This window comes from Rhizobium sp. YJ-22 (genome assembly GCF_029601685.1).
In the GTDB taxonomy this organism is placed as follows: domain Bacteria; phylum Pseudomonadota; class Alphaproteobacteria; order Rhizobiales; family Rhizobiaceae; genus Metarhizobium.
Window position 1 is genome coordinate 1 of record NZ_JARRIR010000015.1, and the last position, 57671, is coordinate 57671.

The 57671-nt window shown below is 61.1% G+C and carries 54 protein-coding genes and 1 pseudogene (1 of these 55 running past the window's edge); 20 read left to right on the forward strand and 35 right to left on the reverse strand.

Going from position 1 to position 57671, the window contains the following annotated elements; genetic code table 11:
• Positions 1–275: 275 nt before the first annotated feature.
• The 27 genes from P7F60_RS25615 to P7F60_RS25745 form a co-directional block, all read right to left on the reverse strand.
• Positions 276–1244: a calcium/sodium antiporter gene (locus P7F60_RS25615; RefSeq protein ID WP_277920543.1), complete on the reverse strand. Its 969-nt coding sequence runs from the start codon at positions 1242–1244 to the stop codon at positions 276–278.
• Positions 1245–1314: 70 nt separating this feature from the next.
• On the reverse strand, positions 1315–1977 hold the full coding sequence (locus P7F60_RS25620) for a nitroreductase family protein (protein ID WP_277920544.1): 663 nt from the start codon (positions 1975–1977) through the stop codon (positions 1315–1317).
• A 31-nt stretch (positions 1978–2008) separates the two neighbouring features.
• Positions 2009–2404, reverse strand: a complete 396-nt coding sequence (locus P7F60_RS25625) for a CBS domain-containing protein (protein WP_277920545.1) — start codon at positions 2402–2404, stop codon at positions 2009–2011.
• A complete protein-coding gene (locus P7F60_RS25630; RefSeq protein WP_277920546.1) occupies positions 2401–2562 on the reverse strand; it encodes a hypothetical protein in 162 nt (53 codons plus the stop codon). Before P7F60_RS25630 ends, P7F60_RS25625 begins: the two co-directional genes overlap by 4 nt.
• 3 nt (positions 2563–2565) lie before the next feature.
• On the reverse strand, positions 2566–3564 hold the full coding sequence (locus P7F60_RS25635) for an FAD:protein FMN transferase (protein WP_277920547.1): 999 nt from the start codon (positions 3562–3564) through the stop codon (positions 2566–2568).
• Complete coding sequence (gene nqrF / locus P7F60_RS25640) at positions 3545–4765, reverse strand: NADH:ubiquinone reductase (Na(+)-transporting) subunit F (RefSeq protein ID WP_277920548.1); 1221 nt, start codon at positions 4763–4765, stop codon at positions 3545–3547. The genes P7F60_RS25635 and nqrF overlap by 20 nt, the downstream gene beginning before the upstream one ends.
• Positions 4762–5364: an NADH:ubiquinone reductase (Na(+)-transporting) subunit E gene (gene nqrE, locus P7F60_RS25645; protein WP_277920549.1), complete on the reverse strand. Its 603-nt coding sequence runs from the start codon at positions 5362–5364 to the stop codon at positions 4762–4764. Before nqrE ends, nqrF begins: the two co-directional genes overlap by 4 nt.
• The gene (locus P7F60_RS25650) at positions 5361–6020 is read right to left on the reverse strand and encodes an NADH:ubiquinone reductase (Na(+)-transporting) subunit D (protein ID WP_277920550.1); all 660 of its coding nucleotides are present in this window, start codon (positions 6018–6020) and stop codon (positions 5361–5363) included. The genes nqrE and P7F60_RS25650 overlap by 4 nt, the downstream gene beginning before the upstream one ends.
• Positions 6017–6835, reverse strand: coding sequence for an NADH:ubiquinone reductase (Na(+)-transporting) subunit C (gene nqrC / locus P7F60_RS25655; protein ID WP_277920551.1), 819 nt, complete (start codon positions 6833–6835; stop codon positions 6017–6019). The genes P7F60_RS25650 and nqrC overlap by 4 nt, the downstream gene beginning before the upstream one ends.
• The gene (locus P7F60_RS25660) at positions 6828–7634 is read right to left on the reverse strand and encodes an RnfABCDGE type electron transport complex subunit D (protein WP_142174811.1); all 807 of its coding nucleotides are present in this window, start codon (positions 7632–7634) and stop codon (positions 6828–6830) included. The genes nqrC and P7F60_RS25660 overlap by 8 nt, the downstream gene beginning before the upstream one ends.
• The gene (locus P7F60_RS25665; protein ID WP_277920552.1) at positions 7631–7768 is read right to left on the reverse strand and encodes a hypothetical protein; all 138 of its coding nucleotides are present in this window, start codon (positions 7766–7768) and stop codon (positions 7631–7633) included. Before P7F60_RS25665 ends, P7F60_RS25660 begins: the two co-directional genes overlap by 4 nt.
• A gap of 61 nt (positions 7769–7829) precedes the next feature.
• Entirely contained in the window at positions 7830–8879 is a 1050-nt protein-coding gene (locus P7F60_RS25670; protein WP_277920553.1) for an NADH:ubiquinone reductase (Na(+)-transporting) subunit A, read from the reverse strand.
• A 70-nt stretch (positions 8880–8949) separates the two neighbouring features.
• Positions 8950–9480: a DUF1269 domain-containing protein gene (locus tag P7F60_RS25675; protein ID WP_277920554.1), complete on the reverse strand. Its 531-nt coding sequence runs from the start codon at positions 9478–9480 to the stop codon at positions 8950–8952.
• Between the two features lie 66 nt (positions 9481–9546).
• On the reverse strand, positions 9547–10395 hold the full coding sequence (locus tag P7F60_RS25680; RefSeq protein ID WP_277920555.1) for a universal stress protein: 849 nt from the start codon (positions 10393–10395) through the stop codon (positions 9547–9549).
• Positions 10396–10748: 353 nt separating this feature from the next.
• Positions 10749–11336: an HdeD family acid-resistance protein gene (locus P7F60_RS25685; protein ID WP_277920556.1), complete on the reverse strand. Its 588-nt coding sequence runs from the start codon at positions 11334–11336 to the stop codon at positions 10749–10751.
• A gap of 48 nt (positions 11337–11384) precedes the next feature.
• On the reverse strand, positions 11385–12503 hold the full coding sequence (locus tag P7F60_RS25690) for an alpha/beta fold hydrolase (RefSeq protein WP_277920557.1): 1119 nt from the start codon (positions 12501–12503) through the stop codon (positions 11385–11387).
• Between the two features lie 118 nt (positions 12504–12621).
• Entirely contained in the window at positions 12622–13395 is a 774-nt protein-coding gene (fabI, locus tag P7F60_RS25695; RefSeq protein ID WP_277920558.1) for an enoyl-ACP reductase FabI, read from the reverse strand.
• Positions 13396–13398: 3 nt separating this feature from the next.
• Positions 13399–14574, reverse strand: a complete 1176-nt coding sequence (locus P7F60_RS25700; RefSeq protein ID WP_277920559.1) for an acetate/propionate family kinase — start codon at positions 14572–14574, stop codon at positions 13399–13401.
• A complete protein-coding gene (locus tag P7F60_RS25705; RefSeq protein WP_277920560.1) occupies positions 14571–15983 on the reverse strand; it encodes a bifunctional enoyl-CoA hydratase/phosphate acetyltransferase in 1413 nt (470 codons plus the stop codon). The genes P7F60_RS25700 and P7F60_RS25705 overlap by 4 nt, the downstream gene beginning before the upstream one ends.
• 7 nt (positions 15984–15990) lie before the next feature.
• On the reverse strand, positions 15991–17772 hold the full coding sequence (locus P7F60_RS25710) for an alpha/beta fold hydrolase (RefSeq protein WP_064332054.1): 1782 nt from the start codon (positions 17770–17772) through the stop codon (positions 15991–15993).
• Positions 17772–18386 carry a TetR/AcrR family transcriptional regulator gene (locus P7F60_RS25715; protein WP_277920561.1) on the reverse strand — a complete coding sequence of 205 codons (615 nt, stop codon included), beginning with the start codon at positions 18384–18386 and terminating at the stop codon, positions 17772–17774. Before P7F60_RS25715 ends, P7F60_RS25710 begins: the two co-directional genes overlap by 1 nt.
• 440 nt (positions 18387–18826) lie before the next feature.
• A complete protein-coding gene (locus tag P7F60_RS25720; RefSeq protein WP_277920562.1) occupies positions 18827–19054 on the reverse strand; it encodes a hypothetical protein in 228 nt (75 codons plus the stop codon).
• 191 nt (positions 19055–19245) lie between these two features.
• A complete protein-coding gene (locus P7F60_RS25725) occupies positions 19246–20268 on the reverse strand; it encodes an FUSC family protein (protein ID WP_277920563.1) in 1023 nt (340 codons plus the stop codon).
• Positions 20269–20277: 9 nt separating this feature from the next.
• Positions 20278–21447, reverse strand: coding sequence for an HlyD family secretion protein (locus P7F60_RS25730; RefSeq protein WP_277920564.1), 1170 nt, complete (start codon positions 21445–21447; stop codon positions 20278–20280).
• Between the two features lie 38 nt (positions 21448–21485).
• Positions 21486–22685 (reverse strand): sodium/glutamate symporter, encoded by a 1200-nt coding sequence (gene gltS, locus P7F60_RS25735; RefSeq protein WP_277920565.1) that lies wholly within the window; start codon positions 22683–22685, stop codon positions 21486–21488.
• Positions 22682–23161: a hypothetical protein gene (locus tag P7F60_RS25740; protein ID WP_142170067.1), complete on the reverse strand. Its 480-nt coding sequence runs from the start codon at positions 23159–23161 to the stop codon at positions 22682–22684. The genes gltS and P7F60_RS25740 overlap by 4 nt, the downstream gene beginning before the upstream one ends.
• Positions 23158–23814 carry a TetR/AcrR family transcriptional regulator gene (locus P7F60_RS25745; protein WP_277920566.1) on the reverse strand — a complete coding sequence of 219 codons (657 nt, stop codon included), beginning with the start codon at positions 23812–23814 and terminating at the stop codon, positions 23158–23160. Before P7F60_RS25745 ends, P7F60_RS25740 begins: the two co-directional genes overlap by 4 nt.
• A 325-nt stretch (positions 23815–24139) precedes the next feature.
• On the opposite strand from P7F60_RS25745, the gene P7F60_RS25750 reads away from it, so the two are divergent.
• The 13 genes from P7F60_RS25750 (at position 24140) to P7F60_RS25810 (ending at position 38457) form a co-directional block, all read left to right on the forward strand.
• Positions 24140–24658, forward strand: coding sequence for an HdeD family acid-resistance protein (locus tag P7F60_RS25750; protein WP_064332051.1), 519 nt, complete (start codon positions 24140–24142; stop codon positions 24656–24658).
• 46 nt (positions 24659–24704) lie between these two features.
• Positions 24705–24947 (forward strand): hypothetical protein, encoded by a 243-nt coding sequence (locus tag P7F60_RS25755; RefSeq protein WP_191856007.1) that lies wholly within the window; start codon positions 24705–24707, stop codon positions 24945–24947.
• 432 nt (positions 24948–25379) lie between these two features.
• Positions 25380–26447, forward strand: coding sequence for an HlyD family efflux transporter periplasmic adaptor subunit (locus tag P7F60_RS25760; protein WP_277920567.1), 1068 nt, complete (start codon positions 25380–25382; stop codon positions 26445–26447).
• On the forward strand, positions 26444–29230 hold the full coding sequence (gene rbbA, locus P7F60_RS25765; protein WP_277920568.1) for a ribosome-associated ATPase/putative transporter RbbA: 2787 nt from the start codon (positions 26444–26446) through the stop codon (positions 29228–29230). The genes P7F60_RS25760 and rbbA overlap by 4 nt, the downstream gene beginning before the upstream one ends.
• Before the next feature lie 3 nt (positions 29231–29233).
• Positions 29234–30346 carry an ABC transporter permease gene (locus P7F60_RS25770; protein WP_277920569.1) on the forward strand — a complete coding sequence of 371 codons (1113 nt, stop codon included), beginning with the start codon at positions 29234–29236 and terminating at the stop codon, positions 30344–30346.
• Between the two features lie 91 nt (positions 30347–30437).
• Positions 30438–31478 carry an alcohol dehydrogenase AdhP gene (adhP, locus tag P7F60_RS25775; protein WP_277920570.1) on the forward strand — a complete coding sequence of 347 codons (1041 nt, stop codon included), beginning with the start codon at positions 30438–30440 and terminating at the stop codon, positions 31476–31478.
• A 33-nt stretch (positions 31479–31511) separates the two neighbouring features.
• A complete protein-coding gene (locus tag P7F60_RS25780) occupies positions 31512–32162 on the forward strand; it encodes a CBS domain-containing protein (RefSeq protein WP_191856005.1) in 651 nt (216 codons plus the stop codon).
• Positions 32163–32501: 339 nt separating this feature from the next.
• Positions 32502–33935, forward strand: coding sequence for a YfcC family protein (locus P7F60_RS25785; RefSeq protein WP_142170060.1), 1434 nt, complete (start codon positions 32502–32504; stop codon positions 33933–33935).
• A gap of 11 nt (positions 33936–33946) precedes the next feature.
• The gene (gene arcA, locus P7F60_RS25790; protein ID WP_142170058.1) at positions 33947–35173 is read left to right on the forward strand and encodes an arginine deiminase; all 1227 of its coding nucleotides are present in this window, start codon (positions 33947–33949) and stop codon (positions 35171–35173) included.
• A 12-nt stretch (positions 35174–35185) separates the two neighbouring features.
• Positions 35186–36187, forward strand: a complete 1002-nt coding sequence (argF, locus tag P7F60_RS25795) for an ornithine carbamoyltransferase (protein WP_142170056.1) — start codon at positions 35186–35188, stop codon at positions 36185–36187.
• Position 36188: 1 nt separating this feature from the next.
• Complete coding sequence (gene arcC / locus P7F60_RS25800) at positions 36189–37115, forward strand: carbamate kinase (protein WP_064332047.1); 927 nt, start codon at positions 36189–36191, stop codon at positions 37113–37115.
• Between the two features lie 102 nt (positions 37116–37217).
• Positions 37218–37553, forward strand: a complete 336-nt coding sequence (locus P7F60_RS25805; RefSeq protein WP_064332046.1) for a hypothetical protein — start codon at positions 37218–37220, stop codon at positions 37551–37553.
• A gap of 25 nt (positions 37554–37578) precedes the next feature.
• Entirely contained in the window at positions 37579–38457 is an 879-nt protein-coding gene (locus P7F60_RS25810; RefSeq protein ID WP_234189395.1) for a universal stress protein, read from the forward strand.
• A 233-nt stretch (positions 38458–38690) separates the two neighbouring features.
• Here P7F60_RS25810 and P7F60_RS25815 read toward each other — a convergent pair whose 3' ends face one another.
• A complete protein-coding gene (locus P7F60_RS25815) occupies positions 38691–41531 on the reverse strand; it encodes a cation-translocating P-type ATPase (RefSeq protein WP_064332045.1) in 2841 nt (946 codons plus the stop codon).
• Between the two features lie 272 nt (positions 41532–41803).
• Entirely contained in the window at positions 41804–44170 is a 2367-nt protein-coding gene (locus tag P7F60_RS25820) for a phosphoketolase family protein (RefSeq protein ID WP_255619448.1), read from the reverse strand.
• A gap of 548 nt (positions 44171–44718) precedes the next feature.
• Between P7F60_RS25820 and P7F60_RS25825 the strand changes: the two are divergent.
• From P7F60_RS25825 to P7F60_RS25855, 7 genes and pseudogenes are all read left to right on the forward strand, one after another.
• Positions 44719–44859: pseudogene (locus tag P7F60_RS25825) on the forward strand (IS5/IS1182 family transposase); the annotation flags it as partial.
• A gap of 658 nt (positions 44860–45517) precedes the next feature.
• Positions 45518–45967 (forward strand): phasin family protein, encoded by a 450-nt coding sequence (locus tag P7F60_RS25830; RefSeq protein WP_064332043.1) that lies wholly within the window; start codon positions 45518–45520, stop codon positions 45965–45967.
• Positions 45968–45970: 3 nt separating this feature from the next.
• Positions 45971–46717, forward strand: coding sequence for an acetoacetyl-CoA reductase (phbB, locus tag P7F60_RS25835; protein ID WP_064332042.1), 747 nt, complete (start codon positions 45971–45973; stop codon positions 46715–46717).
• A 72-nt stretch (positions 46718–46789) separates the two neighbouring features.
• Complete coding sequence (locus tag P7F60_RS25840; RefSeq protein ID WP_277920571.1) at positions 46790–47974, forward strand: acetyl-CoA C-acetyltransferase; 1185 nt, start codon at positions 46790–46792, stop codon at positions 47972–47974.
• 66 nt (positions 47975–48040) lie between these two features.
• Complete coding sequence (locus tag P7F60_RS25845) at positions 48041–50371, forward strand: DUF3141 domain-containing protein (protein WP_277920572.1); 2331 nt, start codon at positions 48041–48043, stop codon at positions 50369–50371.
• 85 nt (positions 50372–50456) lie between these two features.
• Entirely contained in the window at positions 50457–52199 is a 1743-nt protein-coding gene (locus P7F60_RS25850; protein ID WP_064332039.1) for an alpha/beta fold hydrolase, read from the forward strand.
• 65 nt (positions 52200–52264) lie between these two features.
• On the forward strand, positions 52265–53218 hold the full coding sequence (locus P7F60_RS25855) for a LysR family transcriptional regulator (protein WP_277920573.1): 954 nt from the start codon (positions 52265–52267) through the stop codon (positions 53216–53218).
• On the opposite strand, the gene P7F60_RS25860 is transcribed toward P7F60_RS25855, so the two are convergent.
• The 6 genes in view from P7F60_RS25860 to trbK-alt are tightly spaced (at most 3 nt apart) and all read right to left on the reverse strand, a layout consistent with a single transcriptional unit that may run on beyond the window.
• Positions 53215–53436 carry a DUF2274 domain-containing protein gene (locus P7F60_RS25860; RefSeq protein ID WP_094543411.1) on the reverse strand — a complete coding sequence of 74 codons (222 nt, stop codon included), beginning with the start codon at positions 53434–53436 and terminating at the stop codon, positions 53215–53217. The genes P7F60_RS25855 and P7F60_RS25860 overlap by 4 nt on opposite strands.
• Before the next feature lie 2 nt (positions 53437–53438).
• Positions 53439–54596 carry a TrbI/VirB10 family protein gene (locus tag P7F60_RS25865; protein WP_094543413.1) on the reverse strand — a complete coding sequence of 386 codons (1158 nt, stop codon included), beginning with the start codon at positions 54594–54596 and terminating at the stop codon, positions 53439–53441.
• Positions 54593–55576 (reverse strand): P-type conjugative transfer protein TrbG, encoded by a 984-nt coding sequence (gene trbG / locus P7F60_RS25870; protein ID WP_203316577.1) that lies wholly within the window; start codon positions 55574–55576, stop codon positions 54593–54595. Before trbG ends, P7F60_RS25865 begins: the two co-directional genes overlap by 4 nt.
• Positions 55573–56262, reverse strand: a complete 690-nt coding sequence (trbF, locus tag P7F60_RS25875; protein ID WP_094543414.1) for a conjugal transfer protein TrbF — start codon at positions 56260–56262, stop codon at positions 55573–55575. Before trbF ends, trbG begins: the two co-directional genes overlap by 4 nt.
• Positions 56259–57611: a P-type conjugative transfer protein TrbL gene (gene trbL / locus P7F60_RS25880; RefSeq protein ID WP_094543416.1), complete on the reverse strand. Its 1353-nt coding sequence runs from the start codon at positions 57609–57611 to the stop codon at positions 56259–56261. The genes trbF and trbL overlap by 4 nt, the downstream gene beginning before the upstream one ends.
• 3 nt (positions 57612–57614) lie before the next feature.
• Positions 57615–57671, reverse strand: partial view of a putative entry exclusion protein TrbK-alt gene (gene trbK-alt / locus P7F60_RS25885; protein WP_094543417.1) — the end only. 231 nt of this gene lie beyond the right edge of the window; 57 of the gene's 288 nt are visible here — the last part of the coding sequence; its start codon lies off the right edge, out of view; the stop codon is at positions 57615–57617.

Here is a 57671-nt window from a genome sequence, read left to right on the forward strand (position 1 = left end):
TCGAAAACGCAAAAGGCCCGCACGAGGCGGGCCAATCAATTGATATTGTTTTGCAATTTTGGTTGCGGGGGCAGGATCTAATCTTTACTTGCTGCCCGAGCAAGTAAAGATGGTTGCGGGGACGGGCAGCCATCATAACTTGCTCTTCGAAACAGCTGCATAACCTACTCGTGGGTGACCTATTGCGCGCCGTATACGTCAATTTTCGAACGGAAGCGACAACCTTCGCGGAGCAAGTCGATGCGTCCGGTTTCGTCACCCTGCCTGCGCTAGAGTTAAGTCCGAGCGAGCATAAGGTAGGCGAAGTAGGCTATGTAGCAACCAACGAATGCCGCCCCTTCAGCCCGCGACAGAGTTTTGCCCGTCAGGAAAGCTGGAATGCAAAGCGCGGTTGCCGCAACCATCACAGGAATGTCGACGGTGATCAGTGTCCTTTCCACGGCGATCGCTTCGCTCGGAACCAGCATCGTCAGCCCGAGAATGACTGCGATATTATAGACACTGCTCCCCAGAAGATTGCCTACCGCGATCTCGCGCTCGTTTCTTACGGTCGAGACGATCGTCGTGATCAGTTCAGGGCTTGATGTACCAATTGCAACTATGGTCAGTCCGATAAGAGCTTCAGAAACCTCCAGCCTGCGAGCAAGATCGGAGGAACCCCACACGAGCCAGTCTGCGCCTATTATAATGACCGCGATCCCGCCAACCATGACGGCGGCGTTGAACCATCCGCCCCCCAGAGCATCAGGCATCCGGCGAGGCAGGACCGGCAGTTCCTTTTCGGGCGGCGAGGTTCTCAGGCGCGCGCTTCGAACGACCAGGACGGTAAAGCCGATACCGCCAAGCACGAACACAAGGCCCTCGGTTCTCGACAAATAACCGTCGGCTGCAAACACCCAGAACACAAGTGCGGCGGCTATCATTGCGGGGAGTTCAAGCCGAACGGAGACCCGTTCCAAAATCACGGGCCGGGCGATGGCACATATTCCAAGGATGAACAGCAGGTTGAAGGTGTTGGTGCCGGCGATATTCCCGACGACCAACCCTTCTTCTCCCGTCAACGCGGCATCGATGCCCACCGCCAGCTCCGGCGTGCTTGTTCCGATCGCAACAAATGTGAGCCCGATGACGAGCGGCGATATGCCCAGCTGGCGCGCAAGCGTCGACCCGCCGCGCACCAGTATTTCCGCTCCGCCGACCAGGGCGAGCAGGCCAAGCGCGCACCAGAGAATGGCGGCCGTCACGGCTTCCGTCTCTGCGGAAGCACCGGATACGCGGCACGGCCTGTATGCCGATTTGTAACCACCCTCCAGATCAGCCGATCTCGCCCAGGGGCTGGATATAAGTCACCGAAAGATGGTCCGGAAACTTCAGCGCTGTTTTGATGGCTTCCCGGTCCACGGTACCGAGGAGGCATGTGCCGAGCCCTTCGGCAGCGCAGAACAGATAGACGTTCTGGGCCATGACGGCCGAGTTGACGCGTGCGGCGATGACCAGTTCCTCGGGTGCGGACGTGGCCAGGTCGCCGGCGGCGGTTGCAAGTTTCTCGGCATCGGAAACATAGATCAGCACCACGGGCGCCCGACGTACGAAAGCCGTAGGGCTGACATCGGCGCGAATATCGGTATCGGCCACTTTGTTGAGAGCGTTTGCCACGGGGTCGTAGAGACTGACGCCATCTTCCAGCGCGACGTAGATATCGACGTTCTTTGCACCGTGCCAGGCGGGTGCTGTGCGTCCATCACCGTCCGCGCGGTTGACACCATTGGCCGCCCACAGTGCTTCGAGCACCTTTTCGCGCGCAACGTCACCACGCCCGAAGCGCTTGGTAGAGCGGCGCTGTTTCAGGGCTTCCTGCACGGAAACGGTTGCGGCGCCAGCGGAGGCTGCCTGTGCATTGGCTGTCCCGACGATACCTGCGGACGCTGCCGCACTGGTTCCTGCGAGAAACAATCTTCTGGAGAGCTGTCGTGTCACGATATCGGTCCTTTTCTTTTCCGGGGCTTTGTTATGTCCACTGCCGTGAAAGGGCGTTGAGGACGTCGGTACGACTGATCTGGCCGACAAGTCGGCCATGGCGGGTGACGGGGAACCGCCGGTACGAGCTTGCGACAAAGCGCTCACACGCTTCGACGATGTCGATACCCGCATCAAGCGTTTCGAGTTCGGTGCTCATATAGTCGCTGACACTGCCACCCCATTGTTTGTAGTAGGAGGCGTTGAGTGCGGCTTTCAGGCAATCGCGCTTGGACAGAACGCCGACGAGATCGCCAGCGCCGTCGATGACGCAGGCGCCCGACACGCCGCTTTGCATGAGCACGGACACGGCCCGCACGATCTCCATGTCCGGCGTCAGCGTGGTCAGGTCCGTGCGCATATGATCGGCGACCGTGTCGAGTTTCATGTCCCGCTTCCTTCCGATCGTTCGCAAGCATGGCATTTGCCGCCGCAGGCCGCGCCGCCGCACGATCCCTTGAGCGGTGCGCGGCCGGCAAAAAGCCCGGCGGCCAGCGCGAGCATGGCAAACCCGGTCAGAAGAACAGCGGCGAAAATGGTCTGCATGGCTCATGCCCTTCCCTGGTCGATGAACAACCTGTTGGCTCTGGCCTTAAGGCCTCCGGCCTCGCGCAGCAGATAAAGCACGGGCAGACGGTTGGCGGAGGCGAATGCAAGGCCGCCCTCGGGACCCATGACCAGAAGGGCGGTCGCAAACGCGTCGGCCTCCAGCGCTGTCGGGGCCAGAACGGAAACCGAGGCGACGCTGTTGCGAACCGGCTCTCCGGTTGCGGGATCGATCGTATGACTGTAGCGGCGGCCCGCGATCTCATAGGCATTGATCGCATCGCCCGAGGTCGCCATCGCCACGCCTGTCAGGGGAAGCGTCGTGTGGAGACCGGTGCGAAGCGGATCCGCAATGCCGACGCGCCATGGACGACCGTCAGGGCGTGTACCGAAACCATAGACTTCGCCGCCCACCTCGATCAGGAAGCTCGGCAGCCCTTGAGCTCTCAGGTGTCCTGCAAGCCGGTCGACGGCATAGCCCTTGGCTATGCCGCACAGATCGAGCGAAAACTCCGGCTCCGCTTTGGAGAGTCCTTCAGCACTGACCGCAAAAGCGGCGTGGCGACCGGATCGCCCGGCAGCGATCGGCCCGAAACCGTAACGATGGACAGCGGGTCCGACGCCCGGATCGAACGCACCGCCGGTCAATCGCGCGATCTCGAGCGCCTTGGCGGCAACCGTCCGAAGCTGACCGGAGACTGCGAGCGGTGTGATCTCCGACCGGCTGTTGAAACGCGAAAGCTCCGAACCCGCACGAAACGGGCTCATCGAATGATCAATCTCGGCCAGTAAATGCCGGAGATCCGCGCCAATCGCGCGAGCATCGGCATCGGGCGGAACGGTGACCTGCCATCGGGTGCCGAAAGCGCGCCCGGAGATGCGCATGAGATCATCGGTGCCGGCTCGGGCCAATGACGGCAAGGACATCAGTCCGGCCAGGCCTCCCAGTCCAAACACGATCTCGCGTCTTGTCGTCATGCTCCTAGATCCCGAAATCGTCATTGAAGATGCTTTCGCTCTCAACACCGCATTCATCGAGCATCGCGTAGACGGCCTCGATCATGAGCGGCGGGCCGCACAGATAGTATTCGCAGTCCTCCGGTGCCGCGTGATCCTTGAGATAGGCGCGGAAGACGACATCGTGGACAAAGCCTAACTCACCGTCCCAGGCGTCGTTTCTGGCTGGTTCGGAGAGGGCGGGCACCCAGCGGAAGTTCTCATGACGCCGGGCGAGCTCGTCGAATTCGTCGGCGTAGAACAGTTCGCCACGGCTTCGCGCGCCATACCAGAAGCTGATCTTGCGGCGGCTTCCCTGACGCTCGAGCATGTCCGTTATGATGGCGCGCAAGGGCGCCATGCCGACGCCGCCGCCGATGAACACCATCTCGCGCCCGGTATCCTGCGCCCCGAAGTGACCATACGGGCCTGCCACTTCAACCGCGTCGCCCTCGCGCAGACCGAATAGCCATGACGAGACGATGCCGGGAGGCGCATGCGGTTTGGCTGGCGGTGGCGTGGCCAGACGGATGTTGAGCACGATCATGCCGACATCCCCGGGCCGGCTGGCAACCGAATAGGCGCGAGAGACGGGCTGAGGGCTTTGCGACGAGAGCTTGTCGATTCCGAGTTTTTTCCATTCGGCGGCATGCTGCGGTTCAACCGCGATGCCGGAAAAGTCGAGACGATAGGCCGGTGCGGTGACCTGCACGAAATTGCCCGCACGAAAGTCGAATTCCGCGCCCTCCGGCAAGGCGAGCACGATTTCCTTGATCAAAGGCGTGACACTGCGCGACGATGCCACGCGGCAGTTCATCGTGGTGATGCCGAGCACCTCGTCCGGGACGGTGACGGCGAGGTCGTTTCGCACCACGATCTGGCAGGCGAGCCGCATTCCAGCCCGAACGTCGGCAGGAGAAAGCCGGGCGCGTTCCGTCGGCAACGGCTCTCCCGTACCCGTGACGCCGCTGACGCGGCACAGGCCGCACGTTCCCGCGCCGGCGCAGCCCGAGGGCACGGCGATGCCGTTGGAATTCAAAATATCCAGAAGCTTGAAATTCGCCAAAGCGCCAATCTCACGCCCGCCGTTGACAGTGACTGCCACGGGTCGCGACGGCAGCAGATACTCCCGAACCTTATGGACAACGGCTGCCAACGCGACGAGCAGCAAGGAAATGAAGCCGATGCCGAGCAGGATCTCCGTCATAGCACGCGCACTCCCACAAAGGCGGAGAACGCCATGGACAGGAGACCGGTGACGATGAAAGCAATGCCGAGGCCCTGCAATCCTTCGGGGACATTGGCATAGCGCAGCCTCTCGCGGACCGCCGCGAGGGTGACGATGGCCAGCGCCCAGCCGATCCCGGTGCCGATCCCATAAACCGTGCTTTCAGCGAGATCATATTGCCGCTCTACCATGAAAAGACTGCCGCCGATGATGGCGCAGTTGATGGCGAGCAGCGGCAGGTAGATGCCAAGCGCGCCGTGGAGGGCGGGCACGTAACGATCGAGCAGCATCTCGATGATCTGCACCATCGCCGCGACGATACCGATGAAGGTGATCAGCCGCATGAAACCGAGATCGACATCCGGCAGACCTACCCACGCAAGCGCTCCGGCGCTCAGGATATGGGCGTGCAGCAGGTAGTTCACCGGCACGCTGAGCGATTGCACGACGATCAGCGCCACACCCACGCCGAAGGCCGTTTCCACGCGCTTGGAGACGGCAAGGAAGGTGCACATGCCGAGGAAGAAGGACAGCGCGAGGTTTTCCTCGAAAATGGAGCGCTGGAACAGTTCGATCATGTTTCGGCCGTCCTTTGCTGCTCGCGCAACTCGAATTCGGGCGCTTCCCTCTGGGCCGGGCGCAGGCTGCGAACAGCCCAGACCAGAAGGCCGAGGATGATGAATGCGCTCGGCGCGAGCAGCATCAGGCGGAGTGGCTGGTACCAACCGCCGTCGGCCACGAGCGGCAGCAGGCCGACGCTGAACAGGCTTCCCACGCCGAACAACTCACGGATGGCGGCAACGGTCAGCAGGACGAGGCTGTATCCCAGGCCATTGCCGACGCCATCCACCATGCTGGGAACGACCGGATTGTGCAGCGCATAGGCTTCGGTGCGCCCGAGCACGATGCAGTTCGTGGCGATCAGCGAGACAAACACCGTCAGCCGCTGGCTCATCTCATAGGCAAAGGCCTGCAACATCTGGTCTGCGACGATGACCAGCGAGGCGATGATGGTGATCTGCAGGATGATGCGCACGGAGGACGGGATGTGTCGGCGGATGGCGCTGATGACGCCTGCCGAAAGGCCAAGCACGACGGTCAGGGCGATCGACATGGTCAGAGCGGTGGACATCGATGTCGTGACCGCCAGCGCCGAGCAGATGCCGAGGATATGGACCGTGACGGGGTTCTTGTCGACAAGCGGATCTGTCAGGTTGCGGAAAGGGATAGTCATTCGATTTCGCCTTTCTTCAGCCTGTCGAGGAACGGCCCGAAGCCGTTCTCGCCCATCCAGAATTCGAGCATGTCCGAAACCGCATAGCCCGTAACGCTGGCGCCGGAGATGCCGTCGACTTCGTTGGGGCCGCTGGCATTGCCGCGCACCACGGAAATGGCGAAATCGCCATCGTCGAAGATGCGCTTGCCTGCCCATTGCGCCTGCCAACCGTCCTCGGCGATGCGGGCGCCGAGGCCGGGCGTCTCACCCTGCTCATAGACCGTGAAGGCGGCAACGGTGTCGAGATCGGCTTCCAGCGCAAGATAGGCCCGGATGGTCGACTGGTAGCCGGCGCCGCGGACGGGAAGCACGACGAGCGCCAGATCCTCGCCGCGGCGCAGAAGATAGACAAGCGCGTGGTTTTCGCGGCGGCCGAGGCCAGCAAGGTCGTCAGCGCGCGGCAGGGCCGAGCTTCGCTCCGCGTCCGCCGCCGCCGCTCGCTGATCGAAACTTCCCGGATCGATATCGGCGGCGACCGTTCCGCTTGCGAGGTCGATGACGAGCGTTTCGACGCCGCTGGCGCCGGATTCCTTCAATATCTCCCCGATGCCTGGAAGGGTTTCCAGCATCTGCACCATGCGGCCCTGTTGCTGGGCGGCGATATTGGCCTGCTGCATCGGCCGCAGGGCGACCGCTGCAATGGAGACGGTTAAGCCGCAGCCAATGGCGACCAGAAGCGACATGCCGATCGTCTTGACGCCATCGGTGTTGGGCCGGTTCAGAAAGCGGCGCCACATGCCCGGGCGGGGGCTGGGAGGACGAGTGTCAGCCATATCGCCTTGCCCTCCGCATTACATGGATCGCCACGACCACGTAATCGATCAATGGTGCGAAAATGCTGCTCATCAGGATCGCGAAGATCGCGGCTCCGAAGGCCGATCCGGCCTGCGAGAACAGGCCGATGAGCACGCCGGTCAGAATGCCTTGTGCAAAACGGCCCGGATTTGTCGTGCAGGAGCATACAGGATCTGCCGCCAGAAAGAGGATCGCACAGCCGATCGCACCCGAAAGCAGGTTGGCCGAAGGATCGCTTCCCTGCCCCCAAACCATCAGTGCCATCGCGCCGTAGGCAGCAAGCAGCAACCGCCATGACGCCTGGCCGCTGAGGAGCAGGAGAACCAAAGCAGGAAGCAATATCGCCAGAGGAATGTCCGGTCCGGCTCGATAGTCGACCTCGGTGAAAGAGAACATCAGGAAGGCAAGAGCGGCGATGGCAGGATGCACGAAATTGCGCCCGCGCCCACCGAACACCTGTTCGGCGATCACCACGCCGAAGCTCACGCCCAAAGCCAGTTGCCAGAGCGGCGCATCGGCCGGGACAAGAAGGGCGATCAGCGTGGCGGCGACAATTCCGTCAAGTCCCGGCCTGAGACCCCGGACACGTGTGAAGACATGCTGCCACGCAAGGGTCAGGCTGACAGAGATCAGCAGCCGCGCTGCGAACTGTTCCGTATCTGCGACAAGCGCGGACACGACCGGGACGATCACGCCGAGCAGCGCGGGCGTGGCGCTGTCGGACAACGGGGTGCGGCCGACGCGGCCCGCCTGCAGGTCATGGAAGAAGGCGATCATATCGCTTCCTCCAACTCATCTAGCGTCGCACGCAACAGGGCGCCATAATCCGTGCCCGAGCCGTCGACATGGCTCAGGAGCGCCAGATCCTCTTCCACGAGTTCCAGCGCACCAAGTTTCGCGGCGGTTTCCACATCGCCCGTGCTGATGGCGCGCAGGAACGGCGCGGGCAGGATTCCGCAAGGCGCGGCCCGTTCATGAACGGCATTGGGAATGAGCGGCGCCGGAAATTGCTCGTTGAATGAAGGTCAGGTAGCGCATGATGAAGGAGCGCCGGAGCGGATGTCTGTGTGGAATGGCGGTGGCCTGCACGTCATAACGCCGCAGGAAATGCTCGACCGTTCCGCCGAGCGGAGAGCCCGAAAGCAACTGAACCGAGGGACTGGTGAGCGAGGCGCCGAAAAGATCTTTCAGATTCGCGCCTGCGGGAGCGACAACGAGGCGCGGACTGCACGTCCCCGGTCCGGTCAGCGCAACGACGCGCCGTGTCCATATCCGGCCCGTATCGAACAGGCATCCCAGCGCGATTACGTCCTGATAGCCGATGTGCCAGACCATCCTGTTTGCACCTACAGGATTAAGATGATGGATGTGAGTTCCAACCAGACCTGCCGGATGCCTGCCTGCGAAACAGACAGCCTTGACGCCTTCGGGAACGGCCGGGGAGGCATCGGCCCCGTGACAGACGTAAACGGGGCCATCGGTCAGGTGACGCAACGCCTCCGCGCCGAGACGAAACCATGATTCGAAGCGTCTTATGACGGGGGCCGGATCGCCTGCGAGCGGCGCGGTATCGGTGGCTGTTACGAAAATCGCATCCGGAGCCTGCCGGGGGTCGGCGAGCCGGCCGAATGGCCGGGTGCGAAATGCCTGCCAGCAACCGCTTTGGAGCAGGAGCGACTGCATGGTCACGCGATCAGGCCGCGAGGGCCTGTCGAATTCGACGGCGGCTTCGCCCTCGACGTCGATAATAATGGAATCGAGGCTTCTGCGCGCGCCGCGCGAGATTGCACGGATCGTTCCCGCAACAGGTGCTGTAAACGTCAGATGAGGGCGGTGACGATCCGTAAACAGCCGCTCGCCGGCTCGCACGGCTTGTCCCAGCGCGACATCGATAACCGGACGCAGGCGCGGGTAATCTTCTCCCATAAGCGCAACCGAGCGCGCCACGACCGCATCGTCAATCGTGTCTACCGGCTTGCCTTCCCATCGAAGATCGACCCCGCCCCTGATATGTACCCGCAAAAATACCCCTCCCACGTAAGCGACGCTCGACGTTTCCCTTCCCGATCGGACATCAACCGGGCGTGGCCATCTAGGCGGCGCCTGACCCCGTTGCGTTTTCGGACAAGGCGATCCTCAGCTTCTCTTCCTGCTCTGGCGAAAGGGATGTCTTGAGAACCCGGCCGCGAAGGCCTTCGAACTCCGCCAGCACCTTTTCCGGCTGCACCTTGCGGACAAGGACGAACAGCGCAGACGAATTGCTTGGAATGGTCTCGCCCAGAGACTTGATGAACGTGTCGTCGATGCCATAGTCAGCGAGGGAGCCGGACAAGGCGCCGACACCGGCGCCCGTCAGGCCGCCGATGGCGATACCGGCAAGCGGATTGAGGAAAAGCAAGCCCACAAGGCCGCCCCAAAGCGTTCCCGAGAGAAGGCCCGATGTGGCGCCGAGAGCCGCCAGGTTAAGGCTCTGCTTGAGATGGACCTTGCCTTCGCCGTCACGAACGACGACGACGGCATCCTCCAGATCGACCAGATATTCTTTTCTGAGAGCAGCGAGCTTGAGAAGCACCTTATCGGCTTCATCGACCGTATCGAAACCGACGACTACCAGATCGGACATGTTTTTTCTCCTGTGTTGTAATCTCTACGACCTGCGATCTCACCCGCGCTGCGGGATGATCGCGTCTTATCGCGAAAGAAAGATCGGGATTTTCGGATTGGCCAGAATGGTGCGTGTTGCGCTGCCGAAAACGAACTCGGTGATCCGGGACTGCCCGTAGGCGCCCATGACCACCAGGTCGGCGCCGAGCTCTTCTGCGCGCGACAGGATCAGATCGCCGGCATCGCCGCCTTCCAGCCGGTCAAGCGTCACCCTGATCCCGTGCCGCGCGAGATGGAGAGAGATATCGCTTCCGGGGTCCTCCCCCAGAAGCCGCGCGACCTTGGGCTCGGGAACGACGACGACATGGACGGTGCGAGCGGTGGCCAGGAACGCCATCGAATCCGCAATGGCGCGCGCCGCTTCCCGGCTGGCATTCCATCCGACCACGACGGTCTCGGGCACGGCGCGGTCGCTTTGCCAGGATGTGGGCAAAAGGATCGAAGGGCGACCGGAGGCAAAGATGATATCCTCCGAGACGGTGAGAGCCGTCTCGGCGCGGTCCGGGTCATGCCCCGTTCCGACGATTGCCAAGGCGGCATGGCGGGCGTGCAGCATGAGCGCCTCGCCCGTTTCACCGGAACATATCCGAAGCTCGCAATTCACGCCGGTAGCGGTCGCGACATCCGAAAGGAGCCCCCGCAGCTGCTCTTCGGCGTCATGCCGGCGCGCTTCGAAGGAGGTTATCATGCTGTTGATCGCCGCCCCTCGGGCGAAGCCATGGGACGGAGTGGCGATCAAATCTTCCGGCACGAAAGCGACAACGACATGCGCATCCCATGCGCGTGCAAGTGAAACAGCATAATCAATATAGACCCGACAAACAGAAACATCGGCTGTATCGATATAAACGACAATATCTTTTGGCGTCTTCATTCCACCCCTCGTCACCAAACATCAGCTTTACCCTAATGAACATACTCCTTGAGTCAACAGCTGATGATTGAGAGGACTAAAATCCTTTTCCTTATGCCTCCGGATTGCGTCAGGGAGGCCCGGCGGGCAGAGTTCAGCCCCGCCGTGTGCGGGTACGGTGGCCTGCTGGGTCGTTCTGAGGCGCGATTTCATTCGGGGCTGTGTTTTCCCCTTCCGGCACGGATCTGGCCTCGTCTGTCGTTTTCACGGCCCGCCATGGAAAGACAGCTTCATGCTCCTGTAGCCGGCGTTTCTTTCGGACCTCCACGGTGAACGGTCTTGTTTGCTTCATTGTCGTTTCCAGCCTCGGGTTCTTATTCGTGATTGCGGTCGATACTGACGGACCGTCGCAGCGCGAGCGCCAATGCGCTCAGGGCACAGCCGGTCACCATGACGTCGATCGCCAGCAGTGCGCCAATGATCCACAAACTGTTGACCGGCCAGCCCACAAGGATGACCAGTGCAACAAGCACCGTTGCGGCGCCAGCCGCCGCGAGCCACAGCCAACCGGAAGCCGGGCGGATCGCCAGACCGGCGGCAGTCCTGACAATGCCTGCGACGAGCATGCTGAGAGCCATCAGCAGTGTCAGGAAAGTGGATGCCAGGACCGGGTTCCAGAATGTCATCACACCGGCCGCGACATAAAGCACACCGACAACGAGCAAACCGACAGTTTGGCCCCATCGCTTCATCTGAAATGCGAAGACGATATGCGCCGCACCCGCCAGTAGCATCGTGACACCGACAAAGAGGACGGAAACGACCGTGGCCAGCAACAGGTTGAAGAGGGCGACAAGAGCTATCAGCACGAGCACCATGCCTGCGCCCAGCAGCCATCGCCATCGCGATCGCAACAGTTGCAGGTCGGTGGCGTCGAGGCTTGCGGTGTAATTGAATATCATAAGTATTCTCCTGCAATAGTTGCGTGAAGAAAGCTGCTTCGCGTCGTGTCAGTTTCCGCCGACGATCTTGCCGGCAAGTACAAATGGGCTGGAAAGGACCGCGCCAGCCGAATTGAATACAAACGCTCCGGCTTGCCTAAGATTTCGAGGGTCGCTTGTTCCATCCCGGCCCGAAAGCTTCGGATAGTAGGCGGCGAGACCGACGAAACGATTGTGGCGGAAGCTGTCTGAGGCCTCGATATCCGATATATCGATCACCTGCACGTTCGCCTTGCGCGTCGCCTCCTCGATTTTCGGATCCGTCACGTCGATCCTGCCCAGGCGCTGACGTTCTGTGGACAGAAATTCCGAGACCTTGAGCGCTCTGTCATCCTTGGAGACAAGGATTGTCATCGGCGGGTTCAGTGGGCCGATCGTCGCAAGCTGTGCCTGGAACACGTCGACATCGATATCGGGCGCCGCCAGCACGACCTGGAGTCGATGGATCGCCGCATCCTTGCCGGTAAGCCGAAGTTGGCGCACGGCTTCCGTCGTCAGCCATGCCCCCATGCTGTGGCCGACGAGCGTGATGGGACCCTGGGTCTGTTTGCGCGCCAGGGTGCCGAGCAAATCCGCCAACTGGTCTCGCGAGAACGTCACCGCGTCCTTGTCGGCGACGTAGCCGCTCAGAGCGCCTTCGGACGGCCACGCAAACAGGATCGGAGCGGCATCGACGCCGGCGTCAGCTGTCATCTGGGCTATGCGATAGACGGCCTCTGTGAAATTGGTGTTGTAGCCATGCACGAACACGCCGACACTCGGCGGTTTGCCGTTGCGTTTACTCGTGACTTCCGCCTCGAATGTCGCCGCGTCGAGAATGTGCTGGTCGACGGTGACAAAATCCGTCTTCGGGTTCGGCTTCGATTTCGGCCATTCGACATTGCCCGTCTTGTGACCCGGCGGGATGGAAACCCTGTAGCGGATATAGCTGACCTCGCGGCTACGACCCGACGTGTAGATACCGTTCTCATCACGCTTGCGCGTGGTAGCCACATAAACCGTCGTGAGCTTGGCCCCCGAAACGGCTTCGGCCGTTTGGGCGAGCAGTTCCGGGCCGGGGCGGCCGGCACAGGCTGCAAGCAGGCCTGTGAGAAGAAGTAGCGTAAGGCGTAGACTGATTTTACGCATTGACTGAACCGATTTCCTACTTATGCATTCGAAGCATCGCGCTCTCGATATGACAGAGTTCACCCTGTCGCCGCGCGAGCAGCGACCTCGACTTAGTTTGCATCAGCCCGCCTTCTGGCTAGGCCGTGATGTGGAAACCGTTATCGGCGTATACCACCGACCCCGACAGAGGCGTTGCCGCCTCGCTTGCCAGAAATGCGGCGATACGCCCAACCTCAGCGATGCTCACGAGGCGTCGCGATGGTGTTCGCTCACGCACCGTATCGATGAGCTCATCGAAACGTTCGATTCCGGAAGCTGTCCTGGTAGCGATCGGCCCGGTGGACAGGCAATGGACGCGGATGTCCCGCGCTGCGAGATCCGCGGCCAGGTAGCGTACGCTTGCTTCCAGGGCCGCCTTCACCGGTCCCATCAGATTGTAGTTGTCGACGACGCGCTCAGCCCCGAAAAAGCTGACGGTTATCAAGGATCCGCCTTCCTTCATCAGCGGGGCGGCGAGCCGCGCCATGCGGATAAAGGAATGGCACGATGTATCCCTGGCCTGCGCGAAACCTTCAGCGGAGCAGTTGACGATGCTCGTCTGCAAGTCCTGTCGTGGCGCGAAGGCGATCGAATGAAGCAAGAAATCGAGGCGGCCCCATTCATTTGCTATGGTGTCGAACACCGCCTCGAGCTGCCCATCAATGCGAACGTCACAGGGCATGAACAGTGATGCGCCCAGTTCATCGGAAACCGGGCGCACGAACGGGACAGCCTTGTCGTTGAGATAGGTGACCGCCAGATCGGCGCCGGCAGCCTTGAACGCGGTTGCACAGCCGGCTGCGATGGAGGAATCGTTGGCGATGCCGACGACGAGGCCACGTCTTCCGAATAAATCAACGATCGAAGCCATCGCTCAGCCTCCCGAGATTCTCAAGGCGTCAGTGGCGATCACCTGCTCCTCATCGGTCGGGATGACAAGGACGGTAAGACGACTGGCAGGACTGCTGATGACGGGACCGCTCCCGGCATTCGCTCCAGGATCGAGATCAATGCCGAGCCACATCAGCCGGGTGCAGATATCAGCCCTGATCGTCGGCTGATTCTCGCCGATCCCGGCGGTGAATACGAGAGTATCGAGACCGCCCAGCGTCGAGGCAAGCCGGGCAATCTCACCGGCGACCCTGAAGGTGAACAGCTCGATTGCTTCCTTGGCTTGCTGCTCATCACTCTCCAGAAGCACGCGGCTGTCGGCGCTGATGCCGGAAACGCCCATGAGACCGGACCGGTGATAAAGGAGATCCTCGATTTCGCCAGGATCTCGCCCGGCCTTTAAGAGGTGTATGACCACGCCGGCGTCGAGCGCCCCGCAGCGCGTCGCCATCGGTACGCCGTCCAGCGTTGAGAAACCCATGCTGGTGTCGCGGCTGACGCAGTTGTGCATCGCGCAAAGACTGGCGCCGGAACCGAGATGGGCGACGATGACCTTGCCCGCCGCCTGCTCCGGCCATTTGCTGATAAGCTGGTTGGCAATCGATCGATAAGAAAGGCCGTGGAAGCCATAGCGTTTGATACCCTCTTCGTAGAGCTGCCGCGGCAGGGCGAAGCGGCGGACGACGTCGGCATGCGAGCGGTGGAAAGCCGTGTCGAAGGAGGCGGTCTGCCTGATTTCTGGCCGAAGGCGCGCGATCGCCCGGACAAGGCGCAGCGCCTGGGGCTGATGAAGCGGCGCAAGCGGTATCAGCGCTTCCATCTGCGACATCGCCTGATCGTTGATGAGCACCGGTCCGTCAAACAGGTCACCGCCGTGCACAACGCGGTGGCCGATAGCGGCGATGCCGGATAAATCATAGTGCCAGGACAGCCGGTCGAACGCTTCGCGCAAGACCTCGTCCAGTTCTTCCTCCGCTTTGGCTTCCAGCTCAACATCGAAGCGATCCGGGCCTTCGGAAAGCTCGAAGCGCAACGGGGCCTTGCGGAAATCGATCATTCCCTTGCCGATTCGCGTGAGGCCACCGCCTTCAACGGCGAACAGGCCGATCTTGACCGTGGAGGAGCCGGCATTGAAGGTGACAAGCAGTTGCTGGCTCATGAGATGGCCCCCGTTCCGGGTACCTGATTGCGGGCGACGAGCAGTCTTGCGAGCGTTGCCGAGGCGATGCGCGCCGAAAGCGGATCGGAGCGGCTGGTCAGCACGATCGGCACGCGCGCGCCGAGCACGATGCCGGCCGCGGTCGCCCCCGCGAAATAAATCAGTTGCTTGGCGAGCATGTTGCCAGCCTCAAGGTCCGGCACGAGCAGGATGTCGGCCTCGCCCGCGACGGGAGAGACAATGCCCTTCGTCTTCGCCGCATCGAGATCGATGGCATTGTCGAAGGCAAGCGGGCCATCGACACGTCCACCGATGATCTGGCCACGCGCCGCCATGACGGTCAGCGCCGCGGCGTCAAGGGTGGATGGCATCTTCGCGTTGACGGTCTCGACTGCTGCGAGCACCGCCACGCGCGGCTCTTTGACGCCAAGAGCTAGAAGAAGGTCGATAGCGTTCTGGCAGATGTCGCGTTTCTGGTCGAGCGTCGGCTGGATGTTGATCGCAGCGTCGGTGACGATCAGCGGCTTGCCATAGGCCGGGACGTCGAAGGCGAAGACGTGGCTGACGCGCCGCTCCGTTCTGAGACCGGACCCGGTGGCGAGGACGGCGCCCAGAAGCTCGTCGGTATGCAGGCTGCCCTTGACCAGAACCGAAACCGTACCGCCGACCGCGAGTTCCACGGCGCGCGCGGCTGCCGCATGGCTGTGCGCAACGTCCTCGATCGCCATGTCGCCCATATCGATCCCTGAGGCTTCGGCGGCTGCGCGAATCTTCGCCTCCGGCCCGACCAGCAGCGGGTCGAACAGGCCCTGTTGGCGGACCTCGACCGCAGCCAGGATTGCTCCGGCGGAGCACGGGTGTACAATGGCGGCCCGAACCGGGGGGAGACTACGAGCTTCGGCAACAAAAGCCTCATATCGGCTTGCTCGCCCTGTATCCTGCAATGCGACGGAGGAGGGTGTTGCGGTCCATTCGACCGACTTGTCGGGCGCGATCACCATGGCCTTACCGGTCAGGACAAGTTCCGCTTTCTGATTTGCGCAGATCGTCTCCAGTGCAACAGTGCGATTGTCCGGGTTTTTCTGCACCACCCGCACGGTTGCCGTGATCGTGTCGCCGGCGGCGACCGGCTTCACGAAACGGAAATCCTGTCCCAGATAGATCGTCCCTGGCCCCGGAAGCCTTGTGCCGATCACCAGAGAGACCAGCGCGCCTGTCCAAAGCCCGTTGGCAACGATATCGTTGAAGAACGTCGTTGCCTCCGCTGCCCCGTCACCAACTGCCGGCCTTTTGCCGAGCATCGCTGCCAGCAGATCGATGTCGGTATCACCTGCCACCCGTGTGAGGCTTGCGGTATCGCCGACCTGTAAATCGGCGAAGGTATGATTTGTCAGTAATTTTTCCGCCATCGCACTCTCACTTCTGGAACACGTAGGCACCGGGCGCTTCTGCAATGGCAGGAAAACCCCTCTCGGCGGCACCAAGCTGAGGCGGGGCTACACGAACCTTGCCTGAATGTGTAGCCAGCCACGGCAGCCACGCCTCCCACCAGGAACCGCCCCTCTCCTCTGCCTCTGCTGCCCATTCGTCGGGTCCGAGGCAGATGTCGGCTGCCAGCCTGGTCGCGATGCGATAGCGGCGACCGCGATGGCCCGGCTCGCTGACAATGCCTGCGTTGTGCCCGCCGCTGGCGAGAACGAAGGTAACATCGGTATCGGCTAGCTGGTGGATCTTGTAGACCGATCTCCATGGCGCGACATGATCGCGTTCCGTTCCCACGACGAACATCGGCACGCGGATATTCTGCAGCGCCGCCGGACGGCCATCGATGATGAAGCGGCCGGATGCAAGCTCGTTGTCCAGGTAGAGACGCTGGAGGTATTCGGCATGCATGCGGTAAGGCATGCGCGTGGAATCGGCATTCCAGGCCATAAGGTCGTTCATCGGCGTGCGTTCGCCCATGAGATAGTCGTGGACCAGTCGCGACCAGACGAGGTCATTGCTCTTCAGGATTTGAAAGGCGCCGGCCATCTGGCTCGCCGACAGATAGCCCCGATCCCACATCATGCTTTCAAGAAAATGCATCTGGCTCGGATCGATGAACAGCGCCAGTTCGCCGGGTTCGGAAAAATCCGTCTGGGCTGCGAAAAGGGTGAGCGTTGCCAGCCTCCCGTCGCCGGCGCGCCCCATCGCAGCCGCCGCCATCGCGAGAAGCGTACCGCCTAGACAATAGCCAGTGGCGTGGATCTTGCTGTCGGGAACGATGGCGGCGATCACGTCGAGCGCGGCCATGACACCCAAACGGCGATAATCGTCCAGCGTCAGATCGCGATCGTCTGCCCCAGGGTTTCGCCAGGAAACGGCAAACACCGTGTGCCCCTGCCCGACCAGATAGCGTACCAGGGAGTTCTCCGGCGACAGGTCAAGGATGTAGTATTTCATGATCCAGGCCGGCACGATCAGCACCGGCTCCGCCACCACGGTGTTGGTCGTGGGGCTGTACTGGATCAGTTCGATCAGATGGTTTCGGAAGATGACCTTGCCGGGAGTGATCGCGACATCCCGGCCCGGTGCGAACCCTTCCGCACCGACGGGCGGGCGGCCGCCTGCAAGCCTGTTCACATCTTCGAACCAGTTCTGGAACCCCGAGAGGAAGTTTGCCCCTCCAGTGGTGATGGTTTTGTTGATCACCTCGGGATTAGTGAACGGGTTGTTGGAGGGCGAGAACATGTCGAGCACTTGCCGCGCGGCGAAGGAGACCACGTCCTCGTGGTGAGGAGCGACGCCCGGCACCTCCCGCGTCGCATTGTGCCACCACTGCTGGGCGAGCAGGAACGCCTGGGCATAGGCCGCAAAGGGGAGTCCCTTCCACGCCTCCCCGGTGAAGCGGTAGTCGCCCGGCAAGGACTCGATGCAGGATGGAGTGTCGTCACCGAGACTGGCGGCGCAGAGATAGCCCGACAGCCGGGCGCTTTTCCGCACCCCCTTGTCGATAAGCTCCAGACGCTTCCCCGGCGCCGAGGCCAGATGAATCGACCAGTCGAACAATGCTAGCGCCAGCGCCGCGGGCGAAAGCCCGCCGGTGATCCGCGCGCTCCAGGCTTCGCGCATCCGATCAATGGCGCGGAAGGCCTCCGTGCCGAGAGTATCGTGAGGGACATCTGCCGCCCTCATTCCTGACCTGCTCAAATCATTCATTATGTCTCCCGACTGATCGGCACGGTGGCCCTCATGGTCTGGCATTCCTTGTCTTCGTTCATGATGAACTCGACAATCTGGGAGACCAGAGCCATCAGTTCACGATCACTTCCGCTCTTCTGGAGGGCTGGTGTGCCGATGACGTCACGAAGAATACTGACCCCGGCCAGAAACGCGGCGACCATTGACGCGCGCCGCTCGGACATGAGCGGGCATTTGGAAGCGAACGGCTTGACGAACCCGTCGTCGATGAGCTCACGAAAAACACGCGATGCCTCTGGACTGGAAAAAGATCGCGCGAGGATGTCAAAAGGCCGGATTTCGTTGACACTTTTCTCGGCAAGGACGTCTTTCGCCAGCGTCATGTGCAATTCACTCGCCTCGCCGATGAGCCAGACCTCGGGACGGATCATCGCCTTGACAGCCTCCCGGAACAGCTTCTCCTTTGAACCGAAGGAACGATGAACGTAGGCCATGTCGACGCCGACATCGGCAGCAATGTCTCGCAACCCGGTTTCCTCGTAGGAGTATGTGGAGAAGCGAAGTATCGCGGCTTTCAGGATGCGCTCACGGACGGTGTCTTCCGGGGCGGGAACGATCAGTCGTTTAGGCATAATTTCTCCAAATAAACGGCTGCTTGGTTTATCGGCATAGCAAACGGCAGTCAACAGACGATGACTACCTATCGCCTAACGCTGCGATGTACTTTTCGTTTCACATTATTCACAAACTCGGAGAACTCGCACCGAATTACCGCTGTAGGGCGGCGCCTCTAACCACGATCCATATGTTCGAGCGCGGTCTCACGTCGCCGCTGAAGGATGGACCGAATCTTGTGTTCTCTTCCGACGAGAACCACCGAACGCCAGCAGCCGGCGAGGCCCAGTCAAATCAGCCCGCATCTACCTGTGTTTGGGCAGCCCGTGCTCCCCGGTTACGCCGGCCGGAGGCCGCCTCGGCCTCATGGCGGAACATTATCCACGAGGATTGACACGGCCAATCTCGCCAGTGGCGCATGCAGCACTGTCGGCGCGGACATCGATTCGCGCTCGGACTACAGCCATTCGGCGCAGGCAGTGATGTCGTCGCGCTTACCGACGCGGCCGACCCGGGTTTGCCCTGCCGCCCGGTCAACCATCCTGGCGCTGTCACAATAGCCGCCAGCCTCGAAGAACTCGGTGTCCGCGACAAAGCCCGGCGCGATGGCGTTGATGATGATGCGCCGAGATTCGGCTTGGCCGGCAAGGCGCGCGCATAGCCGTGCAGCGCCGCGTACGCCCATCTCAAGCCGGCGTTGACGATCGCTCGATCCCCGGCGCGTCGCATCGCCGGCACGACATGCTTCATGCCGAACAACTGTCTGGGTTGATTGGTGCGGTAGGCTATGAACCCATCGATCGGGCGTGGCCTGGTCGTACCCGATGACGAATTGGTCACGATGAATGGCGAGATGATGGCGAATCCTTGCTTCGTTTAGCGGCGCACAGGGCGTCGTTCCCACGCATCGAACAGGCTTTCGAGCGTCGCCGTCAGCAGCGCGGCGACGACGGTTCCTCCGAAAGTCAGCGCCAGGCGGGTCAGAGCGGCGTAGGAAGGTTCCTGCGTAGTCAGGGCGCCGACGATCAGTGACAGGGCAGCCGATGCGCTGAACTGGTAGACCATCGGCGGATGTCGTCCGACCATCATCATGGTGGCGAAATACAGCACCGTGAGAAACACCAGACCGACCAGCATGAAGAAATGGGCGTTCAGGGTCATCAGGAACAGGGCGACACCCGCCGCGGACGCACCTAGCACCGTCGCAAAGATCCGTTCCCGGGCCTCCGCAAACAACTGCTCACGTGTCGGGAAACACAGCACGAAGATTGCGGCGATCGCCATCATCATGTTTGACATATCGATGAAGCTGTAGAGCCAGAAGCTGAACCCGAGCAAGACGACAGCCCTGATCAGCGCCGATCGCACATGGTTACCCGGCGCGGGCTCATATTTGTCGATCATCTTCTCCCGCGTGGCCGGCGGCACGAAGAGATAGAGCACCGGAATGGCGATCAACGCGAGGACGCCCGCCTCGACCACTGAATCGCGCAACGCATCGAGCGCGGTTATGGAGTTCATACCCAGGATCGAGGCTAGGCCGACGGACACCAGGATCAGCATTCCCATCGGGTTGCCGGTACTCTGGATGAGATAGAACGCGACGAAATAGAGGCTGCCGACCGCGATCAGGAACGCCACCGGCCAAGACATGAGAAGGGTGAGCACGCCGCTTGCCAACCAAATCATCACGATGAGCGCCAGAGGACCTCCTATGGCTTTCTTCGGATCGAAGGCCTTGCGCATGCCGGCCATCAGGCCAAACGGCAGGGCCGCCATCAGCGCCGGCATAGAGGGCATGACAAAGGGTATCGCGCCCACCGAGATCACCGCAAGCAGCGCCATGCGCAAAGGAAAATTTGGGTCGTCGCGAAAGCTCGGCCGGGGCGAAACATACATGGCCCCACCTCAATACAGATAGGACAGAAGCGACTGGGCGCGGTGCAGGGCCATTGCGATCCACGCTGACGGATTGCTTTCGCCTGCGGCGTAGACCACGACGGTGGCCTTCGCGCCCACCCTGACGATGCGAGGCCATTCCGAAAGCGCTCGATCGAGTTCAATGCGCACGGGAAACCGGCGGGCCGGCTCGAACCAGCGCGTTTCCGGCTCGTTCTGCACCAAACCGCTGGATGCGGTCCGTCCGGTATCGATGCCCCAGCCGACGCTGTGTACGGTCCCGGTAAAAATCTGCCCCGGCAAGGCATCAAAAAGCAGGCCCACCTTGTTGCCCGGCTCGATATTGGCGAGCTGGTTCTCGCGCATATCGGCCGTGATCCACGCTCCCCTTCCGTCGATGAAGGTGAGGGCGGCTGAACCCGCGCTCACGTACTGGCCGATTGCGAGATCGAGATTGGTGACCACGCCGAGCGTCGGTGCGACCACCCGTGTGTAGATCAGGTCGAGTTGCGCCCTTTCCAGCTTGAGTTGCGCTGCCTTGATGCGCGGATTGCTCGCGCCCGCCACCCCCAATTCAGCTTCTGCGCTGGCCAGATCGGCCTCCGCCGCATCGACCTCCGCCTGCGCGACCCCGAGCTCCGCGCGAGATGCTTCCTCCTGCTGCCGTGCGGCGATGCCACGCTGGACGAGGCTTTGCGTCCTGGCGTTCGAGGTCGTTGCGTTTTCGAGTTTGGCCCTGGCCTGCGACACCTTGGCCTGTGCCGCGACCAGGGCCGCCGACGAGGCGTCGATCGACTGGGTCGCCTGCTCGAGTTCTACTTCCGCCTGCTGGACCGCGATCTCGAACTGGCGCGGATCGATCACGTAAAGAAGATCACCCTGCTGGACAATCGTATTGTCCTCAACGTGGACACTGATCACCGGCCCCGAGATGCGGGGCGCGATACGGGCAACGTAGCCGCTGACCGTGCCGCGGTCCGTATAGGGGGCGAGCTTGTCGGAAACGGTGTACCAGGCCACGAAGGCAACCATGAGCCCGATGACCAGCACGCCGATCCGGATTCCCGTCCTGGCCGGTCCTGCTTCGACGGGAGCGTCAGCCGGGGCTTCCGGGGCCATGTCGGCGGGCTTGTCCTCGGAAGTGCCTGTCGGCAGGTCATGTTGGTTCTTGTCATCCATTTTTTTCTCTTAGGGTTCGGACGAAACATAGCCCGGCGCTATTGGGCGAACATGGCGATGACGACCGCATTGACGAGGTCGATGAAGAAGCCGCAGACGAGCGGCACAATGATGAAGGCCCGATGCGCCGCACCATACTGCTGGGTGACGGCCGTCATGTTGGCGATGGCAGTGGCGGTGGACCCGAGCGTGATGCCGCCGAAGCTGGCCGATATCACGGCTGCTTCGTAATCGCGCCCCATGGCGGGAAAGACGATGAAAACCGTGTAGACGATCGTGAGCGCGACCTGCACGACCAGTGCGGCCACAACGAAGGTGAAGACGCCGCTCAACTGCCACAGCTGCAGGCCCATCAGAGCCATCGTCAGGAACAGCCCAAGAGTGAGGTCGGACAGAAGCGACAATCCTTGCCGTACGCCGGGCCAAACGCGGGTGATGGCGGCCCCGGCCGCCAGCGGCATCAGATTGCGGATTGCGATGCCGGCCAGCAGGCAACTGACGAAGGCGGGCAGCCTGAAGCCCGTCAGGGCGATCAGGGAGTCGAGCGCCATGCCGAGCATGACCGCCACATTGAGCGCCAGGATCGCCCAGAGCAGGCAGAAATAGTCCATTTTCGGCTCCGGCTCCTCATGGGCGGCGCCGATGTCAAGATCTGCATCGCCCGAGGTGACGATCCGGTTACGTCGGATCAATAGGGCCGCCATGGGGCCGCCGATCACGCACGCGGCGATCAGCCCGACCGTGTTGCTCGCGATGCCGAGTTCCATTGCGTTGGCGATCCCGAGGTCGCCGACGAAGATCGGCGCCCAGGCGACCGTGGTGCCCACGCCGCCCGTGAGCGAGACGGACCCGACCATCAGGCCGGCCTTCGGGTCAAGCCCGAACAATGCGGCGATCCCCATGCCCGTGGCGTTCTGGATGAGCATAAACGTCGTTGCAAGCGCGAGAAGCACGACAAGCGGCCTGCCGCCCTGCAAGAGAGTGGCAGCATCCGACTTAAGGCCGATGCTGGCAAAGAACAGCAGCAGAAGGTAGTCCCGCATGCCGAGTTCGAACTGGATTCTCCAGCCCGCAATCCAGTAGGCCAGAGCCACCAGCGAGGCGCACAAAATGCCGCCGACGACAGGCTCCGGTATCGAGTACTTTCGCAGCACCGCGATGTTCATCGTCAAGATCTTGCCCACGATGAGGAGCAGGACCGCAATTGTGAAAGACAGAAAGGGGCTAACTTGAATCATCTTATTGGGCGAACTTCCATTGAATGATTTCTGGCGGGACCATCCCGGAGCGCGCGCAGACAGCCCATTCCAGTGGTGGGCTTTCGATTCCATGCGTTTGCAGAGGGGGCTCGGATCATCGGCTTACCTCCGATCCGCGGGTCACCTGCCGCCCGTCCAAGCCTTTCAACCTGCACGCCGTAGCTTTGCCGCATGGTCGGTTCGAAAACAGCGATCGGCGCACTGACGGCCACGCTCGCCGCTACGCCGGAGGTCTTCGCCGCTTGCATCGCCACTGCCCCGATGCGGTCTCCTGGACCGACGTCGGCGTCGATGATCGCCTGTCCCGTCGCCGCCCCCAGCACGCCCGCCTGCGTCGCGCCTTCAAGCGTGGCTCTGTTCGGAACTAGTGTGCCCTGAGGTCGGGAAGCGCAGTCCGAAACGAGCAGCCAGCGTGTCATTGCGCGGCATTTGCCGATTGTGTGGATGCCACTCATGGTTCCACCTCTATTCCTCGGACGAAGATATCAATGGTGCGTTCGAGGGCAGCCCGGTCTATCCCCGCGACTCCCGGCGGCGTCCGTTGAAGAACGGCCTGCCGCAGATGCGGTATCACCGTGATGGACAGGAATATCTCCGCATCACGGGCCAGACCGGATTCACTTGCCCCGTAGTCGCGCAGCACGGCCAGTACCTCCTCGCGGATCGGCGGCATTCCATACTGGCCGATGAGACCCGCCAACTGCGGGAACTGCCACGACTCGCCAACAACAACTCTTTCCAGAGAAATAATGAGCGGATCCGTCGCAACTTCGAGAATGCGCAACGACAAGGTCAGCAGCTTGTCCCGCAGCGTATCGCCCGACAACTGTCCCGTAACAATCTTCGACAGGCCTATGTTTACAACATCGAGGACCATCGCTTCGAAAAGTGCGGCCTTGCCTCGATGGCGCGAATAAAGTGTCCGCTTGGAGATTCCGATATCCGCAGCGATCGCGTCCATGCTCGTCTGCGCAAACCCGTCGCGCAGGAAAAGCTTGCGCGCAGCCGCCATGATCCGGGCCGATATCAGTTCAGACTCCGCCGGTGTCGGCCGTCCGCCATGGTGGCTCGCCACACGCGCGTGATTGATCTTGTCGGTCCGCGTCATTGAAGCGCTTTCTGCAACGTTGCCTTATGAACGGAGGGGCTTGCGGGCAAAGTCGGCCCTTTCTGACGTCACAGGGATTGGCAGGGAATGCCCCCGGTGACGGAACACTCCTTCAGTTGGCGTTCCTTGACGAGTTGGCTTGTTAAACGATACGGTGTCGTTTACTCTGTTTAGCGGGGAATCTCAACCGGTTTGCATCTAGGGTTTTAGGGTGGGGTGCGGCGACCGCGAATCGCTCTGCGCTGCACAGACATAAGGAGAGCTGCATGGCAGCATTGAACTCATTAAAGCTCACTCGGGACGATCTCGAACGTCTGCGATCGAGATGGGGGTGCTGGTCGGCGCAGGCATCGCCCTTGCGGCAGTTGGAGTACTGGCTCTCGCCAATGTCCTTATGGCCACTGTGGCGTCAGTTTTCTTCGTCGGTGCGATGATGCTCGTCGGAGGCTCCGTGCAGGTCATCTGCGCCTTCAACGTCAAAGGTTGGAGACAGTTCGCCGGCTGGCTGCTGATCGGTGCCTTTTACATCGTCGCCGGTCTGTTCGCATTTGCCAACCCGCTTTTCGCCTCGACGATCCTGACGCTGCTTTTTTCTCTGAGCATCATCACGGCGGGCGCTATGCGTATCGTTACCGGCTTTGCGTTGCGACCCGCGCAAGGATGGGGCTGGCTCGTGCTGGCGGGTATTATTGCATTCGTCGCCGGGGCGATCGTTATTGCCGGATGGCCTGTCAACAGCCTGTGGCTGATCGGGGCGCTGCTGGCGTTCGATCTCCTTTTCAACGGCTTGGCCATGATCATTTTTGCCTTTGCGCTGAGACGGCGACCACAGTCACCCGCTTGAGTTTCTTTTGCCACCTTTTGGGAGGGCGCGTGCCATGGAGACGGGAATGCACGACCGCATTAGGCCGGGCCTCGCCCTCCCGACCGACAGCCGCTCACGCTCGCGTGTCGGCGGCGCCTTGCTGGTCCTCGTCGTCGTGTCGGTATCGATCTGGACGATGCTGGCGATCTGGCATCAGGTTGAGCCACCAGTCACCTGGCCATCCCTCGCCGCCGCGGCGGCGGCGCTCGCAATCCTACGCCCGAACCATCCGCTCAAGACAAATCGGCGTCCACCGTTGACATTTTAGTCATCGAGTGATGATATGCTCGCGATTTCAAGACAAGCGTTGATGAGGCTGGGGCAAATAGCAGTTCTTCACGCAAACACTCTGGTGAACCATGAAGAACGTGCAAAAAAACCCGTCTACGGCGAGCTTTCTATTAGGTTTGAATCTCGAGACCACAAGGCAGATTAGTTGCAAGCCGTGCGAAGGCAGCAGATCGCTGCGACGACTCATTCTCGCCCGACTTCCTCGCTCTCTCGATTATCGCGCGCAATCAACCACTCGTTCGCAACCGGGGAGGGAAGCGGGACCGTCTCGTATTTGCCCGAGCGCGGCTTTCCGTGACCAACACAGGCTCTTTTCCATGGCAATGACATTTCGCATGATGACCTCAGATAATCTCCATAGCCATCCGCGGTACGCTCGTGCGGCCGCTCCGCGAGGGGAGGTCCGCGCATGAAATCTCTCAAGAACTGGATTGTCGCGATCGTCGTCCTTGCCGGCGTCGCCGGCGCTTATTACGGCTTGCGCATTTATGACGGATCCGGGCTTCCGGCCGGGATCGCCGGCGGAAACGGTAGGATCGAGGCCACCGAAATCGACATTTCCACGAAGACCCCCGGACGCATCAAGGAGATTTTGGTCGACGAAGGCGCGTTCGTCAGCGCCGGCCAGGTGCTGGCCATCATGGATACCCAGCAACTGGAAGCGCAGAAAAAACAGGCCGAAGCCTCGCTGCAGCGCGCCGTCATCAGCGTCGATACGGCAAGAAGCCTTCTGTCCCAGCGCGAGGCGGAGCGTGAAGCTGCCGCTGCTGTGATCGGCCAGCACGAAGCCGAACAGGATGCTGCGGAGCGGAAACTCGCACGCACCGAGCAACTGATCAGAACCAATACGACATCCCTGCAAACACTTGACGATGACCGGGCATCGGCACAGAGAGCACGGGCAGCCGTCGCGGCCGCGAAGGCGTCGCTTTCCGCGTCCGAGGCCGCCATCGGCGCCGCCAAGGCCCAGATCATCGATGCGGAGGCCTCCGTCGTGGCTGCGCAGGCGGCCATCGAAAGCATCGTTGCGGATATCAATGACAGCACGCTGAGATCACCCCGCGAAGGGCGCGTACAGTACCGCGTTGCCCAGCCTGGCGAAGTGCTGTCGTCTGGTGGCCGCGTCCTCAATATCGTCGATCTCAGCGACGTTTACATGACGTTCTTCCTGCCGACCGAACAGGCGGGCCGCATTCAGATGGGATCCGAGGTTCGTCTGGTTCTCGACGCCGCCCCTCAATACGTCATCCCCGCTACGGCAAGCTTCGTGGCGGACGTCGCACAATTCACACCCAAGACAGTCGAGACTGAGGAGGAACGCCAGAAGCTGATGTTCCGCATCAGGGCGAAAATATCGCCTGAACTGCTGCGCGAGCATATTCAGTACGTCAAGACAGGGCTCCCCGGGATGGCCTATGTCCGCATTGCGCAGGATGCCGAATGGCCTGCGCACCTCACCGAGGCATTGGTGAAATGAGCCAACTGTCGCCAGGCGGGAACGACGCGCAGGAGCCCTCTGCCGCGGTCGTAAGAATCGACGATGTCAGCCTGTCTTACGGCAAGACGCGCGCGCTTGATGCTGTTAGCCTCGACATTCCCGCCGGCATCATGGTCGGGCTGATCGGTCCCGACGGCGTCGGAAAATCCAGTCTGCTCAGCCTCATTGCGGGCGCGCACAAGGTTCAGGACGGCCATATTGAGGTTCTGGGCGGCGACATCGCCGACAAGAAGCACCGCGACCGGACCTGCCCGCAGATCGCTTACATGCCCCAGGGTCTCGGAAAAAACCTCTACCCGACGCTGTCGGTGTTCGAGAATATAGAATTTTTCGCGCGCCTGTTCGGCCAGGACAAGCGTGAGCGTGAGATCCGCATCGACGACCTGCTCCGGCGCACCGGGTTAGCCCCCTTCCCCGATCGCCCGGCCGGCAAATTGTCGGGCGGCATGAAGCAGAAGGTCGGACTTTGCTGCGCCCTGATCCATGACCCGGATTTGCTGATCCTCGACGAACCGACGACAGGCGTGGATCCCCTGTCACGCAGGCAGTTCTGGGAGCTGATCGACGATATCCACCGCGACCGCCCGTCGATGAGCGTGGTCGTCGCGACCGCTTACATGGAGGAGGCGCAGCGCTTCGACTGGCTGGTTGCCATGGATGACGGCAAGATCCTTGCGACCGGCACGCCGCAGGAACTGCTCGCGCGCACCGGAGCGGCCAACCTCGATGCCGCCTTTGTCGCCCTGCTTCCGGATGAACGACGCTCCGGTCACCACGAGGTGGTCATACCGCCGAGATCCGATGACGGGCGGACGGACTATGCCATCGAAGCCGAACACCTGACCATGCGGTTCGGCGACTTCACCGCCGTCGACAATGTCAGCTTCCAGATCCCCCGCGGCGAAATCTTCGGCTTTCTTGGCTCGAACGGCTGCGGCAAGACCACGACCATGAAGATGCTTACGGGCCTCCTGCCGGCGACCGAAGGAACCGCAAAACTGTTCGGCAACGAGGTCGATCCGAAAGATATCGAGGTCAGACGGAAGGTCGGTTATATGAGCCAGGCCTTCTCGCTCTACACCGAGCTTACGGTCCGCCAGAACCTCGACTTGCACGCCAGGCTGTTCAGCCTGCCGCCCGATAAAATCCCGGCGCGCATTACGGACATGGCCGAGCGCTTCGACCTCAATGAGATCATGGATACTTTGCCGGATGCGCTGCCGCTCGGCATCCGGCAGAGATTGTCGCTCGCCGTGGCGATGATCCACGCGCCCGACATTCTGATCCTGGACGAACCCACATCGGGCGTCGATCCGGTGGCGCGCGACGGGTTCTGGCAGATACTCTCCGACCTGTCGCGCAAGGATGGCGTGACGATCTTCGTTTCGACCCATTTCATGAACGAAGCAGAGCTTTGCGACCGTATCTCGCTTATGCATGCCGGCAAGGTGCTCGTCAGCGACACGCCACGCGCCATCATCGAGAAGCGCTCAGCCGAAACGCTGGAGGAAGCCTTCATTTCCTATTTGGAGGAGGCCATCGGCGACAAGGCTTCACCTGCGCCCGCCCCAATCACGCAGCGTGAAGAGGCGGATGAAGCCGCCGCGCCCCCGCCGGCTTCATCCGCTAGTTCGACTTTCAACCTGCGCCGTATGCTCGCCTATACACGGCGGGAATCGCTCGAACTGCGCCGGGACCCGATCCGCGCGACGCTCGCCATTCTTGGCAGCGTCATTTTGATGTTCGTCGTGGGTTTCGGCATCAATATGGATATCGAGAACCTGTCCTTTGCCGTGCTCGACCGGGACGACACGACGATCAGCCGCGACTACACGCTTCAGATCGCCGGATCCCGCTATTTCACGGAGAAGGCGCCGATCGTCGATTACAACGACCTCGACCGACGCATGCGCGACGGCGAACTCAGCCTCGCACTGGAAATCCCGCCAGGCTTCGGGCGCAATGTCGCGCGCGGCACCAAGGTCGAAATCGGCGCCTGGATCGACGGCGCAATGCCTTCGCGGGCCGAGACGGTGCGGGGCTATGTGCAAGGCATGCATCAGACATGGCTCACCCAGAAAGCGCGCGAACTCTATGGCGACGCGGCAACGACCGGCACCTTCGAGATCGCCCTTCGATACCGCTACAATCCGAGCGTCGAGAGCCTCAAGGCCATGGTGCCAGCCGTCATCCCGATGCTGTTGATGATGATCCCCGCCATGCTCGCCGTTCTGAGTGTCGTGCGCGAAAAGGAACTCGGCTCTATCATCAATTTCTACGTGACACCCGTCACTCGGGTGGAGTTTCTCCTCGGCAAGCAATTGCCTTACATCGCGCTTGCCATGCTCAACTTCTTCATGTTGACGGCCTTCGCGATATTCGTGTTCCAGGTGCCGGTGACAGGCAGCTTCCTGACGCTGACCGGTGCTGCACTTCTCTACGTCACGGCGGCGACCGGGCTGGGACTTCTCACTTCCACCTTCATGAGCAGCCAGATCGCTGCGATCTTCGGGACCGCGCTGATCACACTCATTCCGGCCGTCCAGTATTCCGGAATGATCGATCCGGTCTCCTCGCTGGAGGGGGTGGGCGCATTTATCGGACAAATCTATCCGGCGACCTACTTCGTCACGATCGCACGCGGTACCTTCTCCAAGGCACTCGAATTCAAGGATCTTGCTACGTCGTTCATCCCGCTCCTGATCGCTGTCCCGGTTCTTCTCGCCAGCAGCGCGGCGCTCCTCAAGAAACAGGCGGGGTGATCCATGCGCTTGGCCAACATCGCCCAACTCGGCATCAAGGAGCTGCGCGGTCTCGCCCGGGACCCAATGCTTGTCGTCCTCATCCTCTATGCCTTCACCCTGTCGATCTACACGGCTTCGACGTCGATGCCTGAGACGCTCAACAAGGCAGCCATTGCTGTCGTCGACGAAGACCAGTCTCCCGTCTCCTCCCGCATCCTGACCGCGTTTTACCCGCCTTATTTCTCTATCCCCAAGGTCATTTCCCAGCATGAGATGGACAGTCGCATGGATGCGGGGCTCGACACTTTCGCCCTCGACATTCCGCCGAATTTCCAGCGTGATCTGCTTGCCGGTCGAACGCCTACGATCCAGCTCAATGTCGACGCCACCCGCATGTCGCAGGCCTTCAGCGGCGGCGGCTATATCCAGTCCATCGTCTCCAGCGAAGTCAGCGAATATCTCAACCGCTACCGGGGAACCACCGAGGTTCCTGTGGATCTCGCTCTGCGTTCCCGCTTCAACCAGGAGCTCAACAAGGGTTGGTTCGGCGCCATTTCCAATGTGATCTCATCGATCACGATGCTTTCGATCGTGCTCACGGGTGCGGCTCTCATACGTGAACGCGAGCATGGCACCATCGAGCATCTTCTCGTGATGCCGGTGACGCCGACCGAGATCATGCTGAGCAAGATCTGGTCGATGGGGCTCGTCGTGCTTGTTGCCTCTGCCATCTCGATCGTGTTCGTCGTGCAAGGGGTTCTTCAGGTGCCGATCCAGGGCTCCGTCGGCCTTTTTCTGGCAGGTGCGGCGCTACAGCTCATCGCCACCACGTGCATGGGAATTTTCCTCGCCACCATCGCGGGCTCGATGCCGCAGTTCGGGCTGCTGTTGATGCTGGTTCTGCTTCCGCTTCAGGTTCTGTCGGGTGGCGTCACTCCACGCGAAAGCATGCCGCAGATCATTCAGGACATCATGCTCGCAGCGCCAAACACCCACTTCGTGATCCTTGCGCAATCGATCCTGTTTCGCGGTGCGGGCCTCGATGTGGTGTGGCCACAGCTGCTGGCTCTCGTGCTTATCGGCGCAGCGCTCTTTGTCTTTGCGCTACGCCGCTTCCGGACCTTCCTGCAATAGGCGAGCGCGGGCCGCGATGATCCGCAAGGCGTCATCAAGGTCACCCGGTTGAAAGACAAAAGCGGTTTATTCGAACAGGAGGTTGTCAGTCATGCAAGGACTTATGAAAGCTGCGATTGTTCATGAATTTGGAAAGCCGCTGATAATCGAGAACGTTCCGATACCCGTGCCCGGCCCGGGCGAAGTGCTGGTGAAAGTGGCCGCCTGTGGCGTGTGCCACACCGATCTGCATGCCGCCTCCGGCGACTGGCCGGTCAAGCCATCCGTGCCCTTCATTCCCGGCCATGAGGTAGCAGGCACCGTCGCGGCCCTCGGTCCAGGTGTCACGGACTTTGCAATCGGCGATGCCGTCGGCATCGCATGGCTCCATGACGCCTGCATGCGGTGCGAACATTGCGAAACCGGCTGGGAGACGCTTTGCGAGCATCAACACAATACGGGCTACAGCTGCGATGGAGGCTTTGCGGAATACGCGATCGCCAATGCTGCATTCGCTGCAAGACTGCCTGACGACGTTGATTTCACGGCGGTCGCGCCTATTCTCTGCGCCGGCGTCACGACTTACAAAGGGCTCAAGGAAACGGAAGTGCGACCCGGGCAATGGGTCGCCATCTCCGGCATCGGCGGCCTAGGCCAGGTGGCCATCCAATACGCCAAAGCAATGGGATTGAAGGTCATTGCACTGGATGTCACACCTGAGAAGCTGGCTTTGGCAAGGCGGACTGGGGCAGATGTCGCTCTCGACGCGCGGTCCCCGGACGCCATCGCCGAGGCCCTCGAAGCAACAGGCGGCGGAGCACATGGAGTGCTCGTCACCGCGGTATCGCCTCCGGCGTTCTCGCAGGCGCTCCAGCTCGTTCGACGAAAAGGCACCGTTGCTTTGGTCGGATTGCCGCCAGGCGAATTCGCGACGCCTATTTTCGATGTCGTCCTGAAGCGCATAACCGTGCGGGGCTCAATCGTCGGCACGCGTCGGGATCTTGACGAGGCCATCGCCTTTTTTGCCGAAGGCAAAGTCAAGGCTCAGGTCACGCCGGCGCCGCTTGAGGACATCAACCGGATTTTTGAGGAGCTCAAAGCTGGCCGTGTCGAGGGCCGCGTCGTGCTCGACATGTCAAGCAAAGCCGCCTGATCGGATCGAGGCCGCGTTTCAAAAGGGATGCGCATGATTACGTCTGACATCATGACCCGCGACGTCGCAACGATCAGTGTGGATGCTCATGTGCGTCACGCTGTTTCCGTGATGCTGGAGCGCGGCGTCAGCGGTCTGCCGGTAACCGGTAGCGAGGGAAATCTCGTCGGGATTATCACCGAAGGCGATCTGATGGGTCGAAAGGAAATCGGGAAGTCTTTGCTCGGCCGGCAGGTTCATCCGATGACCAATGAGCAAGATCTCAAAAACTATATCCGATCCAACAGCTGGCGCGTTGGTGACGTCATGACGGCGGAGGTTATTACGGTCGCCCCTTCCACACCGTTGGCGACGGTGGCCGAGACCATGCTGAGCCGCAACATCAAGCGTATTCCGGTAACGTCCGACCGCGCGGTTATCGGGATCGTCAGCCGCCGCGACCTTTTAAAGGCGACCTCCTTTTCGGGTATCGAACACATTGCGCGTGGAGACGAAGGTATCAGGCTTGCAGCTTCGGCGCGTATCCGCAATGACCTCGGATTTGATCCAGTCAGGCTGAACATCGACGTGCGCGACGGGACAGTTGCGGTCGCCGGAGCGGATTTGACGGAGTTCCAGTTCAGGGCGGTGCAATGTGTTGTTGAGGGCATACCCGGGGCAAGCTTTCTCAAGCAAAGGACTTGATATTGCTTTCGCATAAATAAAAGTGATTAGTATTTAGATTTGAAGTTCGGTCCTGAAATGCAGGTGCTCGAATTGATGGACGGTAACGGTAACGCCAGCGCTTGAGCGTCCCTCGCAACGTTAGCGACGATTTCGACCATAGTAATCAAGGCTTGGAACGGCGCGATCACACCCAAAATGCGCCTGCATTAGTCATCAGCCGTTGACTCAGATCAATTCCTCAGCCTAAAAAACGAGCAACGGTCGTTTTTCTTCGCCTGCACCTAGAGGCTTTCTCCGTTCCGAGCAAGTCGTAGCCGCCCGCGAAGCTTGAATATCGACCGTTTCTCGGAGGGGTTCATGAGCGAGATTTCTGAAGCATCGAAGGAACGTCAGTTCCGGTTTCCAACCGCATTCACGATCCTGTTCGGCCTGATCATTCTGGTCGCAGCACTCACATGGATCATACCAGCCGGGCAGTACGATCGCGTCCAGAACGCTGCCCTGAACAAGCATGTGCCGGTTGCAGGCACATATGCTGTGACCGAGCCGGCGCCCCAGGGGATACTCGACATCATCATGGCGCCGATCCGGGGGTTCTACGACCCCGCAGCCGGCACCGCAAACGCCATCGATGTTGCTCTTTTCGTCTTGGTGATTGGCGGGTTCATCGGGGTCGTCACCTCGACAGGCGCGATAAATGCCGGAATCGAGCGCGCTATGGCCAAGCTCAAGGGACGGGAAAAGTGGATGATCCCGTTCCTGATGGCGCTGTTTGCCTTCGGCGGCACCACCTATGGAATGGCCGAAGAAACGCTCGCTTTCTATATGCTGCTGATCCCGATTATGATCGCCGCGCGATATGACGCGGTTACCGCCGTCGCCATCATCCTCCTTGGAGCAGGCGTTGGTGTCCTGGGGTCCACGGTCAACGCATTTGCCACCGTTATCGCCTCTGACGCGGCCGGCGTGCCGTTCACGCAAGGCCTGGTCTTGCGCGTCGTCATTCTCGGGCTGACCTGGCTCGCCTGCGTTGCCTACGTCATGCGCTATGCGGAACGGGTTCGGCTCGATCCGAGCAAATCGCTCGTCTACGACATGAAAGCCGACAACGAGAAGCTTTTCCTCAGCGCTCATCACGAGGGGACGATCGACTTCACCCTGGTACACAAGGTCGTGCTTGCAGTCTTCGGCATCACCTTCGTGGTGATGATCTGGGGTGTGCTCAAGGGCGGCTGGTGGATGGGCGAGATGAGCGGTCTCTTCCTCGCCTCCGCCATTGTCATAGGCGTCATTGCGCGAACGGGTGAGAAGAACTTCACGGATGCCTTCGTTAACGGAGCACGCGATTTGCTTGGCGTTGCCCTGATCATCGGCTTGGCTCGCGGTATCGTCGTCATCATGGATGCCGGCAAGGTCACCGATACGATCCTGCACTGGGCAGAGGTCTCAGTTGCCGGGCTGGGCAAAGTCGCCTTCATCAACGTGATGTACTGGCTCCAGATCCTGTTGTCGTTCTTCGTGCCGTCGTCGTCGGGTCTTGCGGTCCTGTCGATGCCGATCATGGCCCCGGTCGCCGATTTTGCCGGCGTGGGCCGCGATCTGGTCGTCACTGCCTATCAGTCGGCGAATGGCATCGTGAATCTCATTAATCCGACCTTCGCCGTGGTCATGGGTGCGCTCGCCATAGGTCGCATCCCATACGAACGGTGGCTGCGCTTCATGTGGCCGCTTCTCGTGATCCTCACCGTCATCATCATGGCGAGCCTCAGCATCGCCGCCATCATCGTCTGAAGGAGATTGTCATGCCCCACGCCTACGGAGTCCATTCCGAGGTCGGCAAGCTTCGGCGCGTTCTGGTCCATCGACCTGGGGCAGCGCTTGCCCGACTCACCCCGTCGAATTGCCACGAACTGCTCTTCGACGACGTCATCTGGGTCAAGCAGGCCCGCGTCGAGCATCTGACCTTCGTGGACGCCATGCGCCATCGCGGCGTCGAGGTCGTGTTTCTGCGCGAGATGCTGGTAGAAACGCTACAGATTCCCGAGGCTCGCCGCTGGCTTCTTGAACGGCGGGTCAATGACGACACGGTTGGCGTCGGCTTCGCCGATGATCTCAGGGCGCATCTGATGGAGATCGAGGCGGACGCCCTTTCCCTGATCCTGCTGGGCGGACTGAGCAAGACGGAGTTACCGATCAAAAGCGCCGGCCTTCTCGCGGAAACGCTGCGGCCGGAGGATTTTGTCCTGCCGCCGCTTCCCAATCACCTCTTTACCCGTGACACGACCTGCTGGATCTATGGCGGCGTCACGCTCAATCCGATGCGCTGGAACGCGCGCAAGCTCGAGACCGTCAACATCGCCGCCATCTATCGCTTCCACCCGGATTTCCGCGACACGGGCTTCCCGGTCTGGTGGGGCGATCCCGACAAGGACCACGGCCTTGCCACTCTAGAGGGGGGCGACGTCATGCCGATCGGCAACGGAACGGTTCTTGTGGGCATGGGCGAGCGGACGACACCACAGGCCGTCGGTCAGCTCGCGCGGTCGCTGTTCGCACAGGGCGGCGCGGAAAGAGTGATCGCCTGCAAACTGCCTGTCGAGCGCGCCTCCATGCACCTCGACACCGTCTTCAGCTTCTGCGACCGCGATCTCGTGACGCTTTTTGCGGATGTCGCCCACAAGATCGAGCCCTATTCCATTCGTCCGGGCGAGCGCGAAGGCACGATCGATGCACGCAAGGAAGAGCGGCCGCTCGTAGAGGTCGCGGCCGAGGTGCTGGGGCTGAAGCAGTTGCGCGTGGTCGAGACGGGCGGCGATGCCTATGTCGCTGAACGCGAGCAATGGGATGACGGCAACAACGTCGTGGCGCTCGAGCCTGGCGTCGTCGTCGCCTACGACCGCAACACCTATACGAACACGCAGCTTCGCAAGGCAGGCGTAGAGGTCATCACCGTGCCGGGCGCCGAACTCGGCCGCGGTAGGGGTGGCGGTCATTGCATGACGTGCCCCCTCATCCGGGATCCGGTTTAAAGGAGGTCTATCATGCCCGTTAACCTGAGAGGTCGCAGTGTCCTGAAGCTGCTCGATTTCACGTCGGACGAGATCCGTTTCCTGCTCAAACTGTCAGCTTCGCTCAAGCAGGCGAAATATGGCGGCTACGAGGAGCAACGCCTGAAAGGCAAAAACGTCGCGCTGATCTTCGAGAAGGATTCGACGCGCACACGCACGGGTTTCGAGGTGGCCGCCTATGACCAGGGCGCCCACGTTACCTATCTCGGGCCAACCGGCACCCAAATCGGCAAGAAGGAGTCGATGAAGGATACCGCCCGCGTTCTCGGGCGGATGTATGACGGCATCGAGTATCGCGGCTTCGGACAGGAACAGGCGGAAACCTTGGCGGCCTATGCCGGCGTTCCGGTCTACAACGGACTGACCGACGAGTTCCATCCGACGCAGATTCTCGCCGATTTCCTGACTATGCGGGAATACACGCGCAAGCACCTGTCGCAGGTGAATTTCGCCTTCCTCGGTGACGCCGGAAACAACATGGGCAACTCGCTGCTGGCAGGCGCCGCGCAGATCGGCATGGATGTGCGCCTCGGCGCGCCGAAGGCGTGCTGGCCCGAAGAGGATCTCGTGCGGAAATGCCGGGAGATCGCAGCCAGGACGGGCGCGAAGATCACGCTGACCGAAGATGCTGCCGAAGCGGTAAAGGGCTGCGACTTTGTCTATACCGACGTCTGGGTGTCGATGGGGGAGCCGGATTCGGTCTGGAAGGAACGCATTGAACTGCTCACACCCTATCGTGTCACCGCTGACATCATGGCGGCGACGGGCAATCCGCATGCGAAATTCATGCACTGCCTACCCGCGTTCCACAATCGCGAGACCGAGATCGGCGAGAAGATCTTCCAGCAATACGGCATCGACAGCATGGAAGTGACCGAAGAGGTCTTCGAGTCCGAAGCGTCCATCGTCTTCGACCAGGCGGAAAACCGAATGCACACGATCAAGGCCCTGCTGGTCGCAACCTTGGGGTCGTGACATGAGGGTCGTGATAGCACTGGGCGGCAATGCGCTCCTCAAGCGCGGCGAGCCAATGACGGCCGATGCGCAACGCACCAACGTTCGCAAGGCGGCCGCAGCGATGGCCGATCTGGCGCGCGACCATGACATCGTGGTCGCCCATGGAAACGGACCACAGGTCGGTCTCCTCGCCTTACAGGCGGCGGCCTACAAAGACGTCGACCCCTATCCGCTCGATGTCCTGGGTGCAGAGAGCGTCGGCATGATCGGCTATCTGGTCGAGCAGGAGCTGACCAATGCGATGCCTGCGGGTTCAAGGATCGCGACACTGCTGACCCAGATAGAGGTGGACCGGGACGATCCCGCCTTCGCTCGCGCGGAAAAGCCGATAGGTCCGGTCTACACGCAGAACGAGGCGCTAAAGGCGAAAGAGGCACATGGCTGGCCTGTGGTAGAAGAAGCGCAGGGCCGCTGGCGCCGGGTCGTCCCGTCACCACTACCTCAGCATATTACCCAGATCGAGACGATCAGGCTCCTTGTCGAGGCTGGCGTCACTGTCATCTGCGCCGGCGGTGGAGGTATCCCGGTCATGCGCGAAGCCGATGGGACGCTTCGGGGACTGGAAGCGGTGATCGACAAGGACAGAGCAGCCGGGCTTCTCGCCAAGGCGCTCGGGGCCGACGCTTTCCTGATGCTGACCGACGTGGACGCTGTTTATGAGGGGTGGGGAACGGTCGATAGGCGGCCGATCCGCAAAGTAACGCCTGCCGAGTTGACCAGCGACGTGTTCGCGGCCGGGTCCATGCGACCGAAAGTCGAAGCGGCGTGCGATTTTGCGAACGCGGGCGGGATTGCTGGAATAGGCCGGCTTGAAGATGCGCGCGGGATTCTGGAAGGGCGGCAAGGCACGTTGGTGACGCTTCAGGCGATCAATCAAGCGAGCTGATATCGCAAGTATTCATTGGCGGCGTTTCGACAGGCCCGCTCTTGCGTTTGCGTCGCACAATATATGCGTACGGCCGTGTTCTGCATTACTGAGGAGTGAGATGTGCTGGATTCTGAAACTGCGATAGCTGGGCTTGACCAGGCGGTCGCACTGGTCGTGCCGCGGGAAATGCGGGAAGCCTTGTTCATTGCTGCCGCTCACGCATGGAATACCGGCGAGGTCACCTTCGACCACGACCTTGCCATGGCGGTCGACGCTGTGGCGGAGATCCTCGCCCTTCCGCGCAAGGAAGTCATCGACTTGATGATACAGGAATGGCTCCACGCCTCGGAGGGCTTCGTTTCAGTCGAAGACCGGCCGGATATCATATTTCGGCCTTCGCACATTCGTTCTGCCGAACAGGGCATGCCTACGGGCGTCCCTCCCATTGATAGCTGACGACCGAGCGCTCCGCGAACTGAAGGTGAGGACGGCATGGAGAACATGCCCCCCGAGACATATACTTTTCGCAACGGATTTCTCGGCCCGTTGCGACAGGTCACAGGAGCGCGCCATTCAGTTGGCTCTTCAGTGGCAGGCGCGTCTGACGGTGGTTCATGTGATCGAAGACGAAGACGACTTCCTTGAGCAGCCTGAGATGAGCTCTGTTCCGCGCGCCGTTTCGCGCAACGCTATACGCCTGCGTGAAGAGCTTACAGGTATTGATGGGCTCATAAGCGCCGTCGTCGTCAGACGAGGCCGTCCACTCGTCGAGATCAAGGAGATCGCTTTATGGGATAAAGCTGATCTGATCGTCACGGGAATATCGCGCAACGAAACCGATGGTCGGTCCTTATTGGGCAGCACGACGACGTCTCTATTGCGAGAGAGCGGACTGCCCGTGCTTGTGGTGAAAAAGAAGTCGGTCGATACAGGCGACCGGATTGTCGTAGCGACAGATGTTTCCCCGGCTGCGTCTGCCGTGCTCGAAACCACTGTCAGGTTCTTCCGACCTGAAACCCTTATTCTGTTCCATGCATTCGATCCTCCGTTCAAGAACTGGGTCGAGAACAAAGAGGCTTATAGTCACCAGTTCTCAAAAGATATCGCCCAACGAGCCAGAGACACCCTGGATCAATCTCTGATGACAGGCGGAGCTTGCCAGGTTCAAGTCGTCACGCTGGAGGGCGATCCAGCGGGGCAACTGGCTGAATATGTCGACGATAACGATATTGATCTGGTGATTGCCGGCACAGAAAGCAGGAGCACGATCCTGAACCTGTTTATCGACAGTGTGGCAGGCAATATTCTCCATGAGGTCCAGTGTGACATCATGATCGTTCCTAGCCATGCTCATCTTTGAAGCATACCGCAGGCATCGAACCTGAGAAGATCCACGTCGTGCTCCGCGGGCACGGTTTCGATAGTGAGAAGCCGAGCCCAAGGAGCCGTTGGATATCCGGCAAGGGCTTATAGTCATGTGGATTCCTCGCCGTGGACCGTCAGGGGGTGGAACGCGAGCTATCGGGGCGTCATGCGAAGCCTGTTACGATCATTAGTTTCTCTATCGAAGATGCCCTAGTGCCACCGGCTGTCTCAGGCGGCAACGAAGTCCCGCTTCTTGTTGTAACGTCGGGTGATCCACTTCCGGATTTCGCTGAACCAAAGGACGCTGCTGCTCATCGCAAGGCAGAGCAACCATTGATCAAGTGACAAAGGCACCGTTCCGAACGCGGCGTTGAGAAAGCTCACATTGACGACTGCTATCTGCAGGACAACAGACAAGCCGACCGCCGCCCAAAGCCACCTGTTCGCGAACAAATAGCTGAACGCGCTGCTGGATTCTGATCGGGCGCTGAAGCAATTGAACAGTTGGGAGAAAACCAACACGGTGAACCCCGCCGTGCGTGCTCGTTCCAGGCTCTGAGACCCTTCGATGAGCCCGCCGGGCAGATAGAAATCCATGGTCAGAAGCGCTGCCAGCGCCATCACCAGGCCGAGCGCGATAACGCTCCGCCACATTTGCGCGTCGATTGCGTGCTCGTTGGATTTGCGAGGCGGTCGCGCCATCACGTCGTCCGTTTCCGGATCGATACCCATGGCAAGAGCAGGGCCGGAGTCCGTGATCAGATTGATCCAAAGGATTTGAGTTGCCAGCAGCGGAAGAACCAGTTCGCCACCGCCGGCGTCAGCCAATCCTATCATGCCCGCTCCGATGACGCCGAGGAAGACGGTCAGCACCTCGCCCATATTGGAAGACAAGAGATAGCGCAGGAATTTGCGTATATTGTCGAAGATTCCGCGTCCTTCCTGCACGGCGTCGACGATCGTGGCGAAATTGTCGTCGGCCAGCACCATATTGGCCGCTTCCTTGGTAACTTCCGTCCCGTTGATTCCCATTGCGATGCCGATATCCGCCGCCTTCAACGCCGGCGCGTCGTTGACGCCGTCGCCCGTCATCGCCACGACATTGCCATCGGCCTGCAGAGCATCGACGATGCGCAGCTTGTGCACGGGAGCGACGCGGGCATAGACCGAAATCGTGCGAACTGCCGCCGCGAACGCGGCATCGTCCATTGCGTCGAGATCGGCCCCGGTCAAAGCCTTCGCGCCGCGATCGACGATGCCAAGCAAAGCGGCTATGCGCGATGCCGTACGCGGATGGTCGCCGGTGATCATCATCACGCGTATTCCGGCCCGGCGGGCTTTCGATATGGCGACGGCCGCTTCTTGCCGAGGCGGATCGATGATCCCGACCGTGCCGACAAAGATCAGATCATGTTCAAGGTCTTCGCCCTCCTCCGTGTCTTCGCCATCGGCCAGCGGCCGATAGGCGACCGACAGAGTGCGCAAGGCGTCGTCGGAGAGCCGTTCAACTTCGGCGGCGGCATGCGCGCGCTGTCCGGCGTCGAATGGAACGACATCCATACCGATCCGTACATGCGTACAACGAGCCATCAGAACATCCGGTGCTCCCTTGGTAACGAGAATCCGCTCGCTGCCATGCTCATGGTCGATCTCGATGGTCGACATCATCTTGCGGTCTGAACTGAACGGAATTTCGTTGATGCGTTCGAAGCGTCGCCTGCGGCGGTCGTCAATTTCGAGCTTACGCTCGGCAACCAGAAAAGCGGCCTCAGTGGGATCGCCCTGAATTTCCCAGACTCCGTTCTCCGCCTGGCGCAGGGCAGCATTGCCAGCCAGACTGCCGCCGCTCAGAACCACGATCTGCTCGGCGCGCAGAGGCCCCTTGAAACCTCCACCGCCCTCAACTTCCAGATTGCCGACAGGCGCATACCCGACGCCAGTGACACGGCTGCTGCCGGACGCCGTTACGATGCGCTCGACCGTCATTTCGGATCGGGTCAGCGTTCCTGTCTTGTCCGAACAGATGACGGAAGCCGAGCCGAGCGTCTCGACCGACGAGAGCGTCTTGACCACGGCTTTTCGTCCCGCCATGCGTTGGACGCCAAGCGCGAGCACCAGGGACAATATGGCGGGGAGGCCTTCCGGGACTGCGGCGACGGCCAGCGAAACGCCCATCAGCAAAACGGAAATTACGTCGGAAGGGCCGTGGATGTCGGAAACCAAAAGCACTGTCGCGACCACGACGATGGCGATGGCGACAACGGCAATCCCGAGCGCGCGGCCGACCCGGGCGACCTCCTTCTGCAAGGGTGTCGTTTCCTCCTTGCTGGCGTCCAGCATCTGCGCAATGGTGCCGATTTCGGTCCGCATTGCGGTTCCGGTGACAATTGCACGACCAGTTCCCTGAACCACCGCGGTCCCTTTGAACACCATGCAGAAACGCTCGGCCAGCGGGGCAGGATGATGCAGAATGGCTGCATCCTTGAGGATGGCCTCGCTTTCGCCGGTGAGCGAGGCTTCCTGCACGCGAAGGCTTGCTGCGCTAAGCAACCTTGCATCGGCTCCGACGGCGTCACCCTCCTCAAGCAGCAGGATGTCGCCCGGCACAAGCTCGGCGCAGGGAATGCGGATTCGCTCGCCGTCCCTCAGAACGGAGGAGGTAACGGCGGTCATTCGCGCCAGCGCGGCCACGGCATCAGCAGCTCTTGTTTCCTGCACGAAGCCAAGAGCTGCATTCGCCAGGACCACCATGGCTATCACGACTGCGTCGATAGGCCAGCCCGCATGCCCGTCAATAGCCCATGCCGCGAGGGCGATAATAATTGCTCCGAGCAGCAGATACACGAGTGGATCCCGGAACTGGGAAAGCAGGCGCTGCCAGATAGGAATCGGCGGCACCGCACGCAGTTCGTTGGGACCATTTTCTGCCAGCCGGCGTGCTGCTTCCGTTCTTGTCAGACCGCGCTGGGCGTCACTGGCGAGTTTGTCTACGACTTCCTCCGCGACGCGGAGCGAGTAGTCATCCGGTGTCTGCGGGGCGCGACCGCAGGGATTTCCGTCGCCCTTCATTCAGCAGTCCCTTCTGTGATCTCTCCATGTCTCGTTTCCAGGCAGGCACCAACCAATTGATCAGCGGGCCTGCTGGGGAGACATCGACCTCATGCCCACAAGGAGCGTTTTAGCCCATCCGAGTGGGGAAGAATGTCATCGAGACAGGTGACGACCTGTCATCAAGCCGCACAAGTGGCTACACGAATGATCCGCCCCGGCTTGGAAGCGATGCAAGGTAAGGCACCGAACAGTATCAGCATTCTCCGGTTCCTGAGATGATTTCGTCAGCGTTAAGGCCACGTCCAGTCCCGGATTTCGGGCATATCTTCTCCATGTTCATACACATACGCCTTGTGCAGGACGAGCTTCTCCTGGAGTGCTGCAACGATCTCCGCTCCCTTCTCCTTCAGGACGGGAAGACGCTCGATCGCCTCGATGGCCAGATGAAACCGGTCCAACTCGTTGAGGACGGCCATATCGAAGGGCGTCGTCGTGGTCCCCTCTTCGATAAAGCCGCGCACATGGAAATTTGGATGGTTGGCGCGTTTGTAGACAAGGCGATGGATAAGGTAAGAATAGCCGTGATACGCAAAGACCACCGGTCGGTCGCGTGTGAAGATGCTGTCGAACTTCTCGTTAGAAATACCATGCGGGTGGTGTTGCGGCGATTGCAGCGCCATCAGGTCCACGACGTTCACGACTCGGATGCGCAGATGTGGCAGAGCCTGCCGCAAGAGGTCGACAGCGGCGAGCGTTTCCATGGTCGGCACGTCGCCGGCGCAGGCCATCACGATGTCTGGCTCCAATCCGTCCTCGGTTCCAGCCCAGTCCCATATTCCAAGGCCCGCCTCGCAGTGCTGCTCGGCCTCCGTCATGGTCAACCATTGAGGCGCGGGCTGTTTGCCAGCGACAATGACATTCACCCGATCCCACGTCTTGAGGCAATGATCGCCGACCCACAACAGGGTATTCGCATCCGGGGGCAGATAGACGCGGACGATGTCGGCGCTTTTGTTTGCAACGAGATCGATGAAGCCGGGATCCTGATGGCTGAACCCGTTATGATCCTGCCGCCATACATGAGAAGTCAGAAGATAGTTTAGCGAGGAGATCGGCTTGCGCCATTCCAGTTCGCGCGAAACCTTCAGCCATTTGGCGTGCTGGCTGAACATGGAGTCCACAATGTGGATGAACGCCTCGTAGCAAGAGAAGAACCCATGGCGGCCAGTGAGCAGGTAGCCTTCAAGCCATCCCTGGCACAGATGCTCGGACAGTACTTCCATAACGCGCCCGTCGGGCGACAGATGATCGTCAGTTTCGAGCGTTTCGGCCATCCAGACCCGGTCCGTCGCTTCGAACACGCTGCCGAGCCGGTTGGAAGCCGTCTCGTCCGGCCCGAACACACGGAAGTTCCGCTCGTCATCGTTGAGCCGTAGGACGTCGCGTAGATAATCGCCGAGAACTTTCGTCGCCTGCGCTTCCGCCGCGCCGGGCCGGCCGACCTCCACGGCATAGCTGCGGAAGTCGGGTGTACGCAGTTCCTTGCGCAGAAGGCCGCCGTTGGCATGCGGATTGGCGCCCATGCGCCGCGGACCCTTGGGTGCCAAGGCCTTGAGCTCTGCCTTCAGTGCGCCCCTTTCATCGAACAAGTCCTCCGGGCCGTAGCTCCGCAGCCATTCCTCGAGGATAGCGCGGTGTCCTTCGTCCTCGCGGCAATTCGCGACCGGCACTTGATGAGAGCGCCAGTGGTTCTCCACCATCTTGCCGTCCACGACCTTAGGTCCTGTCCAGCCCTTGGGGCTGCGCAGAATGATCATAGGCCACTGCGGGCGCACCGATGACGAGGATGCCTTCCCTCGGATCGCAGCGAGCCGATCGAAGACAGTGTCGAACACTCCGGCCATCTGCTGGTGCATTTCAGCGGGCTCGCTACCCTCGACAAAGAACGGCTCATAGCCGTAGCCGATGAAAAGATGCTGCAACTCGTCGTCGGAAAGCCGCGCAAGAACGGTGGGGTTGGCGATCTTGTAGCCGTTGAGGTGCAGGATGGGCAGAACCATTCCGTCACGGGCCGGATTGACAAATTTGTTAGAATGCCATGCGGCCGCGAGCGGTCCGGTTTCTGCCTCGCCGTCGCCTACCACGCAAGCCACCACCAAATCGGGATTGTCTAGCGCGGCGCCGTAGGCATGAACCAGCGCATAACCCAGCTCACCGCCTTCATGGATCGAGCCTGGCGTCTCCGGCGCAACGTGGCTCGGAACGCCGCCTGGAAATGAGAATTGCTTGAACAGCCGTCTCATTCCGGGCTCATCATCACCTATCTCGGGATAGGTTTCGGAATAGACGCCTTCCAGCCAGGTATTCGCAACCATGCCGGGGCCACCGTGCCCAGGCCCGCAGACATAGAGGATGTCCGCGTCGCGCTCGGTGATGATCCGATTCAAATGCGCATAGATGAAGTTGAGCCCCGGGGTCGTTCCCCAATGCCCAAGGAGGCGCGGTTTGACATGCTCCGGTTTCAGCGGTTCGCGGAGTAACGGATTGTCCATCAGATAAATCTGGCCAACGGATAAATAATTGGCCGCACGCCAGTAGCGATCGATTAGCGATAATTTTCTGGTATCAAGCGACATAATGTTCCTTGTTGCATCCACGTTGCTAAGCGCGAGATCGTGTTGGGACTTAAGAACTGGAAGCGATCTGCGCAAATATCACTGGCGATACAACTCGCGAGTGAACGACTGACCGCACGGTATATTTCTAACACCCAATGGTCAACGACTGATGACGATAGCTGATGCTGCGGGTATGTCACCTGATATTTGCATCGCGCTCCGGCGTCGAAATCAACAGGATCGGTTGTTCGGAGGCGGTTAGTCGGTCCCTCCTTCGCACCAATGCCCCTTAGGTTTCATTCCCTGAGAGCAGCCTTCCCGGTCGCCAGAAAGAGGCTGGAAATCATCTCGGCGGCGGCGCTGATGAACAGAGGTCCCCGCTAGCCTGAGAAATAGCCGAAGACCCATTGGCGCGGAGCATCGATAACTCGTGATAAACTGATGCAGGGCCGCTGAAACTATGGTGATTTAACCTGACGGACGTCTTCAGTTTCCACGATTCTGACGATCTGAATGTCCTCCTTTGCTGATTTCGTTTTCCCCCTCAAGGCAAACAGCAAGGTCACCTATGCCCTCTCGCACCGCGCTACCGCCAGCGAGATCTCCTCGAGCGCTTTTCCAATCGCATCAAAAGCTTTGGACGAATCGCAACCAAGCACGACAGGCACGCACAAAACCGCCTCGCCGCGATCAAGCTCGTAGGAGGTCGTAGCTGGTGTCAAACGTAACGGGTCGACGGATTACCCTGTTAACTCCGCCGAAATGTTCGTTGATCCGCCTCGATCCGCGATCCCGGATCGACGGCGCCCGATGCGCAAGCGGTCATTGTTTTGAACGCTATTGACAAGCCGAACCCGATTTACATATGGTTCGCGCACTGTCATCAGCTGATGATTGAGTCGTCATCTACCGATGATAAAGAACGGCATCTAATTGATCGTAACTATAGTTTAAAGTTGTTCTTAGAATCTGGAGTCATGCATGAGCATCAAGGCGATTAATATTGAAACATATTCCGAACTACGGCGAGTAATACAAGTCTTATGGGCTTAATTAAATATAGAACTTTTGTTCCCGGCTCGCTACCCTTAGCGCTGCAGACTTAGGTCTGTCTCTGGCCCGTTTGGAGGAGCTTGTGGGCATTCCCTCATCCGGACTGGTACATGCCAGCCGCAGATTTCTGTCACGATCTCGACAAAAAGCAGGTTTGCTGGGAGCCAAATACAGGTCCAGCCAAAAGATCACGCGGCAGCTCGTCCCACATGCCTCGCCGCAGCATCCCATTTTCGGCTTCGCCGATGCGAGATGCAAGCGACTCCGCCGGGCGATCGAAGCGATGGTCTAAAATCCCGCCCCCGGGCAAATCAAAACCGAAGGAAGGTTTCCATGAGTGTCGACGTCGTGCCCCTTAAATTGCACAAAGCCAACCTTGAATTGCAGATTCAGATCAACCGCCTCCTCCAGGAGGGCGGCAAGCGGTGGGTCGATGTTGCTTCCCAGGCGAGCGCCGAAGGCATCGCCGAGGTCAAGGCCGAGATCGAAGGCCTTCGCAAAGCCGAGAACTGGCAAAGCCTCGCGACACTGCCAGGCGAATCGTTCTGGCGGCAGTTACAGCAGCGTGTCGGAGATACGCAAGAGCTTACCCAAGTGGCGATCAGCAATCAGGCGGCGTTCACCAGTGGCCTCCAGGAGGCGATCGAAACCTGGCAGAAAGCTGTCAGCGAGACTGTGGGCGGCGTGGGTTCGGCGCAACCGATCCGGGACATCTTCAAGCAGTGGGCCAACCTCTGGCCTGTTCCGGGCGTGAAGACTTCTGAAAAATCCGCTGGCGCGTGAACGATGTCGACTGAACCAAGGACTGCTTTGGTGACCGGTGGCATGGGAGGCCTGGGCGAGGCAATCGCCCGGGCTCTACACGACGCAGGCCACAAGGTGCTCGTGACCCATGCACGCGACGAGGGTTCCGCCCGCGAATGGCTATCCGCCGAGAAAGCCAAAGGCTACAGTTTCGTTTCCTACGACGTGAATGTCGCCGATTTCAAGTCATGTCTGCGCATGGCCGAGCGCATCGGCACCGACGGCCATCGGGTCGACATTCTCGTCAACAACGCGGGCATCACCCGCGACGCCACGTTCCGCAAGCTCGAGAAGGAAAACTGGGACGCGGTCCTGCGGGTCAATCTCGACTCGCTGTTCAACGTCACCAAGCCTCTCATCGACGGTATGCTCGAACGCGGCTGGGGGCGGATCATCAACATCTCATCGATCAACGGGAGCAAAGGCCAGTTCGGGCAAACTAACTACTCTGCCGCGAAGGCAGGTATCCATGGCTTCACCAAGGCGTTGGCTCAGGAAGTTGCCAGGAAGGGAATTACCGTCAACACGGTCTCGCCCGGCTATCTCGCCACCAAGATGGTGACAGCGGTCCCCGAGGATGTTCTCGCCAAGATCGTCGGCGCCATCCCGGTCGGGCGCCTCGGTGAACCCGACGAAATCGCGGCGCTCGTCGCCTTCATCGCAAGTGACGCCGCCGCCTACATGACCGGCAGCAACATCGCGATGAACGGCGGCCAGCACATGTACTGACGCCGCGCCGGCACGCACGGGGCGAAAGGTCCCGCGTCGTCCCGTGCGTGCCGGCGACTTAAGGAGTTGAGAATGACGAAGGACGTCGCCGTACTGGCAGCAACACGGACCGGCATCGGTGCCTTCCAGGGCAGCCTTGCCAACCTGCCGGCCTCCGATCTCGGTGCCGCGCTGATCCGCAGCGTGCTCGAGGAGACGGGAATCGCCCCCGAAGAAATCGATGAGGTCATTCTCGGGCAGGTCGTTTCGGCCGGAGGCGGACAGAATCCGGCGCGCCAGGCCGCCCTCAAGGCCGGCCTCCCCCATGCGGTGCCGGCACTCACGTTGAACAAGGTCTGCGGCTCGGGCCTGAAGGCGGTCCATCTTGCGGCTCAGGCGATCCGCGCCCGGGACGCCGATCTCGTTCTGGCCGGCGGCCAGGAGAACATGTCGCTTGCCCCCTATCTGCTGCCCAGGGCCCGCACGGGACTTCGGCTCGGCCATGCACAGATCGAGGACAGCCTGATCCGGGACGGTCTCTGGGACGCCTTCAACGATTATCACATGGGCATCACGGCCGAGAACCTCGCGGAGCGCTATTCGATCACGCGTGAGGATCAGGATGCGTTTGCCGCCGCCTCGCAGAACAAGGCCGTCACCGCGAGCGCTTCCGGCCGTTTCCGCGACGAGATCACACCGATCACCATTCCACAGCGCAGGGGTGACCCGGTCGTTTTCGACACCGACGAGCAACCGCGCGCGGACACGACGGCAGAAGGACTCGCCAAGCTCAAGCCGCCCTTTAGGAAGGACGGCACGGTGACCGCTGGCAATGCCTCGACGATCAACGACGGCGCCGCCCTGCTCGTACTCGCCAGCGCGGCCAAGGCGAAGACCCTCGGGCTGCCCGTGCTGGGTTGGATCAGAGGATATTCCAGCGCCGGCGTAGATCCCGCCATCATGGGCATTGGCCCGGTCAGCGCCACGCAGCGCACGCTCAAGCGGGCCGGCTGGACCATCGGCGATCTCGATCTCATCGAGGCCAACGAGGCTTTCGCGGCACAGGCGCTGGCTGTGAACAAGGAGCTCGGCTGGGATACTTCGAAGGTCAACGTCAACGGCGGCGCGATCGCGCTCGGGCATCCCATCGGCGCCTCGGGGGCGCGCATCCTTGTGACGCTCATTCATGAGATGCAACGACGTGGCGCGCGGAAAGGTCTGGCGACGCTGTGCATCGGTGGTGGACAGGGCGTGGCTCTGGCGCTGGAGGCGAACTGAACCGTCAGGTTGAGGCGCGAGCCTTCGTCCTGTCCTTGTCAAATGGCGATGCATCGGAGGAAACCCATGTCCGAGCCAACAACCTCAAAAACGCAATGGTCGGATTTGCATGGCGATCCTTTGGCGCTGCTGCAAGCGGCCTATGCCTATGGGATCGATGCATGGCAGCGCTCGATCCTGTATGCGGATATTGAGAGACAGGTGGGCGACCAGTATCGCGACAAGCTGCGGGACGGCAGTCCCGGCGTCCTCAACTTCCCCTTCGAATCCGTCATGTCGGGGGCGGACCTGCCGCGACCGACCAACTATGCGCTCGTGCGGATCGTACCGTCCGGCGGCCAGAAGGCCGACGAGACGCGGCGCCCGTTCATCGTAATCGACCCGCGCGCCGGGCATGGGCCCGGCATCGGCGGCTTTAAGCCCGACAGCGAGATCGGCGCCGCGATCAAGGCTGGTCACCCGTGCTACTTCGTGGGCTTCCTGCCCGATCCCGTTCCCGGCCAGACCATCGAGGATGTCATGCGCACCTTCTCGGCCTTCGTCGAGCGAGTCGGCGGGTTGCATCCCGGAAGCGAGGGCAAGCCGGCGGTGATCGGTAATTGTCAGGCCGGCTGGCAATTGCTGATGGCGGCGGCGGTCTGGCCAGACCTGTTCGGGCCGCTGATCGTAGCCGGCACGCCGCTGTCCTACTGGGCGGGCAACAATCCGATGCGCTATGCCGGCGGCCTGCTCGGTGGGAGCTGGCTGACCGCGCTGACCGGCGACATAGGCGCCGGCCGATTCGACGGCGCATGGCTCGTGCAGAACTTCGAGAACCTCGATCCCGCCAACACGCTCTGGTCGAAGCAGTACAACGTCTACGCAAGCGCCGACACCGAGGCCGAGCGCTATATCGGTTTCGAGAAATACTGGGGCGGCTACGTCTTCCTCAACGACGTCGAGATGCAGTACATCGTCGACAACCTGTTCATCGGCAACAAGCTCTCGACCGCGCAACTCATGACCTCCGACGGCTTGCGCATCGACCTGCGCAACATCCGCTCGCCGATCGTCGTCTTCTGCTCATACGGCGACAACATCACCCCGCCTGCGCAGGCCCTGGGCTGGATCACCGACCTTTATCGCGATGACGACGAGGTGCTCAGCCACGACCAGACCATCCTCTACACCACGCATGACAGCATCGGCCATCTCGGCATCTTCGTCTCCAGCAGCGTCAGCAAGAAGGAGCACCGCAAGTTCGCGAGCATGATCGACCAGATCGACCTCTTCCCCGCGGGCATCTATCGGGCGACGGTCGACGCCACGCCCCAGGACGTCCGCGACTTCGCCGACTCCCACCTGATGTCGGTCAGGCGCAGCAGCATCGGGGAAGTTCGCGACATTGTCCGTCCGGATCCGGAATCGGACTGCCGCTTCGCCGCGGCCGCCCGGGTCTCCGACATCAACCTGGCTCTCTACCGCAACACGCTGCAGCCCTGGATACGGGCCTTCTCGACGTCCTACTCCGCCCGATGGCTGCAGGCGCTTCATCCGCTGCGGGCATCGTTCGAACTATGGTCGAGCGACCATCCGCTGGCGAGCACCGTGAGCGAGCTCGCCAGCGAGGTTCGCCAGAACCGTCAGCCGGTGCCTTCCGACAATCCGTTCCTCGTCATGCAGCAGGACCTGTCGCGTGCAGTCGAGCATTTCTTGGATCGATATCGCGACCACCGGGACCAGATCTACGCGATGTGGTTCGATGTCCTGTACGGCTCGCCGGGACTGAAGGCTCTCGCCGGACAGACGATGGACGACGCGCGTCCGGCCCGGCCCCATCCAGGTGATACCCCCGAGCACCGCGAGATGGTCCGGCAGATGGTCGCCCGCTTGGACGACCAGTTGCACAAGGGCGGGCTGCTGGAGGCCTCCCTTCGCGCCCTGTTCCATGTCCTCCATCACCAGGGCAGCATCGACGAACGTCTCTACCACCACGCTGCCCGGTTCTGGAACGACGGTGCTCATTCCGGTTTCGATCCCGGCTTCTTCCGGCGGCTCGTGCGCGAACAGGCCCTGCTGCTTGCCTATAAGGGCGATGCGACCATCGAAGCGCTCCCTGCGCTGCTCGAAGGGTCGGACGCCGACGAGATCGACAGGGTCGCAATGATCATCTCGGAACTGGCGCACGCTGGCGGCGACACGCTCCCGGATGCGGGCAATGCGGCCCTTGCGCAGGTGACGGAGATGTTCGGGCGCGCAGCGGAGAAAGCCCGGCAGGCAAAAGCGGTTGAGGCCGAAACGCCGCCAGTGACGGGTTCGGAACCTGCCGCGCCGTCCCCCCAGGCGACGCAAGCGCCGGCCGCCGGCACATCTGAAGCGAAATCTCCTCCGAGGCGTGGACGCCCCCAGAGGACGTGACCCGAGCTTCGGGCGGCCTCAACTAACTAGGAACCGAAATGTTTGCCGGGCCCGCCGATGGTCGCGGCGGGTGGAAGTGACTGAGATGGAATCAAGAAAAGAAGAAAAATCGAGCAAGGAACTGGACGAAGAGGCGCACGCAGCGTGGTCGCGTGCATGGTCTTCGATTTCACCGGAATCGCCCTTGCTCGCGTGGATGGACTGGGCAAGCCATCTCGCGACAAGTCCGGGTAAGCGCGCCGAACTCTCGCGATTGGCGCTTGATCAACTGGAGCGAATCCAGACCATCATCAAGGCAGGACTTTCCCAGAGTGACGATGGTCAGAGTGCTGGCGCCTTGCCACCTTTGTCGGACCGGCGGTTCGCCGACCCCTCATGGGGCCAATGGCCGTTCAACCTGTTCGGACAGTCCTTCGAAATGCAACGTCGCTGGTGGGGAGAGGCCACGCGCGATGTCTGGGGCGTTGACCCGCATCATCAGCGTCTCGTCGCCTTCGGTGTGGAGCAGTGGATGGAGATGCTTTCGCCCAGTAATCTCGCGATGCTTAATCCAGTCGTCATCAGGAAAAGCCTCGATGAAAACGGAGCCAATCTGGCGCGTGGCCTCTCCAACCTGTTCGACGACATCGCGCGCCGAATGGCCAATCAGCCCCCGGCCGGGACGGAGAATTTTGTCGTAGGAAAGGACGTCGCCGCCACGCCGGGCAAGGTCGTGTTCAGGAACCGGCTGATCGAGCTCATCCAGTACGAGCCCACCACGGAAGTGGTCCATCCGGAACCGATCCTGATCGTTCCTGCATGGATCATGAAATACTACATTCTTGATCTGTCGCCCCACAATTCCCTGATCCGCTACCTTGTCGATCAGGGTTTCACCGTCTTCTGCATCTCCTGGAAAAACCCGGATCCCGGCGACCGCGACATGGGCATGGCCGAGTATCTCGACCTTGGTTTCCACGCTGCGCTCTCCACAGTCAACACGATTGCGGCCGGCGCCAGAGTGCATGCGGCTGGCTATTGCCTCGGCGGTACGCTGCTTTCCATCGCTGCGGCCGCCATGGCCCGCGACCTCGACGACAGGCTGGCATCCGTGAGCCTGCTCGCAGCCCAGACGGATTTCAGCGAGCCAGGCGAGCTCGGTCTGCTCATCGACGAAAGCCAGATCGCGCTCCTCGAAGCGCAGATGGCCGAAGTCGGCTACCTGCATGCCGAGCAGATGACGGCGGCCTTCCAGTTGCTACGCTCGTACGACCTGTTTTGGTCGCGCATCATCAATGAGTATCTCTTGGGTGACCGCAGACCGATGAACGATCTGATGGCCTGGAATGCCGACGGCACACGTCTGCCCGCGAAGATGCATTCACAATATCTTCGTCGTCTCTACCTGCAGAACGACCTGGCATCCGGCCGATATCAGGTGGGGGGCAAGCCTATTTCGCTTGGGGATATCAACCTCCCGATATTCTGCGTCGGCACAACCACCGATCACGTTGCGCCATGGCGCTCTGTCTACAAACTGCATCTTCTCACAGCGACGGAGGTCACCTTCGCTCTGACGAATGGAGGTCACAATGCAGGAATCGTCAGTGAGCCGGGCCGCCCGCGGCGCCAGTATCAGGTCAGTAGGCGAGCGCGCGGCGATACCTATGTCTCTCCCGACGATTGGGTGGAGAATACGCCCGTCAAGCCAGGATCTTGGTGGCCGGAATGGGCGGATTGGATGGCCGAGAGGTCTCAAGCGCGCGACGCATCCGCGCGACACTTGAACGCCAGCACGGTCATTACGCCGCTTGCAGACGCGCCAGGCGACTACATCAAAATGTCATAAGAAACGATTGCTTGGAATAGTATTAAAAAATCTATCGCCGCTCCACTCACCTATAAATAGGATACATGGTCAATAAAGCTAGAAAAATCTATGAATCTTGGATTGAAATCCGTCATTTGCGTTACTTTGTTGCATCAGCGGAGCAAGGGAGTTTTCGAAAGGCGGGTAAATCGTTAGAAATACAGGAATCAACCATCAGCAGGTGCGTCCGTGATCTGGAAGATCATATAGGGACGTCACTATTCCACCGTCATAATTTTGGCATTACTCTCACGTTTGCGGGAGAACGATTTCTGCCTCAAGCACGCAGAGTGCTTAGGTTCATTCGGCAGAGCGTCGAAGATTTGGGTAATATCGGGCGTGCGGAGAATGGGCGGCTGAGGATAGGAATATTCTCGTCGATCGCATCGGGATTCCTGGCCGAACTGGTCAGTGCCTACGACAAAAGCCACGCCAAAGTTAAAATAGAGTTCGTCGAAGGCCACCCCGAGCAACACGTAACCGCTATCCGCAAGTTCGAGATGGACGTCGCTTTTCTTACCGGCACTCAGGATTGGCCTGAGTGCGAGACCACTCATTTCTGGTCGGAGCGTGTTTTTGCAGTGTTGCCGGTCGGCCATAACCTTTCAGGACGAGAGAGTTTAGAATGGCCTGATTTGGTATTCGAATCGTTTGTAGTAAGCGATGCGGCCCCTGGCCCAGAGATACGGGATTATCTGGTACGGCGGTTGGCAACTCTTGGCTATCATCCAGATATTCAAGCGCAATATGTAGGTCGAGACAATCTCCTGTCTCTTGTGGCGATCGGGCAGGGTTTGACGATCGTCAGCGAAGCGATGGTTGCTGCTCAGATGCCCGGTATCACCTACCGTCCAATCCTCAACGACATCCTTCCGTTCAGCGCGGTGTGGTCCAGGAGGAATGATAATCCAGCTCGACGACGCCTCCTCAGCATGGCCAGGAAAATGTCACGATCGTTTGTCGCGTGCTTATCGATCGTTGGATACCTTCCGATCTAAGTAGTATGACGCCGGAGCTTTACGAAGGCGCGATCCGTCGCGATGAAGCGTTCCAGCATAGGAACGATTAGCTTTGCTGGATCGGAGACGGATTGGCCAGTTACACGAGAGAGGATCTCGGCATAAGCAGTGAGGTCGCGGTGAAGCTGGGCGGGAAGCTCTATGGCCACCTTCACCGGCTTGTCGTCGGCCAGGGGACCGAGTTTGAGCTTTGTCATGTTCAACTCCTGTAGGGTTCGAGCACAAGGTCGCGGGTAACGATAACCCGGACCGGGAAGCCGGGCCGGATGGTCAGTGTCGGTGCGACCTGAAGCTGACGCTGGACGATCTGCTGTCCGGCCTGATTGATGGTGTCCTGCGCCCCGTCTCGGATGGCTCGGATGAGGCGGTCCTCGTCGTCGGTCGCCAATTCGGTTCCGATGCCGAGTAGCGTGGACAGCCCGGCCGCCTTCATCAGATCCCACCAGTGATAATCGACGCCATCCTCAAGCCCGGCATAGCCCTGCGTGTCGGCGCCGGGCTGGCGTTCGAGGACCATAGATCGGCCGTTCGGGAAGATCAGGCGGTTCCAGACCAGCAGGACCCGCCTTTGGCCAAACTGGACATTGTTGTCGTACTGACCGATGATCCTCGTCCCCTGCGGAACGAGAAGGCTGCGACCGGTCGGACTGTCGTAGATATTTTCCGTCACCTGGGCTGTGATTTGGCCTGGAAGATCGGAGCGTATCCCGGTGATAAGTGCTACCGGGATAACCGCACCGGCCTGGAGCACGAAGGGCGAAGCTGGTGCCATGACGCGATCCAACGAGGTTGTGCGGCGATCGACCGGCCCATTGAGGAAAGCGCTCTGTCGATCCTGCGCGGTTTGCTGGCCGGCTTGACCCGCGAGCCCGGCGAGATCGACACCGGCAAGGCCGGGTGTGGTTGAACCTCCCGGCGCTGCCGGGGTCGTGCCCGGCTGGGTCTGGAAGAAGACGCGCGACGTGCGCGCGGCCTCTTCCTCCGCGATGCGGCGTTGTTCGGCTTGGTCGACCGCCGGCGTCGTGATCGTCGGAGGAACGACGGGCTGGCCTCGGTTCTGCGCGTCCAGAATGGGTCGTCCGAGATCGCCTGGTAAGGGCGGGCCAAGAACAGGGCCGGTGTAGTCTCGCGGCAATCCGGCAAGACCATCCGCGGTCTGGCGGTTGGCTGTCGAGTAAAGCTCCTCTCCGTCGCGGCCGGCGTTCCGGGTCTGGAGTGCGTAAATCAGGGCGCCGCCTATGCCGACCAGAGCGACGGCCGTGACGCTCGCAAGCACCTTGCGCGACAGCCGGGTTACGCGCGGCGGCTCCGCCCGCAGGCGCATTGGAGCGCTCGTATTGCTGTTTGCCTCGCTCATGACGCGGGCCTCCCGTCGGTACGGACAATCCTCACCGTTTGCTGCTTATCACCGCTTCCGAGGCGCAATTCAGCCGCGCCGAACAGACGATCGACGATCAGGATGTGTCGGTGGACGCGGGTGTTGACGATCTGGGCCTCGCCCTCCGGCCCGATCACGAAGATCGGTGGCATCTCGCCTTGGACGATGCCACGCGGAAAGTCGATGTAAACGCGCCGACCGTCGTCATAGACGGAGACGGGCTTCCAGGGCGGGTTGCCGCCGCTCAGGCCGTAGCGGTAGTTGCGGGAAGCGACGGCTGGAATGACCGGCGTTGCCGGAACGGTCTGCCCCTGTCCGCCTCGTGGCTGCGGGTATGCCCACGCCACCGAAGGCATGTAGGGCTTGGCGCCTGAGCGCAGCTCGATCATGTAGACGCGGCGATCGGTCGTTACGACAAGGTTCGTCGATATGTCGACGCGGCTCGGTTTCACGAGGATGTGGACGCGTCGGGTCGGGCCGCTGCCGCTCTCGGTGTCGCCGATGATCCAGCGCGCGGTATCACCGGCCGCGATCGGGCCAGCGTCGGTCAGACTCTCGCCAGGCTCCAGCGCGATGTTGGTGATCTGTCCAGGCGCGGCATAGACCTGATAGAGGGCGCCTTCGGACCATGGGTAGACCTGGATGGCGTTGAAGTAGCCCTCCCGGCGCGGCTGCACCCGCGCTGCGGCGTTGGCGTTCTCGACGCGGGCCGTCGGCGTGGTGGCGGCCGTGCCGCCTTTTGCCGGTGTCCAGCCCGGAGGGGTATGGATCGGGCGCGGTCGATCGTCGGTGACAGCCACGGGCACGGCCGGCAACGCGGGCACGTCGCGGTCGTAAGTGATTTCGGGCGGCTTCTGTGGCGTCGCGCAGCCGGCCAACATAGTGGCGGAAAGAAGCAGAACCGGAAGCACGGATTTACGAAAAGACGGAATGGCGCATTTGCGGAAAGCCGATTTCATTGGCTCATCTCCCGCGACCAGTTGATGGCGTTGACGTAGATTCCCAGCGGATTGACCTTGATCCGCTCGGCGTCGCGCGGTGGCTGGATCACGATGGTCAGGATCGCTGTCCATCGCTGGGTCGTGGAGAGCTGGCCGTTCTCGAAATGCCTCTCTGTCCAGGCGACACGGAAGCTGTCGGGCGATGCGCGTATGACGCTGGAGACCTCGACGGCGATCTGCTGCTTGCCTACCTTTGTGAATGGGTCGTTGGCGCGGGCGTAGTCATTGAGTGCCGCAGCGCCGCGATCCGTCGTCCATTCGTATGCTCGAAGCCAGTTCTGCCGGACGATGATCGGGTCGGCCGGAATGCTCCGCGTCTGTTCGATGAAACGCGCGAGGTGCCAGGCGACTTGCGGATCGGTCGGGCGGAAATCGGCTGTGGCGGGTGCGACCGCCTGCGCCTGGCCGAGATTGTCCACCTGAACAACCCATGGCACGACGGTTCCTCGCGCCGATTGGTAGACCAGGGCGGCGGCAAAGCCGGCCGACAGGATGAGCGAGCCGAACGCCATGGTGCGCCAGTTCTTCGCCTGCACGCGGGCCGAGCCGATACGCTCGTCCCAGACTTGGCTCGCCCTCTGGTACGGTGTTTCTGGTTGGGGTGTCTTGCCGTAATGAACGGCGGGCCTTTTGAAGAGATTCATGAACGGTCACTTTCAGAGAGATTGACGGATGCTCCGGATCCGTGGCTGTCGCCGGAACGGACGGCATGCGCGGCGGCGCTGACGCCGTGAGAGACATGGCGGCCGCGCTTCATGCGCTGGGCCCATGCGGGGGGCTGTTCGGTCGTCGTCGCGGGCGCGACGGAAGAAGGCTCTGCCTCGCCGCCGGCCGACCCCATCGTGGACGTGCCGCCGGTGGCACTGAGCCCGGCGCGGGCGCCGTCGGAAAAACTGGATTTCATGCTCTCGGACGCGCGCGAGGCGGCGCGACGCAAGGGTGATGTGGCGCCTGAACCGGCCGCGCGTGCGACGCCGGACGCCACGCCCGATGCACCGGACTGCCCCATGGAACCGAGCGTATAGGCCGACGATGCCGCCCCGGCGGCCGCTGCTCCGCCACGGGCTACCGCGGCCCCACCGGAAAGGAGGGCTGCTCCTCCCTTCGCGGCAAGCATCGCACCGCCGCCAACGGCGAGCGCGGCGCCGCCCACGGCGAGACCCGTGCCGACTGCGGCGCCTGCGCCAAGCTGCGGACCGCCACTGACGAGGCCGGACGCGATGCCGGGTCCAAAGATACCGAGGCCAACGAGCGAGAGCGCGGCGAGCACGACCGCCATGGCGTCGTCGATGCTCGGTGTCTGCCCACCGAACCCCTGCGTGAACTGGCTAAAGAGCGTCGAGCCGATGCCGACGATGACGGCGAGGACGAGGACCTTGATGCCGCTGGAGATCACGTTGCCGAGCACGCGCTCGGCCATGAAGGCGGTCTTTCCGAACAGGCCGAACGGGATCAGAACAAAGCCGGCCAACGTGGATAATTTGAACTCGATCAACGTCACGAAGAGCTGCACGGACAGGATGAAGAAGGCGAGAATGACGAGCGCCCAGGCGAAAAGCAGGCAGGCGATCTGGATAAAATTCTCGAAGAACGCGATCCAGCCCATCAGATCGGAGATGGATTCGAGCAGCGGCCGTGCCGCGTCGAGGCCGGTCTGCGCCACCTTGCCGGGGCGGAGGAGATCCTGCGCGGTAAAGCCCGTGCCGGAGGCTTTGAGGCCAAGACCTGAAAAGCTGTCGAAGACGATCTTCGCGAGGTTGTTCCAGTTGGAGATCAGATAGGCGAACACACCGACGAACAGCGTCTTCTTGACGAGACGTGCGATGATGTCGTCATCGGCGCCCCAGCTCCAGAACAGCGCCGCGAGAGTGACATCGATGACGATCAGCGTGGTCGCGATGAAGGCCACCTCGCCGCTGAGCATGCCGAAGCCGCTGTCGATGTATTGGGTGAATGTTCCAAGAAAGCTGTCGATTACCCCTGAGCCGCCCATGGATCACCGCCTGTCGTCTGACGACGGCGATACAGGCGCAGCCGGACGGCCGAGGAAGCG

Excerpts from the sequence above, each read along its gene's own strand:
- P7F60_RS25660 (WP_142174811.1), bottom strand. The coding sequence starts at position 7,634 with ATGATCGCCTTCTTCCATGACCTGCAGGCGGGCCGCGTCGGCCGCACC.
- P7F60_RS25830 (WP_064332043.1), top strand. The coding sequence starts at position 45,518 with ATGAGTGTCGACGTCGTGCCCCTTAAATTGCACAAAGCCAACCTTGAA.
- P7F60_RS25785 (WP_142170060.1), top strand. The coding sequence starts at position 32,502 with ATGAGCGAGATTTCTGAAGCATCGAAGGAACGTCAGTTCCGGTTTCCA.
- fabI (WP_277920558.1), bottom strand. The coding sequence starts at position 13,395 with ATGGCTTCGATCGTTGATTTATTCGGAAGACGTGGCCTCGTCGTCGGC.
- adhP (WP_277920570.1), top strand. The coding sequence starts at position 30,438 with ATGCAAGGACTTATGAAAGCTGCGATTGTTCATGAATTTGGAAAGCCG.
- gltS (WP_277920565.1), bottom strand. The coding sequence starts at position 22,685 with ATGATTCAAGTTAGCCCCTTTCTGTCTTTCACAATTGCGGTCCTGCTC.
- argF (WP_142170056.1), top strand. The coding sequence starts at position 35,186 with ATGCCCGTTAACCTGAGAGGTCGCAGTGTCCTGAAGCTGCTCGATTTC.
- arcC (WP_064332047.1), top strand. The coding sequence starts at position 36,189 with ATGAGGGTCGTGATAGCACTGGGCGGCAATGCGCTCCTCAAGCGCGGC.
- P7F60_RS25630 (WP_277920546.1), bottom strand. The coding sequence starts at position 2,562 with ATGCAGACCATTTTCGCCGCTGTTCTTCTGACCGGGTTTGCCATGCTC.
- P7F60_RS25680 (WP_277920555.1), bottom strand. The coding sequence starts at position 10,395 with ATGAAGACGCCAAAAGATATTGTCGTTTATATCGATACAGCCGATGTT.
- P7F60_RS25715 (WP_277920561.1), bottom strand. The coding sequence starts at position 18,386 with ATGCCTAAACGACTGATCGTTCCCGCCCCGGAAGACACCGTCCGTGAG.
- P7F60_RS25675 (WP_277920554.1), bottom strand. The coding sequence starts at position 9,480 with ATGTCCGATCTGGTAGTCGTCGGTTTCGATACGGTCGATGAAGCCGAT.
- P7F60_RS25685 (WP_277920556.1), bottom strand. The coding sequence starts at position 11,336 with ATGATATTCAATTACACCGCAAGCCTCGACGCCACCGACCTGCAACTG.
- P7F60_RS25770 (WP_277920569.1), top strand. The coding sequence starts at position 29,234 with ATGCGCTTGGCCAACATCGCCCAACTCGGCATCAAGGAGCTGCGCGGT.
- P7F60_RS25725 (WP_277920563.1), bottom strand. The coding sequence starts at position 20,268 with ATGTATGTTTCGCCCCGGCCGAGCTTTCGCGACGACCCAAATTTTCCT.
- P7F60_RS25865 (WP_094543413.1), bottom strand. The coding sequence starts at position 54,596 with ATGAGCGAGGCAAACAGCAATACGAGCGCTCCAATGCGCCTGCGGGCG.
- P7F60_RS25755 (WP_191856007.1), top strand. The coding sequence starts at position 24,705 with ATGCACGACCGCATTAGGCCGGGCCTCGCCCTCCCGACCGACAGCCGC.
- P7F60_RS25855 (WP_277920573.1), top strand. The coding sequence starts at position 52,265 with ATGGTCAATAAAGCTAGAAAAATCTATGAATCTTGGATTGAAATCCGT.
- rbbA (WP_277920568.1), top strand. The coding sequence starts at position 26,444 with ATGAGCCAACTGTCGCCAGGCGGGAACGACGCGCAGGAGCCCTCTGCC.
- P7F60_RS25750 (WP_064332051.1), top strand. The coding sequence starts at position 24,140 with ATGGGGGTGCTGGTCGGCGCAGGCATCGCCCTTGCGGCAGTTGGAGTA.
- nqrF (WP_277920548.1), bottom strand. The coding sequence starts at position 4,765 with ATGACGGAGATCCTGCTCGGCATCGGCTTCATTTCCTTGCTGCTCGTC.
- P7F60_RS25860 (WP_094543411.1), bottom strand. The coding sequence starts at position 53,436 with ATGACAAAGCTCAAACTCGGTCCCCTGGCCGACGACAAGCCGGTGAAG.
- P7F60_RS25760 (WP_277920567.1), top strand. The coding sequence starts at position 25,380 with ATGAAATCTCTCAAGAACTGGATTGTCGCGATCGTCGTCCTTGCCGGC.
- nqrC (WP_277920551.1), bottom strand. The coding sequence starts at position 6,835 with ATGGCTGACACTCGTCCTCCCAGCCCCCGCCCGGGCATGTGGCGCCGC.
- nqrE (WP_277920549.1), bottom strand. The coding sequence starts at position 5,364 with ATGATCGAACTGTTCCAGCGCTCCATTTTCGAGGAAAACCTCGCGCTG.
- P7F60_RS25845 (WP_277920572.1), top strand. The coding sequence starts at position 48,041 with ATGTCCGAGCCAACAACCTCAAAAACGCAATGGTCGGATTTGCATGGC.
- P7F60_RS25710 (WP_064332054.1), bottom strand. The coding sequence starts at position 17,772 with ATGAATGATTTGAGCAGGTCAGGAATGAGGGCGGCAGATGTCCCTCAC.
- trbL (WP_094543416.1), bottom strand. The coding sequence starts at position 57,611 with ATGGGCGGCTCAGGGGTAATCGACAGCTTTCTTGGAACATTCACCCAA.
- P7F60_RS25700 (WP_277920559.1), bottom strand. The coding sequence starts at position 14,574 with ATGAGCCAGCAACTGCTTGTCACCTTCAATGCCGGCTCCTCCACGGTC.
- P7F60_RS25690 (WP_277920557.1), bottom strand. The coding sequence starts at position 12,503 with ATGCGTAAAATCAGTCTACGCCTTACGCTACTTCTTCTCACAGGCCTG.
- P7F60_RS25840 (WP_277920571.1), top strand. The coding sequence starts at position 46,790 with ATGACGAAGGACGTCGCCGTACTGGCAGCAACACGGACCGGCATCGGT.
- P7F60_RS25720 (WP_277920562.1), bottom strand. The coding sequence starts at position 19,054 with ATGGGCGTACGCGGCGCTGCACGGCTATGCGCGCGCCTTGCCGGCCAA.
- P7F60_RS25850 (WP_064332039.1), top strand. The coding sequence starts at position 50,457 with ATGGAATCAAGAAAAGAAGAAAAATCGAGCAAGGAACTGGACGAAGAG.
- phbB (WP_064332042.1), top strand. The coding sequence starts at position 45,971 with ATGTCGACTGAACCAAGGACTGCTTTGGTGACCGGTGGCATGGGAGGC.
- P7F60_RS25780 (WP_191856005.1), top strand. The coding sequence starts at position 31,512 with ATGATTACGTCTGACATCATGACCCGCGACGTCGCAACGATCAGTGTG.
- P7F60_RS25730 (WP_277920564.1), bottom strand. The coding sequence starts at position 21,447 with ATGGATGACAAGAACCAACATGACCTGCCGACAGGCACTTCCGAGGAC.
- trbG (WP_203316577.1), bottom strand. The coding sequence starts at position 55,576 with ATGAAATCGGCTTTCCGCAAATGCGCCATTCCGTCTTTTCGTAAATCC.
- P7F60_RS25635 (WP_277920547.1), bottom strand. The coding sequence starts at position 3,564 with ATGACGATTTCGGGATCTAGGAGCATGACGACAAGACGCGAGATCGTG.
- P7F60_RS25815 (WP_064332045.1), bottom strand. The coding sequence starts at position 41,531 with ATGAAGGGCGACGGAAATCCCTGCGGTCGCGCCCCGCAGACACCGGAT.
- P7F60_RS25650 (WP_277920550.1), bottom strand. The coding sequence starts at position 6,020 with ATGACTATCCCTTTCCGCAACCTGACAGATCCGCTTGTCGACAAGAAC.
- trbF (WP_094543414.1), bottom strand. The coding sequence starts at position 56,262 with ATGAATCTCTTCAAAAGGCCCGCCGTTCATTACGGCAAGACACCCCAA.
- P7F60_RS25705 (WP_277920560.1), bottom strand. The coding sequence starts at position 15,983 with ATGGCGGAAAAATTACTGACAAATCATACCTTCGCCGATTTACAGGTC.
- P7F60_RS25625 (WP_277920545.1), bottom strand. The coding sequence starts at position 2,404 with ATGAAACTCGACACGGTCGCCGATCATATGCGCACGGACCTGACCACG.
- arcA (WP_142170058.1), top strand. The coding sequence starts at position 33,947 with ATGCCCCACGCCTACGGAGTCCATTCCGAGGTCGGCAAGCTTCGGCGC.
- P7F60_RS25745 (WP_277920566.1), bottom strand. The coding sequence starts at position 23,814 with ATGACGCGGACCGACAAGATCAATCACGCGCGTGTGGCGAGCCACCAT.
- P7F60_RS25740 (WP_142170067.1), bottom strand. The coding sequence starts at position 23,161 with ATGAGTGGCATCCACACAATCGGCAAATGCCGCGCAATGACACGCTGG.